The sequence below is a fragment of the Nocardia carnea NBRC 14403 genome, from assembly GCF_000308515.1.
Taxonomy (GTDB): Bacteria; Actinomycetota; Actinomycetes; order Mycobacteriales; family Mycobacteriaceae; genus Nocardia; species Nocardia carnea.
The window spans coordinates 1-55761 of sequence record NZ_BAFV01000125.1; the positions used below are offsets into that span (position 1 = coordinate 1).

The window sequence follows — 55761 nt, forward strand, 5'->3', positions numbered from 1 at the left end:
AGCCGCAAGCAGATCGGCGCCCCTTTGACAGGCCACACCGGTGCCGTGCGCACGGTGGTGTTCGGCGCCGAGAGCAGCAAGCTCGTCACCAGCGGCGACGACGGAACGGTGCGGCTGTGGGACGTAGCCGGCCACAAACAGGATGGCGCCCTCACCGGCCACCCCGGCGCTATACGGGCGATGGCGTTCCACCATGACCACCGCACCCTGGTCACCGGTGGCGAAGACGGAACGGTGCGGCTGTGGGACGTCAAAGACCGCACGCAGATCGGTGCCCCGCTGACAGGCCACACCGGTGCCGTGCGCGCGGTGGCGTTCGACCGCGACAGCCACACCCTCGCCACCGGAAGTACCGACGGAACGGTGCGGTTGTGGGATGCGGCCAGCCGGGGAATCCCGAACCCACTCATCGGCCTCACCGACGGCGGCAAGGGCGTCCGTGCGATGGCGTTCAGCTCTGATGGCAGTATCGGCACGGGCGAAGACATCCCCAGCGAAGACGCCCCCAGCGAAGGCGACAACGGCGAAGTGCAACGGTGGAATACGGAGAGCAGCACTCCGATCCCGCTCACACGCAACACCTCGGTCACCGTCGACTCTTACCGCGGCGTGCGTGCCGTTGCGTTCAACAATGACGGCAGCATGCTGGCAATCGGCGACCACCACACCGCGTGGTTGTGGAACATAACGGACCAGCAGCAGAGCGGCGACCCGCTCACCGACTACGAGGACGACTACGACTACTACGACTACTACGACGACCACCCTGTGAATTCGGTAGCGTTCAGCCCCGACGGCAGCAAGCTCGCCACCGGCGGCGACAATGATCAGCAGGTGCGGCTTTGGGACGTCGCCGACCACGAACTGATCACCACGTTCACCGGCCATAAGGGGCAAATACACTCCGCGGCGTTCAACCATGACGGCAGCATGCTCGCCACCGGCAGCGACGACGGCACGGTACGACTGTGGGACGTCGCCAGCCGGAACCCGGACTCGATCCGTGTACTACCCGTCCCGGGGGTAGGGTCGGCGCGGTTGCGTTCAGCACCGACGGAAGCATGCTCGCCACCGGCAGCAAAGACGGCGTGGCACGATTGTGGGACACAGCCGACCTCACACAAATCGGCGACCCGCTCACCGGCCACAACGGCCCCGTACGGGTAGTGGCATTCAGCGGCGACAGCAGCATTCTCGCGACCGGCAGTGAGGATCACACCGCGCGGCTGTGGGCTGTGGGTAGCCAACAGCAGATCGGCGACCCGCTCACCGGCCACAACGGCCCCGTGCTTGCGGTAGCGTTCATTCGGGACGGCAGCATGCTCACCGGTGGCGGCGACGGCACGGTACGGCGGTGGGATACCGGTTTTCTGGCCGACCCCCTCCACTTCCTGTGTACCTGGGCTGATGGGAACTTCACGCCGGATGCCTGGAACCACTACATCACCGGCGCGGAGTACCAGCAGCCATGTCGCTGATATAGCGCAGGCTGTCGCACTACTCGCACAGGGCACGCAGACCGGGACCTGATGAGAGTTATTCGCCGCAGTGACAGACTCGGCCCGGTAGCTGCCGGTGGGTGAGCACACCCGGAACCTCGGACTCCGAGTCCGAGCTTCGCAAGTAAGCGGATGTCTCATGTCGGAGGCAGTAGTCGCCGTATGAGCGGATCGGCTGTCGTGCATGATGTTCGGTCGTGACCTGAGATTTGGCCACGACTTCTTTTCGTAGTTCCAGAGTGTCTCATCTCGAATATCTGCGTGTCGGCCGGAAGTCTCGTGTATCTCTTTCCTCCGCTGGGATTCGATTGGGAAGAGGAGTGCGCGTGTTCTTGTCGTTTGTGGATCCTGTGTTGGCGCGCGGCCGTCTGCCGGATTGCGTGGTCGACGCGGACGAGGTCATCCGGCTGCTCGAGTTGCGCGCGATCCCGGCGGGGACGCCATGGCGTCTCCGACCGCACCACCAGCCTCCTCCGCGCCGCTATGGAACGACTGCTCAGCGGGAAACCCCAGCGCACGGACGGGCGGCTCATCAAAGACAACCTTTGGAAGGAGACTGGAGTCAGCCGCGCGACCATGAACCGGGCAACCCACATCATCGCCGAGTGGGATGCCCAAGTCGCAGCTTGCGACGGTTTCACGCCACGCGAAACGCGCAAAAACGACGAGATCTCCACCCTCCGCACCGAACTTGCCACCAAAACCCGCGAATGCACACGGCTTCAGCAGCAACTCGACGCCGCCATCACCGCCATCACCGCCATCGCCGCTCTTCACCACGACAACACGCTGCTCCGCCAAGAACTCCACCGCACCGGCGACCTCATCGCACTCGACAACCACCGCACGGCTTCACCGATCCCTTCGCCATGATGACTCAATGGAAAAACTCTTGGTGCTGGTCAACGGGCTTCCTGGCTCGGGCAAGTCGACGTTGGGTCGCTCGCTGGCCCGAACGCTGAACGCCCAATTCCTGTCGAAGGACGTCGTCAAGGAAGCCCTGGCGGCCTGCCTTGACGACGCGACAAACCTCCACGCACTCGGCGGAATCGCGATGGACACAGTCTGGGCCCTAGCAAACGCAACCCCGGGCACCGTCGTCATCGATTCGTGGTGGTTCAAGCCACGCGACCTACACTTCGCCCGAAGCGGTATCCAGAACACCGGAGCCTCGCACGCCGTCGAGATCTGGTGCGATGTCCCCACCGACATAGCCAAGGCCCGCTACGCAGCCAGAAACCGTCCAGCCATCTACCACGACGAGCAACGACTCGCCGACGACTGGGACACCTGGGCCGAGAATGCCGCACCACTCGGACTCACAGCCACCCTGGTCGTCGACACCACCAGCCCGGTCGAATGCCGCGATCTCGCCGACCAACTCCAGATCACAGCCAATCCGATCCGCCACGAACACCCGCTGGCCAACCCTCAGTAACGCGCCCTCCGCGCTGTCTCATGAGACATGCGGAATCTGGAGAACACGAGTTCTGAGACCCTACACTGTTGAAGTCCGGCGGTCACGCCGCCGTGAATTCGCCGCCTACGATGCCCGCGATGAATGCCGACCATTCGTCGTTGGTGAACCGCAATGATTTCTGCGCAGCGCTCACTGTGACTCCGAAGGCGCTGCTTATGACAACCGGCAACTCCGGATCGCTGGTCGTGCCCGGTGTCACCGCGCTCGCGAGAAACGCCTCCCACCGTGAGATGGGAACTTCGATTACCGGCTGCCGGGCCGGATCATTGCCGGGGTTTCGCCGGTATTTGCTGTCCCGGATGAACACCGTTTTCCCGGCGAATCGAACCTCGACGCACGTATGCTCCGAACCCGAAAACGAGGACTTGTACCACGACGAACGCATGCCGTGAGCCTAGTCCAGGGTCGTGCAAGCCGATCGTTGCAGATCGCGGGAGTGCGGGCCGTCACGCCATACTCTGTTCGATCTGCTGGATGAGCTCGATCGAGGCTTCCCGGTCGAGTGCGGAAGCGCTGGCTCTCGCATACTGGTACTTCAACTGCTCGATCAGGCGGATGTCGTCGATGAGTTCGGCGTAAACGGCGGATTCGAGCCAGGCGACCGTCGGCAGTCGCGTGCTGTCGAAATCCAGAAGGTGCACTGTCGCTGCATTGACCGCCGCGCTGCCTTGGGCGGTGAACGGGATGACCCGCAGGTCGATGGTGTCCGGGTAGCGCTCGACCATATCGGCGACGTGCCGTAACTGGGCACGCTGTATCTCGGGCCCGCCCACCTGTTGCATCAACGCGGCCTGACCTACGACGACGGTCAGGCGCAACGGGTCATTTCCGGTGAGGCGTTCCTGCCGCTGAAGCCGTGCCCGGACCCGTTGCTCCGACTCCGCCGGTTTCGTCGCGACGGGAGAAGTGGTCAGCGCACGGATGTAGTCCGCCGTTTGGAGTAAGCCGGGGATAACGCTGCCTTCATAGCTGTCGATTGAGGAAGCGCCGTGTTCGAGTCCGTAGTAGCGAAGCGTGTCCTCGCCGTACAGTGCCGAATATTGATTCCACCACCCTCGATCCTTCGCCGTTGCCCGCAAGGCAAGCAGTTCGGCTCGTTCGTCTGCTCCCACCTCGAGAAGATCCAGTCGTGCGGACAATTTGGCCTCGGTCATGACGCCTTTGAAATTGACGACCTGCGACCAGTAGGTAGCGCCGATGCCGAGGGTCTTCTGGATCACGCCGGAGGTCACGCCGAGTTCTTTCGCGCGCTGTCGGATTCGGAGCATGAGCTCCCACACGGCAACGGTCGGGGAGGGCGGTGCCATGAAACTCCCAAGGCTGTCGATACGGATGTCGGCAGGTACTCGGAGGAGCATACCGGACTGCACTGAGACCTTGAGTACTGAATTTCAGTACTGTAACTTCACTGACGGGCTTGGGTCGAGCTCAGATCAGTCGTCACGCACTCAAATTGGATCGAGGAAGCGATGTCGGTGCAGGTTGTCAACGGGGTTCGGGTGGTCAGCGATCGGTGTGCGCATCAGGCGCGCTCCGTAGGGCAGGGCGGTTGGGTGGTGTCGTTCCTACCCGGCAGGACCCTCGACTTCACGCAAGCCGTGGCCGCTCTGCGATTCGCTGAGTTCGTCTGTAGGGCCGGTGAGTTCGCCAGTGCGCTCGGGTTGACCACCCGGGAGGCCGTGCATTTGGCGCTGACCGAACCACCGTCTGCGTTCCGGGCTTGCGGTAACGAGGGGCGGGCCCGATGAATCGGATGTCTGAGCCTTTTTCGACCGCGCGGAAGGTGCCGGTGGCGCTGCGGCACACGGTCATCGACGACTGCGAGGTCGTCTGGTGCCGGTCGATGCAGACGATCCGGGTTCTGCAGTTGCGCACAGCTTCTGCCGTCCTCTTGGCGGCGACCGGCCCGGGCACTGCTCCTGACCTCGCGGATACGCGGGAACGATTTCCGCACCTCGAATCGCTGTGGGATGCGGTGCGCCACCAGTTCTGGACTCGCGCGATCGGTGAAGAGGCCGCCGGATGACGTGTATCCGCTACCCCGAGCCGGAATCCATCGACGAGATCACCGCCCGGTACCTGCTGTCCATGCCGACCACCTTGCTGCCGATGCTCTACGGGTTCCGCTACGACGGTGTCGGTATCGACGCCGAATGCGCCGCCGTCGACCTCGCCGGAGACCGCCGCGACCACGAACCCAACCCGGTGCATGTGCGTGCCGCGCAAATCCGTACCGCCCTCGGCTCCGGGATGTTCGGGTTCGGGCTGGTGTTCGCGGTCTTCGCTGATCAGCTCGCCGATCGTCCGGAGAACCGGCACATCCCTGAGCTGGTCCGCGCCGCGGCCGATCAGTTACCCGGGATCGACGACCTTGTTGTCGCCGTCGTCATCGATGCGCGCGGCCGGCAGTGGTGGGCTGTGGCCGGACGTCACCTTCCCGAACTCGACCCGGTTCGGATACGCGTCGCGGCATCTCCGCCCGAGCAGTGGCGGATCCCGAAATCGTTCGATGCCTCCCTGTGGACTGCCGCCCTTGCTCTCGACGCCACCAACCACCCCCGTCTGCTCCGCCTATCCCTTACGTAACACGCTGGTGGTGTCAGTCGCCGGTGCGCGTATATCGTGCCCGACTTTCGCGAAGCTCACTGTGGCGAGTGCGGCGAGGTGGTCTTCGGGCATGTTCCGCACCTCGACCTGTACGACGATCGAGCGTTTGCCGTCGTGCACGATGGTGGACACTGTGCGTGCGGTGCCGGTTGTGACGGCGCGGAAATAGCGCACACTCAGGTCCGAGGTCACCACGCCGCCGGCGGGCAGGCTTTCCAGTGCCAGAGTGCCCGCGGCGATATCGACCGGGGTGGCGATGAGGCCGCCCTGGAGGCCGCCCGAAGTGTTGACGACGTGCGGGGCTACCGGTAATTCCCAGGTCTCCGCGCCTTTTTCGTCCGGTTCCTTCCGGAAGCCGATGTGGTCGAGTAGCTCGCCGATCGGTTGAGTGGAGGTCATAGTTTTCCTGTCGAGTTGCGCGGGGACGCACGATCGGCTCCGGGTGCGTGGGTCGAGATGCCGGGATCGCAGCGCGATGTGGCGTCAGCTGGAGGTGTTCAGCGGGGTGGTCCGATGGTGGCGTCGATACCGCGGTCGGTGAGCAGCTTTCGCAGGGCGGCGATATCGACCTTGCCGGTGGTGCCGCGTGGGATATCGGCATCGGAATCGAGCAGCAGCCAGGTGGTCGGCACCTTGAACGAACTCAGGATCTTCTTGGTCGCGGCGCGCAGCCCATCGATACTGGGGCAGCCCGTGACGATCACGGCTGCGGCCACTCGGTCACCGTCGCCACGGTCGATATCGGTGACGAAGGCACTGCTGACGTTCGCCAGCGAGCGGAGTGCCTTCTCGACTTCGCCGGGATAGACGGTGGCGCCGTTGACCTTGAACATATCGTCGCGGCGCCCGTGATAGAAGAGGAAACCCGCCTCGTCGAGCCGTCCGAGATCGCCGGTGGGGTAGTAGCCGTCGGCGGTGAACAGATCCTCGCGGGCGCGTCCGCAGATACCGCGCAGAATATGCGGTCCGCGCAGCTGGATCTCGCCGATCGTCCCGGCGGGCACCGAGTCACCTGCGCTATCGGTGATGCGCACCTCCATCCCGTCGAACGGCCGGCCGCAGCTGCCGTGCGCGGACTCCGGCATATCGGTGTCGGCGGGATAGCCGCAGTAGGGGCCGAAGGATTCGGTCATCCCGAACAGGTTCGCGCGGGCGCCTGGCCGCGACCGCTGTGCCGGTGGTAGCAATGCCTCGAGGCTGCCGGGGTGCAGTGCGGACAGATCGGTGCCGAGGGTTTCTACCCGGCGGGCGAGAGCCTCGGCTTGGTCGGGCCAGCCACGGAACAATGTGACCCGTTCGTGTTCGAGCAGCTCCAGGGTCGTTTCCGGCCGCGGAATCTCCTCGGTGACCAGGGTGGCGCCTGCGGCGAGCGCGGAGAGGAAACCGCCACCGAAACCGCCGACCCAGAAGAACGGCATCGGCAGGTAGAGCCGGGTTTCGGCGTCGATACAGCGGGCATCGAGCCCTGAGCGCACGGCGGCCAGCGCGTTGCCGTGTGAATGGATCACGCCTTTGGGCAGGCCACGGCTGCCGGAGGTGAACATGATGAGCATGGGGTCGGCGGGGCGGACGGTGGCAGCCAGCGCTTCGGCGACCGCGGTCGCGGCGGGTGTTGCGATGAGCGGTGTGCCGGTCGGTGCCCGGGCGGGCTGTGTGTCGGGTGTGAGACCGGGATCGGTGCCGGTGGATGGGCCGGCGAGTCGGGCGGCTTCAGGTACTGCTACGAGTGCGGTGGCCGCCTCGACGCTGAATATCCGCCGCAGCGCGGGCAATCCGGGTTCGTGGATCGGTGCCGTGTCGATCGAGCCGCCGAGTTCGGAGCGCAAACCGTCGAGATAGCGGTGACCGCGGAACTCCTCGGTGGTGATCAGTACCGCTACGCCGGCAACCCGCAGCTGGGCGATCAGCTCCGGCGGTTTCAGCAACGTGCTCATCGGGACCAGGACCGCGCCGATCCGGGTGAGTGCGAGCGCGATCCGCACCCAGCCGACGCTGTTGGGTGCTATGAGACCTACCCGGGTTCCCTTGGTGATTCCGGCCTCCACGAATGCGGCGGCGAGGCGGCGAGTGGTGGTGTCGAGGTCGGCGTAGGTCGTGCGGGTATGCGGGTCGATCACCGCCGGATGGTCTCCGCGCTCGGCGGCCTGACGGCGTAACAGCGTGTCGATTGTGTCGGTCGCCTCGGTGGGTTCAGGCATGGAAGATCTCTCCGAGTCGCTGGATATCCACTTTGCCGCCCGCGAGCAGGGGGACGTCGGCGGGCCGGAGGGCCGCGAATCGCCGGGGGACCTTGTAGGCCGACAGCTCCTGCCGGAGTCGTTCGCGCAGCGCGGTTTCGTCGACAGTCGCGTCGTCGGGAGTCACGAGTACGGCCGCTACGATCTGTCCACGGTCGGGATCGGGCAGGCCGAGTACATGCGCTGTCGCGCCGGTGATTTTCGTGATGGCCATTTCGACCTCGGCGGGGGAGACGTTCGCGCCTGCAGTTTTGATCATGGCACCGCGCCGGCCGAGGAAGTAGAAGAAACCTTCGTCATCCACCCGCACCAGATCGCCGGTGTGGAACCAGCCGTCGGCGTCGAACGATTGTTCCCGGCTGCGCCCGTAATAGCCCTGCATCACATACGGTCCGCGGATGTACAGTTCACCGGCCTCGCCGATCGCGGCGTCGGCGCCGGTGTCCGGATCCACGATCCGGGTGTCGAAGCCGGGTGCGGATTTGCCGAACGAACCGCGGCGGTGCTCGGGCTGATCGGAGTCGTCGCCGCTGAGCAGTACCACGCTGCCCGCCTCGGTCATACCGAGCATATTGTGCCGCAGTTCCGGGTCGGCCGGACGCGCGTCGGCGGGCATGATCGCGTACAGGTTGCCGCGGCGCATCGAGCACAGATCCCGTCCGGCGAAACTCGGATGCCGGGCGAGATGGGCGACGCCCCCGGCGAAACCATTCGTCACAGTGGGCTTTTCGGCCTCCAAGAGGTCCAGCGTGGCGCTCGCGTCGGTGGCGTTGGAACAGATGAGCCTCGAACCGGCCAGCAAGCTCGCCAGCAACGCGTAACCGAAGCCGCCGATCCAGAAGAACGGGGAATTGCAGAACAGCCGATCGCCGGGGGTGAGGTGGCGGATCTCGTTGAGGTTGCGCTGATGTCCGAGCAGGCCGCCGTGGGTGTGCACGACACCCTTCGGTGCGCTGGTCGAACCGGAGGTGTGGATGATCGCCAACGGATCGGCGGCGTCGACATCGCGCTCCACTGCCGCGAGGAGCTTTTCGTCGACGGTATCGGCGAGAGGGTCGAGTTCGCCGATATCGCGGATACGCCGTCCGGAGAGACCGATCCGGCCGTCGTGCGGTCCGGGAACGTCCGGAAGCGCCGGGCGAGTTGCCGCCGGCCCCTGGGTGCGCGGGTTTGCGGGGGCATAGTCGATCGCGATATGCCGGAGTTGTGGGGCGGCCGGGCACAGCAGACGATCTCCGGCGCGAGCCGCATCCGAATCGAATGCGCCGGGCAGCAACTCGGACAATCGCGCAACGTAATCGTGCGTGCGGTAACCGGCCGTGGCCAGCAGGATCCGGATATCGCTGCCCACCAACTGCGCACCCAGCTCCCGCGAGGTCGAGAAGGTGGAAAATGGCACCACGACGGCACCGATCCGGGCCGCGGCGAAGGCTCCGACCACGAAATCCGCGCCATTGGGGTACAGCAACCCGATATGCGTGCCCTTGCCCGCACCGAGGGCTATGAGTGCGCGGGCGAGGCGGGCGGAACGCGACTCCGCGTCGGCGTAGCTGATCCGTTCCTGATCGCAGACCAGCAAAAGGTGCTCGCTACGCTCGCGTGCTTGCCGGCGGAGCACCCGGGCGAGGAGGTTGTCGTCAGCCGGCATGGGGCTCGTCTCCGGTGGGATTGCGGGGTTCGCCGAACTCGGGTCCGGCAGTTTCGTCGTTGCCAGGGTGTGTCTGTGCGTTCGGTGTGGCTGCGACTTCCGCGAAGTGGCGCTGTACCGCGCGGAGGTCGGGTTTGCCCGAGGGGGTGCGGGGAATCGTGTGGACCACGGCCAATTCCGTCGGAATCTCGTAGCGCGCCAGCCGTGTCCGCAGGTAGCCGGTCAACTCGCCGGCCGAGGTGGTCGCCTGCTCGCGTAGTTCCACAAGCGCCACCGGTGTCTCGCCGAGTCGCGGGTCCGACCGGCCGACCACCGCGGCGCCGCGCACCGCCGGATGACTTTCCAGGGCGCTGCGCACATCGTCGGGCATGATCTTGAAGCCGCCGCGGATGATGGCCTGGTCCGCCCGGCCCAGGATCCACAGGAACCCGTCTGCGTCTATCCGGGCCAGATCGGTGGTGCGGATCCAGTCGGCGCCAGGCCCCAGCTGGCCGGGGATCACCTCGAGAATTCCCGGTTCGCCGGGGCCGAGGACCGCGCCGTGCTCGTCGACCACCCGCAGCCGGGCGCCGCCGCTGGCCCGGCCCACACTGCCCCGTTTCGCCGTCCAGTACCGCTCGTGGTCGGTCAGGGTCCAGCCGGCCACGCCGCCGCCGAATTCGGTGGCGGCGTAGGAGGTCAGAACGGGGATACCGAATTTCTCGGCGAAGGCGTCGGCGTCATCGGCCGACAGTGGTGCCGTTCCGGAGGTGACGACGCGGATTCCGGCGAGATCTTCGCGCCGCAGCTCCGAATGCAGCACCATCCGCAGCGCCGCCGGGACCAGCGAGACCGCACCCGGCCGGTGCGCGCGTACGGCCCGCACCCAGGGTTTCAGCTCGAACCGGGGCAGCAGCACGAACGGCCGGGCCTCGGTAACGCATTGCAGCACCCGGAACACGCCGCCGATATGCACCAGCGGCGCATTGACGATGGCGACCCCCCGACGGGGCTGCGCCGGTGCCGCTGCCGGTTCGGTGCCCATCACGCTGCGGGACAGCATGTCGTAGGTGATGTCCACCCGCTTCGGTGGTCCGGTGGTGCCGCTGGTCAGCATGCGGACGGCCACGCCCGGCCGCGCCGCTTCGGTGTTCTTCGTGGTGGCCGTGGCGCGGATCTCGGGTAGCGCATCCGGATCCGGGATCGAGACAACCGTGGTCTCCGTGCCCGGTGCCACCAGTGAGTCGAGGTCGCCGGGTGCGCCGAGGAGGACCGGCAGCCGTAAGGCGGCGATATCGTCGCGGGTCCGGTCGTCTCCCCGCGATGGGTTGATCACCACCACGGTCCCGCCGGATTGCAGTACCGCCATCAGTGCGGCCACGTGTTCGGGACGGTTCCGCAGCAGGATTCCGACCGACAGCGGCCCCGCGTCCGGCTCGAGGAGCGACCCGATGCGCTGCGCGAGCCCGCCGATACGTCCCCACGAGTACCAGTGCTCGTCGAATTCCAGGGCGGGTGAATCCGGTTGCAAGGCCAGCACATGGGCTATCCGGCGGCTCAGCGGATGGATGTGGACTGCGGTCCCGGTCATCAGCGGGTCCTCGGTTCGGTCGCGGCAGGCGCCCCGGCGGCCAGTTCGGATTGGCCGATCGGATTGCCCAAGCGGGTGTAGATGAGCCCGTGGTCGAGCGCTGCCCGGTAGGGCTTGTCGAGTGACTCCCAGATCGCCTTGACGGTGCCCTGGGTGGCGGCGGGCGGTTTGGCGGCGATGGTCGCGGCGATCTCGTGGGCGCGGGCCCACAACTGCTCCCGGACGACGACCTCCGACACCAGGCCGATCCGCAGCGCGGTCCGGGCGCACACCCGTTCGTCATTGCCCATCAACGCCATCCGCAATGTCTCCCCGAGCCCGATCCGGCGCATGAGCCCGACCGGTTCCAGCGCCGAGACCAGGCCCGCGGAAACATGCGAGTCGAAGAAAGTCGCCTCGTCCGAACAGATCACGACATCGGATTCGTTGACGAAGTAGAACGCCCCCGCCGTGCACATCCCCTGCACCGCGCACACCACCGGCTTCCACATCTTCTGCCATTTGGGGCTGAGCAACTCACCGGGATCTTCGTGATGCCAGACACTGGCCGGCTGCCCGTAGGCGGTTTTGATATCGAGTCCGGCGCTGAAGGCCCGGTCGCCGGCCGCGCGGAGGACGACTGCGTTCACCGAGTCGTCGAGTTTGATCGTGTGCCAGGCACGTTCGACTTCCTCGCACATCGTCCGGTCGAAGGCGTTCAACCGTTCCGGCCGATTCAGAGTGAGCGTCGCGACCCGGTCCGCCGGATCGACCTCGAGCAGAATCGTCTCGAATCCGCCGCTCATCGGCATTGCCAATCCGGTGTGCGCTTCTCGATGAACGCTTTCGGCCCCTCGAGCGCGTCCTCGGTGCGGGTGACCCGCTCACGGAACGATTCGGCCAGCATCTCGGCCTCGTGCAGCGGGATGTTCAGCCCTTTGAGGATCGCCAGCCGTGTGCCGCGGACCGCCAGCGGCGCATTGGAGTTGACGATCCCCGCAATTTCGTGGGCGCGTTCGAGTAGCCGATCGTGTTCGACGACCTCGGTGATCATTCCGAGTTCGTAGGCGCGCTGGGCGCTGATCCGCTCGTGTTTGCCCATCAGCGCCATCCGCAGCGCGACCGTGCGTGGCAGCACGCGGGCGAGGCGAACCACCTCGCGACCGGCGACCAGGCCGATACTGACGTGCGGATCGAAGAAGCTCGCCCGGTCCGAGGCGATGACGATATCGCCCGTGGTCACCCAATCCAGCCCGGCACCGCAGCACACCCCGTTGACCGCGGTGAGTACCGGTTTGGTCATGGTCCGGAACGGGGGCGTGCCCTCCTGGGGGGCCTCCCACTGGTCATAGGTGGACAGATACGGCCGTTCGTTGATCACCTTGCCGTCACCGGGGATGGCCTTGACGTCGGCGCCGGTGCAGAACGCGCGGCCGGCGCCGGTCACGATGAGCAGCCACACCTTGTCGTCGTTTTCGGCCTCGGCGTAGGCGGCGCGCAGCTCGGTGATCATTTGCGGGCTGAGCGCATTGAGGGCGTCGGGCCGATTCAGCGTGATGGTGGCCGTATGTCCGTCGACTGTGTAGTCGATGGTGTCGAACGGCATGGTTCCCTCCTGGGCGGGCGGGGGAGAGCGTGAATACTGATATAGATACAGTAGACAATACCGTTGATCTTCTGCCAAGGTTTGTGCAGACGTCGGCAACGAAAGCAGGGTCCGATGGCCGCGAACGAGATATCCGACCCCGAGACCGTGGTAGGCCCCACGGCTGCCCTCCACTTCGGCGAACAACCCCTCGCGCAGACGGTGGCCGCGGCCGGGGTACTGCGCCGGATCGCCGGATTGCTGGTCTGCCTCGAACATCCCCACCCTTCGGTCGACACGATGATCGAACACCTCGAGCGGTGGGAACGGGACTTGGCCGCCGCGGCGCCCCCGGACTCCGCGCCCCGGGTGGGCTCGCAGGCGAGCGATACCCAGCGTGTCTACCTGGACCACGCCTTCGATATCGGCGCCTACAACCCCTGTTTCCCTGAATACCGTTTCGACCTGCTCGGCCCCGAGCGCGCATCCGGCCGAATCACGTTCCCGCTGGTGCACGAGGGCCCGCCCGGACTCGTGCACGGTGGCTTCCTCGGCGTGTTCTTCGACGCGGTGGTCCAGCACCAGAGCTGCGCGGCCGGCGTCACCGGGAAAACCCGGTCGATGACCATCGCCTACCGCCGGCCGACGCCGATCCTGGTGGAGTTGCGCTTCGAGATCGAACGTGTCGCGGACGAAACCGGGATCCGGTCGACGGCCCGGCTGCTACGCGAGGACACCCTGCTGTGCACGGCAGAGGTCGAAACCGGCGCGGCCTCCGCGGCGAAAATGGCCGGAACCCGGTTCGGCCACCGCCGCGTACGCGACTGATGCCCGGTACCACCTGCGAAGAGAAGAGGCCCATCGATGACCAGCTCCAGCGCCGCCGACGGCCGAGTCCACTACGACGCGGAGCCTGGTGGCCGGATCGCCACCATCACTCTCGACAACCCCGCGCGGCGCAATTCCTACAACGCGACCATGCGTGACGAGCTGGCCCGCCACCTCGACCGCGCGGCCGAAGACGACGACATCACCGTGGTGCTGTTGCGCGGCACCGAGGGCGTGTTCAGTACCGGCGCCGATATGAACAACGCCTACGGCTGGTACGGCGAGCGGACGGGCAGCGGCAACGGCAGACCGGCGAAAAGCCGCCCGAGCCAGCGTCGCCGACTGACCGTGGACCGCAAGTCTTTCGGCTTCTATCACCACCTCCTGGGCTATCCGAAGGTCACCGTGGGCGAAATCAGCGGTTACGCGCTCGGCGGCGGTTTCGAAATGGCGCTGATGACCGATATTTCGGTGATCGCCCGCGACACCGACATCGGGATGCCGGCCACCCGCTTCCTCGGACCGGCGCTCGGCAGCCTGCACATGTTCTTCCACCGGCTCGGCCCGGTACTCGCCCGGCGGATGCTGCTCACCGGCGACATAATCGAGGCGGGCGAGGTCGAACATCTCGGTGTATTCACCGAAACCTGCGATCCGGCCGCCGTCACCGCCCGCGCCCGCTACTGGGCCGAGAAAACGGCGAAAATGCCCGCCGACGGCGTGGTCATCGCCAAAGAGGCGTTCCGTCTGGTCGAACAGAGCCAGGCCTATCAGGGTGAGGAGGTCGCCGGCTATCTGCTCCACGCCTTCGGCACCAACCTCCAGTTCGCCGAGGGTGAGTTCAACTTCGTGAAAACTCGCGCCGAACACGGCACCCGAGAAGCATTCCGGCTGCGGGACGAGCACTTCCACGTCCCCGAACCCGATCTGCCCTGAGCTTCGCAGGCGCACGGCCACGGAACAGGAGCCGGGCTGTGCGCCGGGAGTTCGACGTTGCGTTGCGCGCCGCGTCGCCTACCGGTTCGCCGCGATGAGCCGGCCGACGTGGTCGAGGAGGCACTGTAGGCCGTATTCGAAGTTGTGTTCATCGGGTGCGCCCGATGTGCGGCCCTTCGACATGGCCTGGGAGAGCAGGGGTGTTTTCTCCGGGTCGACCTGGATCTCCTCGTAGTATGCGCGGGCCGAATCGCCTTGTTCCGAGTTCTTGTCGTAAAGCCGCTGGAGAACCACAGAACCCCGGATGTGCAGATTCACCGCTGAGTAGACGTCGAACGCCTGGTCGACGGATAATCCGGCCTCGACCAGGGCTGCCACTGCGCGTTCCATTCCACGGGCGCCGAGGCGGGCGGCGGGTGCGCTCAGCGACGAGCGGATGAGGACCAGATCGCACAGGATCGGGTTGCCGAGGAAGGCATAGCGCATGGTCCGGGCATGATGGGTGAGTGAATCACGCCAGTTGGCGGGATCGATGAACGGAGCGTCGAAGACGTGCCGGCTCAGCGCCCGGTCGGTCATGGCGTTGAGCAGGTCGTCCTTCTTGCGGAAATACCAGTAGATACTGGTGACCCCGACATCGAGATGCTTACCGAGCATCGGCATGCTCAACCCGTCGATCGATACCTGCTCGGCGAGTTCGAAGGCGCCGTCGATGATGTCCTCCGGATTCAGCGAGCCACGTTCACGCCGTCGGCGCTTCACACCGGTAGTTTTTCGGTTCACAGTGGGTCTCGTTTCTTCCGGAAGTGTCAGGCACCCACACCGCGCGCGGTGCCGTACACCGGATCACGCTTCTCGCTGAACGCGGCGAACGCTTCGATGACATCGGGGCAGGTCAGGTTGATTCGCTGCGCGTGACCTTCGTTGAGCAGGGCCTCGCGCATGGTGCGGTCGGCGCCGTCGTTGAGCAGTGATTTGGTTTGCGCGAGGGCGGTAGGCGGTCCGGCCGCCAAGCGGGCGGCCGCGTCGGCGACGAATTCGTCGATGGCGTCCTCGGGCTGTATCCAGGTGACCAGGCCGAGCGATCGGGCTTCTGCGGCGTCGATCGTATCGGCGAACATGGCGAGCCGTTTGGCCTGCTGGAGTCCGACCAGTTTGGGCAGCAGCCAGGAGCCGCCGCAATCCGGGGAAAGTGCGCGGCGGGTGAAGATCTGGCAGAACTTCGCATCCGGGGTGGCGACGACGAAATCGCAGCCGAGCGCCAGATTCCAGCCGGCGCCGACCGCGACCCCGCGCACCTTCGCGATTGTGGGCACCGGCAGCTCGTGCAACTGCAGCACCGCCTCGTTGATCGCGCGGATTTCCGTGGCCGGATCGGGGAATTCGTCCATCCCGGAGGCATCGGCGATATCGGCACCGGAGCAGAACGAACCGCCCGCGCCGGTGAGAACAACCGCACGGACCGCACCGCCGTAGGTGACATCACGGAGTTCGTCGCGCAGCGCCGACCACATTGCGCGGGTGATCGCGTTCTTACGATCCGGCCGGTTGAACGTCAGCGTTCGCACGGCCCCGTTCTGATGACTCAGCAGGGCGGGCTCATCGGTCACGATATCGTCCTTTCCATTACCGCCCCGTGGGGTACCGCGGGACCTGTCGCACCTCGATCGCGCAGTGCGGCGCGGGCGTCCGAGTTGTTGTGCTGCTCAGTGATTCAGGCGAGCACATCGAAGGTCACCGGGAGCGCATTCGGCGAACGGAAGGGCTGGCCGAAGATATGCGGATCACCGGAGTCGTGCAGTTCGAAGTCGGTGAGCCGGGTCAGCAGGCGATCCAGCGCGACCCGGGTTTCCATCCGGGCCAGGTGCAGGCCGAGGCAGGTATGGGCACCCGCGGCGAAACTGATATGCGGGATGCGGCGCCGGTGGATATCGAATTGCTCCGGGCGTTCCCACCGGTTCTCGTCCCGGTTGGCCGAACCCAGGCACAGATCCAGTACCGCGCCGCGGGGGATCGCGACGCCGTCCAGTTCGGTGTCCTCGGTGATATAACGCTGTACCAGGGTGAGCGGGGTTTCGTAGCGCAACCCCTCCTCGATCGCCGGCGCGAGCAAGCGGTGATCGGCCTGTACGGCGGCGAACTGTTCCGGATGTTTCAGCAGCAGATAGAGCAGATTGCCGGAGGATCGGTAGGTGGTTTCCAGGCCGGCCGGTAGTAGCAGTCGCAGGAACGAGTAGATCGCCTCGTCGGTGAGTTTCTCGCCGTCGATCTCCGCGGTCACCAGATCACTGATGATGTCGTCGGTGGGGGCGCTGCGGCGCTGTTCGATATGTCCGAGGAAATACTCCTGCAGCTCCTTCGACGCCTCGCGCGCGCGCCCCACATTCCCCGCGTAGCTGATGATCGATACCGCGGCCTTGCGGAAGAACGGCAGATCCTCCTCGGGCAGGCCGAGCAGGCGAGCGATGACCCGGGTGGGGAATTCGAAGGTGAAGTCGCGGATCAGGTCCGCGTGCCCACGCTCGGCGAATTCGTCGATGAGCGCATCGCAGATCGGCCGGACGATCTCGGGTTCCCAGGTGAGCAGCGATTGTGGTTTGAATGCCGCCGAGACGAGACCGCGGTGCGCTTTGTGCCCGGCACCGGTCATCGCGAGGATGGTCGGGCCCATGAACACGCCGATCGTGGAATCGTAGAGCGCCGTGCTGAAGACCTGGCCGTTGCGCAGGGCGGTGTTGACCGCATCGTAGGAGAACGCCGCATAGGTGTCGGTCGGCCGCAGCGACTCCGGGGTTCTGGAGTAGTCCATCACCGTGCCGTGCGAAACACCGGCCTCGGCGCGCCGGGCGGCGAAGTACGGGTAGGGGTCGCGCAGGTCGAGGGTATCCCCGGCCGGCGTCGATTCGTCCTGAACAGGGCTGTTCACAAGTCACCTCTAGCGGTCGTCGGGACCGTGCGAAATCCGCGATATCCGACTTACTGTAATACATACAGTAAACAGAATCATTCGCATCGGCAATGTTTGCAGATGTCGCGGTCTCCCGTATGGGCCCGGCCGGTCCCCGGAAACCGTCGTCGGCCGATGGGTTGCTGCACGCGGTATTCGGGGGAGTTGCTTACAGCTGAATCGGCGCTCCGGCCGATATCGACGCCACGAAGCCGCCGTCCACATGCACGTCCTGGCCGTTGATCCAGCGGGCCGCCGGCGAAGCCAGGAAGTCGATCACCGGGACGATATCGTCGACGGTCGCATGCCGCCCGAGTGTCGCTTTGACCGTATCGAGGACCTCTTTGCCCATGCTGGTCTCGAAATCGGTGAGGATCGGGGTCTCGGTCGGCCCCGGGCTCACCGTGTTGATCCGGACCCCGTACTTCTGCCACGCGGCCGGTGCCAGGCGTTTGGCGTAAATGATTGCGGCCTGCTTCGAGGTGCTGTACACCGGATAGGCCGGATCCTGGGCGTCCTGCCAGTTCCGTACTGTTTCGAGATCGGTCGCGTCGAGCAGGTCCGCGAGCTCATCGGTTCGTTGTTGCCAGCCCAGTGCGGCGACCGACGCCACAGTGACGATCGCGCCGCCCTCGCGCAGGCGTGGGAGCATCCCCTCGGTCATCAGGCGCATGCCGAAGTAGTTCACCGCGAGCACATCATGGACCGGGGCAGTGCCGGGTACGCCGGCGATGTAGGCCAGGGCGTCCCACCCCGAGCCGATGCGCTCCAGTAGTCCATCGATGGCCGCAGCATCACGCAGATCGCATTGCTCGTGCCGGGCGGCGGGGGTGTCGCTGCGGCGCAGGTCCACCGCGAGGACGAAATCGCCCTGTTCGTGGTAATGCGCGGCGGTTGCTGCGCCGATTCCCGACCCGGCGCCGATGACCACGATCCTGCGTTGTTCAGAGGACATGACTACCACTGCTCCATCGCCCGGTACGAGTTATTGAATGCTTGACAGTAAGCCTGACTATAAATCACTCTGGGGGGCGGCACAACGCGCCGGACCGGTCACTGGGCGGCGGGTTCGACCAGGAGTAGAACGAAGATACGGAACGGAAGAACCGCATATGAGCATGCCGATCGTCGATGATGCCGCGAAGGTACTTGCGGAGCCGGCCGCCTACACCGACGAGGCGCGGTTGCACACCGCACTCAGCTCGCTCCGGGCGAATGCCCCGGTCTCGCTGGTGGACGTACCGTCCTACAAACCGTTCTGGGCGATCACCAAGCACGCCGATGTCATGGCCGTCGAGCGGGCGAACCGGGTGTTCACGAACTGGCCGCGGCCGGTGCTGATGCCCGCCGCCTCCGACGAGATGCAGGCGGCGGTCGGTATCCGGACGCTGATCCATATGGACGACCCGCAACACCGGATCGTGCGGGCGATCGCCGCGGACTGGTTCGGCCCGAAGTCCATGCGCGCGATGGGAGAACGCATCGACCAGCTCGCGGTGCGCTATGTCGACAAGATGCGTGATACAGGTGGTGAATGCGATTTCGTTCAGGAGGTCGCGGTCAATTACCCGCTGTACGTGATCATGTCGCTGCTCGGCGTTCCCGAATCCGATTTCCCGCTGATGCTGAAACTCACCCAGGAACTGCTCGGCAGCGACGACGACGAGTACAAGCGCGGATCGGCCGACGATTCGATGAACGCACTCGCCGAAATGTTCGCGTACTTCAAGGCATTGACCGATTCTCGGCGCGCGAACCCTACCGACGATCTCGCGTCGGCCATCGCCAACGCGACCATCGACGGTGAGCCGCTGTCCGATATCGACACCATGTCCTACTACGCGATCATCGCCACCGCCGGGCACGACACCACCAGTGGGACCATTTCAGGGGGAATGCGTGCGCTGCTCGAGCATCCCGAACAGCGCGCAGCGCTGCGTGCCGACCTCGGGCTGATGCCGCAGGCCACGGAGGAGATGATCCGCTGGGTCACGCCGGTGAAGTCGTTCATGCGCACCGCCGCCGAGGACACCGAGGTCAACGGTGTGCCGATCGCGGCGGGGGACTCACTGCTGTTGTCCTACGTCTCGGCGAACCGCGACGAAGAAGTCTTCGACGATCCCTTCCGGTTCGATATCCGCCGCGAACCCAACAAGCATGTGGCATTCGGGTTCGGCATCCATTTCTGCCTCGGCGCCGCGCTGGCCCGGATGGAGATCGGCAAATTCTTCGCCGAACTGCTGCCACGGCTGGAATCGGCCGAACTGGCCGGTGAGCCCGAATTGATCGCGACGACATTCGTCGGCGGGCTCAAACACCTGCCGATCCGCTACACGCTCGCCTGAAAGCCGAATGGTCAGCGACCCCGGAATTCCGGGTCGCGGCGCTCCCGGAATGCGGCCAGGCCCTCCTTGAAATCCGCGGTACGGCAGGCGAGTTCGAGAGTCAGTAGTTCGTGGGTCAAGGCCTGGGACAGGCTCGCGTCCAGGTTGTCGTGGACGGCCTGTTTGCTCAGACCCAATGCCACCGTGGGTGCGGCGGCGAGCCGGTTCACCAGCTCCGCGCTGTGCCGGTCGAGGTCGCCGGGGTCTACGGCCTCGTGGATCAGCCCCCAGCCGGCGGCTTCGCTGCCGCCGACCTTCTCGCCGAGTAGCAGCATGCGTTTGGCGCGGGCGAGGCCCACGAGCCGGGGTAGCAGCCAGGTCGAACCGGTATCCGGGCTGAAGCCACGGCTCAGGAACGGTTCCCAGAACATCGCGTCGCGCGCGGCGACGGTGAAGTCGGCGGCCAAGGCGAGATTGCATCCCATGCCGGCCGCCCATCCGCGCACTGTGCACACCACGGGGAGGTGGATGGTGTGCACGAGTTCGATCAACCGGTTGGCGGTATGGGGGATGCGGCGTACCAGGTCGCCGGTGCGGGGGCGGCGGCCGTCGTTGTTGGTGGCCACCCAGTCCACTCCGGCGCAGAAGTCCGCACCGGCGCCCCGAATATGCACTACCCGCAGGCTTTCGTCGGTGGCCGCAGTGGTGAGTGCGTCGATCAGTTCCGTGGCCATTGCCGGCGTCAACGCATTACGCCGGGCCGGCCGGTCGATGGTCAGCCGCAGTACCGGACCGTCCTGGTCGCGGTGGACCGCTCCCTCGGAAGGGGGGTTCTGGCTTTTGTCGCTCACTGCTCTCCCGCATTTCGTGGGTGTGCGCTCGGTGCATCGGCGATACCGTTGAACATACCGTAAGTACCTCGAAAGGTGTCGGTGGATCGTGTCGACGGTGCGCCGGATCCCGGCTCGGGCGGCAGCTTGGTCTCGTCATCTCTTCGGTAAACCTTGCACCAAGACGTACTGATAGCTATACAGTAGACACAACCATTCGGTGTGCGACAGGTCGCGCGGCAGTGGAGGTGTCACGCCTACGGACCCGCCCGCCGTCGGTTCGATTGCTACCAAGGAGGCGTCCGTGGGCGCTATTGATCTCATCGGCGGTCCGGTGCTGTTGCCGGCTCTCGGATCCGGAGGTTCGGGGTGACGGAATGGAGTATCGGACCCGTATTCGACGCGGTCGCGGCCGCGGCGCCGGACCGCACGATGACCATCTGCGGCGGCCGTAGGACAACTTTCGGCGAAACCGCACTGCTGACCCGGCGGTTCGCCGACTTCCTCGCCTCCCGCGGGCTCGGTGCACATACTCCGCGTGAGCAGTTGGAGCGCTGGGAATGCGGCCAGGACCGGGTGGCGCTCATCATGCGCAACGACCGGTACCTCGACGTGATGATCGGCTGTATGAAGGCACGTACGGTGCCGGTGAATATCAACTACCACTACACCGAGCACGAAATAGCCGACCTGCTCGCCTATATCCGGCCGAGGGCGATTGTCTTCCACCGCTCGTTCGGGCCCGTGGTCGCCGCCGCCGCGCCCGAGGGGGTGGACCTCCTCGTTTCGGTGGACGACGGCAGCGAGATCGACGAGCAGCCCGGCGCGGTGCGGTTCGAGGAGGCGGTGGCCGCCGGCGCCGCGGACCGAGTGATCGAGACCTCCCCGGACGATCTGGTGATGCTGTGCACCGGCGGGACTACCGGACGCCCGAAGGGCGTGCTGTGGCGGCAGAGCGATATGTACGTTTCGTCGATGAACGGCGCCGATCACGAATCATTGGCACCACTGGCGCAACTCGTCGCGGCGACCGGGTACGTATGGTTCGCGGTCTCACCGCTGTCGCATGCCGCCGGTATCTGGACATCGTTCGCCGGTCTGCTCGCGGGGCAGACGATTCTGCTCTACGACGACCGGATGAAGTTCGACGCCCACACCGCGCTGACGGCCGCGCAGCAGGAACGGGCCGCGCTGATGACTATCGTCGGCGACGCCTACGCGGGGCCGCTGGTACGGGAACTGCGGGCGCGGCGCTATGTACTCGATTCGCTCATGGCAATCGGAACAGGCGGTGCCGCAACCAATCCGAAGCACCGGCACGAACTACTCGAACTGCTTCCGCACGCCACCGTGGTCGAAGGATACGGCTCCTCGGAGACCGGCGGGATGGGCTACGGCCGCAGTAGCAAGGGGGCGGAGGTCGACACCTTCGCACCGATGCCCGGCGGGACCGCGGTCTCGCCGGACCGCAGCCGCTTCCTCGAGCCCGGGGATACCGAGATCGGGTGGGCGGCGCGCACCGGCCGCGTCCCGCTCGGCTACTTCGACGCCCCGGAAGCGACCGAACGTACTTTCCCGGTGATCGATGGGCAGCGCCTGGCGATCCCCGGCGACCGGGCCGCGGTCGCCCGCGACGGGAGCCTGCGTCTGCTCGGCCGGGATTCGCTGGTGGTCAACACCGGCGGCGAGAAGGTATTCGTCGAAGAGATCGAGGAAGTCCTGCGTGCCCACGCCGGTGTGCACGACGCACTCGTCGTCGGGCGGCAGAGCCCGCGGTGGGGACAGGAAGTCGTAGCCCTGGTGTGTATCACCGACGGCCTGGAGATCACCGATCTGGTCCTGCGGGAAGCCTGCCGGCTGCGCCTGGCCGGCTTCAAAGTGCCCAAGGAGATCATCTTCGTCACCGAGATCAGACGGCTCGGCAACGGCAAACCGGATTACCGCTGGGCGAAGCAACGCGTAACTGTGGACGCCGCGGCAGAAAACGAGGTCCGATAGTATGCGCAAGGTTATCGATTGCCTGGTCAATGTGCATTTCGGTGAGCAGGAGCAGCCCGCCTGGATGCTGAAGGTCCGGGACGACTACTTCAAAGGCCCGAAATCGCTGTACGAGCAGGTGGAACTCGGTGCGCTGCTCGAGGAGATGGACGAACAGGGCGTCGAGAAAGCCGTCCTGATGTATTCGATGAAGAAGCCGTCGGCCACCGCACGGAAATTCGCTGAGGCCCATCCGGACCGTTTCGGTCTTGCGCTCAATGGTGTGGATCTATTGCATCCGGTTCCCGCGCTGCGGGAGCTCGAGGCGCTGGCGAAGGACCTTCCGGTCGCCTACACCACCATGGGGCCCAGCTTCTGGGGCGACGGCCGATATCCGCCCACCGATGCGGTCTATTACCCGCTGTACTACAAATGTGCGGAGATGGACCTGCCGCTGTGCATGAACACAGGGCTGCCCGGCCCGCCGATTCCCGGTGAGGTGCAGAACCCGATTTACCTCGATCGCGTGTGCTATCGCTTCCCCGAATTGCGTCTGTGCATGATCCACGGGGCCGACCCCTGGTGGGATATCGCGATCCGGCTGCTCATGAAATACCGGAATCTGCGGCTGATGACCTCGGCCTGGTCGCCGAAACGCCTGCCCGACAGCCTGCTTCATTTCATGCGGACCCGAGGTAAGGACAAAGTGATCTTCGGTTCCGACTGGCCGGTGCTCACCATGCGCCGGGTGGTCCCGGAAGCGACGGCTCTCGAACTCCCCGGCGACGTCCTCGACAACTACCTCTACAACAACGCGCAGGACTTCTTTTTCAGCGACGGATCCGCCGACGACTGAGCCGTTCAGAAAGAAGTGCACGCCGCGCCAGACCAAGGAGTACGCAGAATGGATCGCTACGAATTGCGCCGGCAGGACTACAGCCTTTCCGAGGACCAGTCCGAATTACAGGCCGCCTATGCGAAATTCTTCAAGACCCGCTGTCCGCTGGAAGTCGCGCGGGCTGCCGAGCCCACCGGTTTCGACAAGAACCTGTGGGAGCAGCTGTGCGGTACCGGCGCGACCACGATGGCGCTGCCCGAATCCGCGGGCGGTGACGGTGCGACGCTGGTCGATCTGACCCTCGTCGCGGAGGAACTCGGCCGCGTCGTCGCTCCGGTCCCGTGGATCGACCACGTGTGTGCGACCCGGTTGCTGGCGCGGTTGGGTGCGCTGGATACCGACGGTGACGCCGGAATCGTGGAGGGCCGGGAACTGGTCGCGCTGGAACCCAGGATCGGGGCGAGGGCCGGTGCCCGGCTCATCCCGGCCGGCGCCGTCGCCGACCATATCGTGATCCGCGAGGGCGACGAGATCGTGCGGCTGAGTTTCGATACCCGCCCGGCCGGCGTCGAGAATATCGGCCGGCTGCCGATGGCGTGGATCGATCCGGCCGCGGCCGACCGGCGGACGGTGCTGGCCGCCGGCGCCGAGGCGGTCGCCCACCACGACCGGGCACTCGACGAATGGCGGGTGCTGACCGCGGCGGTGCTGGTGGGCCTGGTCGAGGAAACGCTGCGTATTGCCGCGGAATTCGCCACCACGCGGTACACGATGGGCGTCCCGATCTCGACACTGCAGGGTATTTCGCATCCGCTGGCCAATATCGCCATCACCGTGCAGGCAGGGCGTAACCTCGCCCGGCGCGCATCCTGGTTCCTCGAATTCGAGCCCGATGTCCAACCCGGTCTGGCCTCGGCGGCATTCGTGTACATGGCCGAAGAGGCACCCCGGGCCGCCACCATGGCGGTTCATGTGCAGGGCGGGCTCGGTGTCGCGGCGGAGTCGGCCGCCAGCGCTTACCTGCTCCGCGCGAAGGGGTGGCCGCTGGCAGCGGGCGATGCCGCCGCGAGCGCGGTACGTACCGCCGAACTCCACGCCGCGGCCCAGAGCTAGAACGGAGTACTTCGATGGATTTCTCAGTCGTCGAACTGACCGACGAGGACGAGGCCTTCCGCGACCGTGCACAGGCCTTCCTCGACACCCATGTGACCGACGAGGTCCGGCGCCGGGACCGCGAGACCGGCGACAACTTCGACGAAGGTGTCCACCTGGCGCTGGGCGCGGGGGGCTGGCTGGCGGCAGAACTGAACAAATCGAGTGAGGGCGGGCTCGGCCGGTTGCGGCGCCGCATCTGGGATCTGGAGAAGCGGCGCGCCCGGGTGCCCTGGGTGACCTGGGGTACCACCGCGATCGTGCTCGGCTCGGTCCGCGACTACGGTTCGCCCGAGCTTCAGGAAGAGGTCCTGCCGCGGGTGGCCAGTGGCGAGGTGCGGTTGTGCTTGGGGTATACCGAACCCGAAGGCGGATCCGATGTCGCGACCTGTAAGACACGGGCGGTACGCGACGGGGATCAGTGGGTGATCAACGGTTCGAAGATGTTCACCACCGGTGCACACAACTGCCAGTACGTCTTCCTGATCACCAATACCGACCCGGAAGCCCGGAAGCACAAGAGCCTCACCATGTTCCTGGTTCCGCTCGACACTCCCGGTATCGAGATCCAGGGCATCCGTACCGTCGACGGCGACCGGACCAATATCGTCTACTACAGCGACGTACGCGTTGACGACAAGTACCGCCTCGGCGAGGTGAACGAGGGCTGGTCGGTGCTGATGGGCCCGCTCAATACCGAACACGGGGTGGTCGACGCGGCGGGCGACGGCCTGCAGGATGTGTCGATCATGACCCACCAGGGCGCCATGATGGCGGTATCGGTCGACCGTATTGCCGCGCTGGCTGCGCGACCGCGTCCGGATGGGAGTCGGCTGCTCGACGATTCCTCCGTGGCATACCGGCTGGGGCGCAGTATCGCCCGGATGGAGGCAGCGCTGTCCGCACCGCATATGTTCGGCCGGGTCGCCATCGCGCAGGCGATGCGCGATATCTCACCGGATCTGATGGACCTGCTGGGCCCGGCCGCGGCACTGCCGGTGGAGACCGAGGGCGCCGCCGACGACGGGGGAGCGGAATACATCTACCGCTGGGCCCCGCTGTGCGGTATCTACGGCGGCACCCTCGAAGTGTTCCGCAACATGATCGCCCAGCACGTACTCGGACTGGGCAAGCCGAACTACTCGTTGCCGGCCGAGCCGAAAGTTGCCTGACGTTCTATCGGACATCGGAGGTGCCACGTGAAGGTTCCCTTCACCTGGAAGGTCACCGGCTGGTTCATGGTCGGCTGGTCGGCCGAGTTCCCGCTCGGCGAGGTGCGGCCCCTGCGCTACTTCGGCGAAGACCTCGTGGCCTACCGGGACGAGGCCGGCGACCTGCATATCCTCACCGGTCACTGTCGGCACCTCGGCGCGCATATAGGCCACGGCGGCAAGGTGGTCGGCGACTGTGTCGAATGCCCGTTCCACGGCTGGCGGTGGGGTCCGGACGGGCGCAACCGCAAGATACCCGGGGAGGACCGCGTCAACCGCGGCCTACGGTTGCGGGTCTACCCGGTGAACGAGCAGAACGGTTGCGTCTTCATGTGGCACCATCCCGACGGGAAGGAACCGCACTGGGAGATGCCGGATATCCTCCGGATGTTCCCCGAATTCGGCAGCGCCCCGGACAGCTACTACCGGCCCTACCCCGAATTCTCCCGCAAAACCGAACAGGAACCGGTGCATCCGCAGGTCGTTCTGGAGAACGGGCCGGACAGCCTGCATTTCGAATACGTCCACGGCGCCACCGTGACCCCGCAGATGCTGGACTACAGCGCCGAGGGCCACACCTGGTCGTTCCTGACCGGCTGGCCCGACGCGCGCAGCGACGATCCGGACGAGATGGCGCTGAAGATTCACGCCCAGATGTTCGGCCTGGGCGGCTCGATCAGTGCATTCGAGGGGGCGTCCGACCACCGCCTCATCTTCGCGACCACACCGGTCGACGACGAATGCTCGGACCTGTTCTACTCGATCTGGTGGCCCAGGAAACCGGGCGACGAATCCGATGTGCCGCCACCCGAGGTCCGGGAGCGAGTGGAGCGGCAGTTCCTGGTGACGGTATGGGAGGACCTGAGTATTTGGCGGTACCAGAAGTACGTCGAACACCCGCCGCTTTCTCCCAAAGATGCGAAACCGTATCTGTCGCTGCGTAAGTGGGCGCAGCAGTTCTACGACGTTCCGGCCGTGGACGCCGGAGCCCCGGCATGAACCCGGGCCGTGACCGCGGAGCCGATCATGGGTGAGCGGACGCTGCGCGATCTGGTGGACCCGGCCCGCACCGCACTGATTACCCAGGAATGCCAGGGCGCGGTGGTCGGACCCGATGCGGGCCTGGCCGCGCTCGCCGACGAAGCGCGCCGGGCGGCCCTACCCAATATCGCCGCGCTGCTGCCGGCCGCCCGCGCCGCGGGGGTTCACGTGGTGCACTGCCTGGTCACGCGCCGGGCCGATGGCCTGGGCTCGAACCACAATGCGAAACTGTTCGCCCTCGGCCGCCGCGGGGTCGCGGTGACCCCGGGCAGTCCCGGCGCGCAGCTGCTCCCCGAATTCGGGCCCGCCCCCGCCGATCTGGTGCTCACCCGCAGCCACGGCCTCGGGCCCATGGGCGGCACCGACCTCGACGCGGTTTTGCGCAACCTCGGTGTCTCCACAATCGTCGCCGTGGGCGTCTCACTGAACGTGGCCATCCCGAACCTCGTCATGGATGCGGTGAACGCGGCCTACGAGGTGGTCCTGCCCCGGGACGCGGTGGCCGGGGTGCCGGCGGAATACGGCGCGGCGGTAATCGACAACACCCTGTCGCTACTGGCCGCGGTGACTACGACCAGGGAACTGCTGGATATCTGGAAGGCATGACCACCGAACGGACCCGGCGACGTCAGGTGCCGGGCGGGTCCTGCGTCGCGGTGCCGAGATCGCCGGCTGGTTGTGTCGCACCGGCGCGGCACGCGCGGAGCAGCTCGACGCTTCCTTCGGCTGCCCAGCCCAGTGCCATGCCCGCCGTTACCGACACCACGGTGACCCAGATGCCGCTGAATCCGAAGCCTAGGATGAGCAGTGCGGCAACAACCGTCGTACCGAGGACCGTGTAGGCCGTATCACGGAAGAACTTTCGTAACCCCGGCACAGCGGCTCCCTCTCGTCTGTACGAACCGCCATACTATCCGACGCGACTGTGCCGGGCGCTTTCTCGAGTTGCCGTCCACGGCTCGCCACCTCCGCCGAGCAAACGCTGGCCGGATATGGTCGAGCGGATCATCACGCCGGTCCGGCCGCGCCGTGTCCGGACGGCAGGTTCCGGTCACAGAATGGCCCCGGCGTCCTTGGCCGTGATGATCTCGTCCCAATTCAGACCCAGTTCCAGCAGGATGGTTTCGGTGTGCTCGCCGTAGGCGGGGGCCCGGGTCGGCGCGGCGGGGGTCTCGTCGAACTGGACCGGGGCAGACACGGTCCGGAAGTCGTGGCCGGCGTCGTCGCGCAGGGACATCAGGTAGCCGTTCGCCGCGGCCTGGGGGTCGTCGAGAACCTCTTGCGGGCTGGCGATCGGCGACCAGACGCCCGGCTCGTCCGCCAGGACCTGCTGCCACTCGGCAAGGTCGCGTTCGGCGAAGATCTTGCGTAGTTCGATGGTGGCGGCTTCCTGGTTGAGTACGAGGTTCGCCAGCGGAACGAATCGTTCGTCGGTTCCGAGGTCGGGCCGGCCGATCCGGTCGCAGAACCCCTTCCAGTAGCGGTCGGTCTGCAGGAACATCAGCTGGACCCAGCGGTTGTCGCGGGTGCGATACCGGTTCACCGCGGGATTCGGGGCCGACCCTGCCCGGCCTGCCGGGATGCGGTCGATCCCGTAGTAGTCGGCCGCCGAAATATCGGGGGCCACGGCCCACATGCCCTGGGCGAGCAGCGAACTGTCCACCAGCGGTGCGTGCCCGGTGCGTTCACGGTGGAACAGCGCCGCCGTAACACCGCCGGCCAGGGTGATACCGCCCTGGAGATCGCCGAACGCCGGGGTCTGGGTGACGGGATACTCGGCGTCCGCCGGGCTCAGCGCGTAGGCGACGCCGGCGCGGGCGAGGTAGCTGGCCGCGTCGAAGCCACCGCGGTCCTTGTCCGGACCACGGCTGCCGTGGCCGCTGCCCCGGGCGATGATCAGGCGAGGATTCACTTCACGCAGGCGGTCCACCGTGAGACCGGCACGTTCGAGCGGTCCCGGCAACCAGTTGGTGAGGAAGACATCGGCCTGCGCGAGCAGCTTTCCCAGGATCTCCCGGCCCAGTTCCGATTTGATATCCACGCCGATACTGCGCTTGCCGTGATTGCCGATTTCCATCATGAAACTGGTCTGCACCGGGGAAGCATCGACGGTCAGCCCGCCGACAACCAGATTCCGGCACGGGTCGCCGCCACGGGTGTCCTCGATCTTGATCACGTCGGCACCCCAATCCGCCAACGCCGCACCCGCACTGGGCACATAGGTCCACGAGGCCAGTTCGACCACCCTGACGCCGTTGAGCAGGCCGGTCATCGGTGCTCCCTTCCCGAACGATCACCTATCTTGAAGTACTATACGGTAATCATTACAGTTGAAAGCTCGGGATTGGATTTCCGGATACCGCTACACCGCGAGTGTGGCTCGAGCAGAGGGTGAAAGATATGGCCGAACCCGTCATTGTCGGCGCCGTCCGGACAGCCATCGGGCGATCGTTCAAGGGCGCGCTGGCAAACGTGCCGACCGAAACTATCGCGACCACCGTGCTACCGGAAGTGGTCCGCCGAGCTGGCCTGGACCCCGCAGCGGTCGACGATGTGATACTCGCCGAATTGAACTATGGCGGTGGCGACCTGGCCCGGCACGCCGCCGTGGCCTGCGGGATGGAAACCGTCCCGGGGCAGGCGGTCAACCGGCACTGCGCGGGCAGTCTCACCGCGATCGCCAACGCCTCCGCGCATATCCGCTCCGATATGGAGCGGGTGCTCGTCGCGGGCGGTGTGCAGTCGCTGTCCACCGCCCCCTTGATGAAGTGGCGGGTACCGGATTCGGGACCGGAGATGGAGTTCATCGAACCCTGGATGCCGCCATCGCATCCGGAAACACCCGACGCCCCGACCATGGATATGTCGGTCACGGTGGGCTGGAACACCGCGAAAGCGGTCGGCATCGGCCGGGCGGAGATGGACGCGTGGGCATTGCGGTCACATCAACGCGCCTGTGACGCCATCGAAGCCGGGAAATTCTTGGACGAGATCGTGCCGTTGAAGGTCACCCGGGCCGACGGTACGGTGATCGACTTCGTCGTGGACGAACACCCGCGCCGCGACACCACGCTGGAGCGCCTGGCCGCGCTGCCGGTGCTGCATCCCGAGATCGAAGGTTTCTCGATCACCGCCGGGAACAGCAGCGGGATCAACGATGCCGGTGCCGCGGTGGCGCTGGTCGGCGACGACTATGCCGCCGCCGAGGGGCTCGAGGTGATGGCGACCGTGCGGGCCTGGGCCAACGTCGGTGTAGCGCCGCGCGATACCGGTCTGGGCGCGGTGAAGGTGATCGGCAAAGTGCTGGAGCGGGCGGGCCTCGGCGTGGCGGATATCGCGCTGTGGGAGATCAACGAAGCCTTCGCGTCGACGCCGATCGCGGCCTGCCGGGAATACGGAATGGACGAGGAGCGGGTCAATTTCTCCGGCAGCGGATGCAGTCTCGGGCACCCGATCTCGGCCAGCGGTGCCCGCATGGTGACCACGCTGGTCCACGAGTTGCGCCGCCGTGGCGGCGGTATCGGTGTCGCCGCGATGTGCGCGGGTGGCGGTATGGGCGGCGCCCTGGTGCTCGAGGTCTGACCCGCTGCCGAAACAGCGGAAACCGCTGGTCTACTTGGCAGCTGCGCGCGTACGAGGCTTACTGGTCTTCGTGGCCGTCGAGCGTGTCGTGCGCCGCGCCGGTGCAGGCTTCGCCTCCTTGGGCTCGGCTTTCTGGTGCAGCCGGGAAGCGTGGTCGAGGATGGAATCGAGCCCGTACTCGAAGTTCCGGTCGTCCGGTGCGCCGGAGTGGTACCCCTTGGCGGCGGCCTGTGCCAGCAGCGGAGTGGTTTCCGGATCGATGATCACGTTCTCGTAGTAGGCGGTGGATTCGGGGCTGAGTGCGCGGTTCTTGTCCGAGAGGCGTTGCAGCACAACGAAACCGTGCACATGCAATTGGACACGGGAATACGTCTCCACCGCATGTTCCAGGGAGAAGCCCGCCTCGACGAGGCTGGCGATCACCCGCTCTGTCTGTTTGCCGCCGAGCCGCGCTGCCTTCTCGCTCAGGGCCGACCTGATCAGGATCAAATCGCACAGGATGGGGTTGCCGAGGAAGGTCTGCCGCATGGTCTGTGCGTGCTTACGCAGCGTTTCGCGCCAGTCCTCGGCTTCGACGAAGGGCGTTTCGAATGCGTACTGCCGTAGCGCCCGGTCCGTCATGGCATTGAGCAGCTCTTCCTTTTTGCGGAAGTACCAATAGATGCTCGTGACACCGACGCCCAGATGTTTGCCGAGCAGCGGCATACTGAGATTGTCGATCGAAATCTCTTCGGCGAGTTCGAATGCGCCCGCGACGATATCCTCCGGGTTGAGAGAGCCACGTTCGCGTCTCGGGCGCTTCGCCGCGGTGCCCTGCTTCGCCATCTCGAACCCACTTCCTCGCTGGTGTGATATCGGCAAGGCGTATTGCGGGGTGAGCCAAAGCTAGCCGGCCATGAAGCCTCCGCGGTGCACTACTTTGCCGAAACTGACACTGTTGACGTTACCACAGGGTATTCTGTCGTACCTTCCGCAGCCGCGGGGTGATCGGACTGTACGGCTGGGCACGGCGCCGTGGCGAAGAAGCCCGGGGGATATCGGCCGAATCGACGCAGCCCGCGGTCTCGCGTATCGGGAACCCCAGGCAGTACTTTCTTTGCCTAAGGAATATGGTGGCCTGATGGACGGCGCGATTTCTGTGGGCGATGGTATTTTCCGCATTCCGGTTCCGATCACAGGTAATCCACTCGGGAATACTCTGATCTACGTGCTGGAGTCACCGGGTGGGATCGTGCTCATCGACGCCGGTTGGTACGACGACAATGCGTGGGACGGCCTCACTGCGGGGTTGGCGGCGATCGGCCATTCGGTCAGCGATGTCGAAGGTGTCGTTCTCACGCACTTCCATCCGGATCACAGCGGTCTGTGCGGACGTGTCCGGGAGGCCTCGGGTGCGTGGATCGCGATGCACGAAGACGACCACGAACTGTTCGCCGGAATGACCGCCGACCGGGATGAGACCTGGATGGCGGCTCAGAAGCAGAACCTGGCCCAGGCGGGTGCTCCGCTCGCCGACGTGGCGGCATACGAGCTCGCCGTGAACGAAGAAACCCGGGTGAGCCGTGATTCGGCACCGGACCGGACCCTTGCCGACGACGAGCGGATCGCGCTCGCCGGTCGCGAGCTGCGGGCGATCCACACCCCCGGCCATACCCCCGGCCACGTGTGCTTCTACCTGGAGGACGCCGACGTGATGTTCACCGGCGACCATATTCTCCAGAAGACGACGCCGCATGTCGGTAGTTTCGTCTACCCACTCGAAGAGCGTGACGCGCTGGCCGAGTTCACCGACTCGTTGCGGCGAGTGCAATCGATGAATGTCACTCGCGGGCTCGGCGCCCACGGGCTCGCCCTCGACGACGTGGGTGGACGCGCTGCCTTCCTGATCAAGCATCACGAAGAGCGCCTGGATCACCTGTACAGCGCTTTCGGCGACGATCGGATCACCGTGTGGGAGGTCGCGGAGCGGATGAAATGGTACAAGCCGTGGGCAGAGATCTCACCGCTCGGAAAGAACATGGCCTTGTCCGAAGCGGCCGCGCACCTGCGGCACCTCGTGGCGCGCGACCTCGTCGTTCGGCTACCCGGGGGAGAACCGGCACGCTTCGCCCGTAAGTAAGGGGCTACCTCATCGGCCGGCGGTGTCAGGCCGGGATGGTCTCGACAACGAGTGATGTTCCGGTCGCTTGCCGTACCTGATCCACGCTCACCCCGGGCGCGGTTTCGCGCAGGATCACCTGTCCGCCGGCAATATCGAGGACGGCGAGGTCGGTGATCACCCGGTGCACGACGGCTTGTCCGGTGAGTGGCAGGGTGCAGGTGTCGACGATCTTCGGGGAGCCGTCGCGGGTGGTGTGTTCCATCAGCACGATGACGCGACGGGCGCCGTGGACGAGATCCATCGCGCCGCCCATACCCTTGACCATCGCGCCGGGCACCATCCAGTTGGCCAGGTCGCCGCTTCGCGAGACCTGCATACCGCCCAGGACTGCGGTGTCGATATGACCGCCGCGGATCATGCCGAAAGACAGCGCGGAGTCGAAGAACGCGGCACCGGGTTCGACGGTGACCGTTTCCTTTCCGGCGTTGATGAGGTCGGCATCGACCGCGTCGTCAGTGGGGTAGGGGCCGGTGCCGAGGATGCCGTTCTCGCTGTGCAAGACGACCTTCACGCCGTCGGGTAGGTGGTTGGGGATCAGGGTGGGCAGGCCGATCCCCAGGTTGACGTACTCGCCGGGGACGAGTTCGCGGGCCGCGCGGGCGGCCATTTCGGTGCGCGTCCAGCTCATCGGGTGGCCTCCTGCCGTACGGTGCGCTTCTCGATTCGTTTGTTCTGCGGCCCGGTGTCCACGATGCGCTGGACGAACACTCCGGGCAGATGCACGTGGGCGGGATCCAGTTCGCCGGGGGCGACGAGTTCCTCGACCTGGGCGATGGTCACCCGCCCGGCCATCGCGGCCAGCGGATTGAAGTTCAGGGCCGTTTTCTCGAACACCAGGTTGCCGTCGGTATCGCCGACGGCGGCGTGGACGAGGGCGTAATCGGCGACGATGCTCTCCTCGAGGACGAAGCGGCGGCCGCCGAACACCCGCACCTCTTTCGGCGGTGACGCGACGGCCACCGACCCGTCCGGCGCATACCGCCACGGGAGGCCGCCCTCGCTGATCGGTGTCCCGACCCCGGCCGGTGTGTAGAACGCGGGGATACCGGCGCCACCGGCGCGTAGTCGCTCGGCGAGCGTGCCCTGGGGAAGCAGTTCGACTTCGAGTTCGCCGCCGAGGTACTGCCGGGCGAACTCCTTGTTCTCACCCACATAGGAGGCGGTCACCCGGGCGATCCGTCCGGCGGACAGCAGAATCCCCAGCCCGTAATCGTCGACCCCGCAATTGTTGGAGAACACCTCGAAGCCGGTGGCCTCCCCCGCGGCGATGGCCGCGATCAAGGCGTCCGGGACACCACACAGCCCGAATCCGCCGACCGCCAGAGTCGCTCCCGAACCGATATCGGCCACGGCAGCGGCGGCGGTGTCCACCACTTTCGGTTCCATTTCAGCTCGCCTCTCGTCTTGTGTGTTCACTCAGCAAACATTGACACCCGGGTTCGCCAACGAGAACATTCATCCCTTTGAGCTGGCAAGTGTTCGCTCTGCTTAAAGCCGAAATTGCTCATAGAGTGAACAGTGCGATAAGCAGCGTCCATTCAGTGAACGTACGATGGAACGATGAGCGCAGAGTCGAACCCCTCGGTCCTCGGGCGCGCGGCAGCCCTGCTGCGCGCGGTTGCCGCTGAAGGTGAGCAGGGAGTGACCACCAGCGATCTGGCGCGCCGGACCGGCTTGGCGCGGCCCACAGTCCACCGGTTGCTCGCCGCCCTTGCCGAGGAGGGCTTCCTGGATCGCGACGCCGGATCGGGGCGATGGCTCCTCGGCCCGGAACTGTTCCTCATGGGCTCCCTCGCCGCCGAGCGCTACGACATCGGCGAGGCGGCGCGGCCCGTGCTGCGGGAACTCGCCCGGGAGACCGGCGAGAGTGCGTTCCTCTCCGCCCGCCGCGGTGACGAGACGGTATGCCTGGCCGGTGAGGAAGGCAGTTTCCCGCTCCGCTCCCATGTGCTGTACCCCGGTATCCGCTTCCCCCTCGGTGTCGCCTCGGCGGGGCTGGTGATCCTGGCGCACCTGCCCGATCGAGAGGTCGCCGACTATCTAGCCCGTACCGACCTGAGTACAGACTGGGGCGCCACACATGCGCGCCCGGAGGTCACCCGACGCATCACCGCCACCCGTGAGTCCGGTTGGTGTGTGAATCCGGGCCTGCTCGTCGAGGGCAGCTGGGGCATGGGGGCGGCGGTCTTCGACCAGCGCGACGAACCCCGATGGGCGCTCAGTCTCACCGGAGTCGAGAGCCGCTTCCGCGCAGACCGCCGCGGCGAGCTGGGGGGTCTGCTACTCCGCCATGCGCACAGCCTCTCCCGGGAGTTACGCCGGCGCCCGCCGCACCGCACACACTGAATCCGGGCCCGGCTCGACCGGTGCCGCCGAACTGCTGCGCGGTCATCTATGACAGCCGTCCTCGTCAATGAGCGGGCACCGATACGCAGACCATGGTGGTGTCCTCGAGAGCTTCCACGATGCCGGGTGTCTGCTCCGGAACGTGCACGAATTCACCTGCGCGAACCGTCATTGCGTCGCTCCCGTCACCCAGCCGTAGCGCTACGCGGAGCACCACCCAGACCTCCGCGTAGCCGGCCGGCAGGTCGGCACGCGCGCCCGCCTGGAAGAACGCCGAGTAGGCGCTCATCGGCCCGCCGGCCTCTTTGCCGAGACCAGGAGCGATGCGGATCCGGTCGCCGAAGGGGACGGCATCGTCACCGATCACCGAGCTGAACTTGCGGGCCCGAGAAGGAGTTCCGGCCATGGTGAAGCCTTTCTTGCTGCGAGCCCGCGCGGGGCCAGAGGTCGAACCATTGCGACGTCGGCCATTGTCCGTCGATATCGCGACGCCGAAGCGGAACGGGCAGGCCGAGTCGTGTGGTTTCACCTGTGCGCCCGAGTGTGCGTTACCATCGAAATTAGGGTGACCTAATTATCGGAAGGCGGCGCAGTGGAGTCGATCAAGGCGGGGATCTGGCAGCGATCACGGGGCCGCCGGCTGTTATCGCTCGAATTGTCCGTCGGGGGGATCGATGCACTTACGCCGGGGTTCACTCGCGTCGTCCTCGAAGGGGCGGCTCTGGACGAATATCGCGACCCGCACCCGGCCGACGCATTCAAACTCATGCTGCCACCTGCGCGGAGTTCCGCGGTGGCGACACCGACGCGCAGCGAATCCGGGCTTCCGGAATGGCCCGCCGATACCGTGCAACCGGTACTTCGTGCTTTCACCGTTCGCGGATTCGACCCGGCGGCACGCCGGTTGACCATGGACGTGGCCCGGCATGATCACGGCGTGGGAATCGACTGGCTCGCCGCCGCGCGCCCCGGCGACCCGGTATCGCTGTCCGGAATGCGACCCGAATGGGCGGTCGGCGCCGGAATCTGCGACCATGTGTTGATCGGCGACGGCACCGCCCTCCCTGCCCTCTCCGCCATCCTCGACAGTCTCGATCCGGATGATGCCGTATCGGCATACATCTCTACCCCGGATCCCGCCGATATCGAACTCGTTCCGGCGCATCCGAATCTGACGCTGCACCACCTCGCCGATATCACCCGAATTCTCGATCACACCCCCGCCTCGATAGCCGGCGGTCGCCGAACCCAGGTCTGGATTGCTGCCGAGGCCGCCCAGGTTCGCGATCTCCGCGCGCATGCCGTCGCTGTATGGGGCATCGATCGCTCCGATCTCCTTGCCCGGGCCTACTGGAAACGCGGCGTCACCAGTACCGAGAACGATTCCGTGAACCTGATCGCCTACCGGCATGCCGCCACCGCCGGTGCCGATATCCGCGATCCGGAGTTGGCCGAGTCCATCGACCTGGGCGCCGACCCGGGTGACCTACCGGTCTCACTCGTAACAGCAACCGCCACATGATCGGCAGTCGGGTGCGTCCGGTCGTCGGGACTGCGGCTCCCCTCGTGCCTCGGACGCAACGGGCGGACCGGGAGAACGAGCAGATCGGTGAGTTCGCCGATAATCCGGCGCCTGGATTCGACACCGGCGGGAAGCGGTTGGATCGACCACTTCGAGAGACGGTCGAGCGGATCTTCTACGACCGGCCGCCGACGGACAGTTCTTCCCGGTGAGCAGGCCGCCGGGTTCCCGCCGGCAGGTTGTTCGACGGACGTAGTTCTCGGTGCCGTGTTCGCTCCTGTCCCAGGAGTGCGCCGAACTCGCACAACGGGTTCGGCGACCGATCAACGACGGAGACTCGACTGTTTGCCCTTTCCGACTGCGGCGGGACCGTATGCAGCGGCACATCCGATCTGCCGGCCGATTCGGGTGAGCAGTTGCCGGGTCAGGCCGGGGTCGTTGCCGGTATCCCGGTCGGTGTGGTCGCCCAGGGTATGAATATCGGCGAATCCTGCAGCGCCCCAATGGTCCGGGGGTAAGGTGCTCCGACCGGCGACAGCGACAACTGGAACGGGATATGAGCGGCGGGCCACCACTGTGGGGAGTTTGCCGTTCGCTGTCTGCTCGTCGATACTTCCCTCTCCGGTGACCACCAAGTCGCAGCCGGGTAGATGCCGGTCGAACTCGAGCAGATCGAGAAAGTAGCCTGCGCCCGAGACGATCTCGGCGCCGAGTAGGAGCGCCGCGAAGCCCATTCCGCCTGCGCTGCCCGCTCCGGCCGCGCCCGCGGCAGCCATCGCGTCCGGGTAGCCACTGCGGGTAAATGCCTGCACCAGCTTGTTCAGACCCGCGTCGAGAAACCGCACTTCTCCCGCGGAGGCCCCCTTCTGCGGACCGTACACCGCCGCCGCACCGTCCGGCCCGAGCAGGGGATTGGTGACATCGCCGGCGACCACGATCTCGACCCCGGATAGTCTCGCGGCCCGCGATGAGTCGATCGTATGGACTCGCCCCAAAGACCGTCCGCACCCGCGCAGTCGTACCCCGTTCGAATCGGCGAACGTGTAGCCCAGCGCCGCGAGCAATCCCATCCCGCCGTCGGTACTGGCGCTGCCGCCGAGGGCGAGCACCAATCGGCGCGGCCGAGATCGCAGTGCTTGCGAGATGGCCTGCCCCATACCGAGGCTGCTTGCGTCCAACGGCAGCTTCCGGCCGTTCGGCAGCGTGGTCAGACCGCAGGTGCCGGCGACCTCGACCACCGCGGTGCCGTGGCCGACGGCGATCCGCCCGTATCTCGGGGTTCCCGCCGCCCCGGCCACGGTCACCGGCCGTGGAGTGAATCCGGCCGCGATCGCGGCGTCGACGCTTCCGTCACCGCCATCGGCCAGCGGCATCCGGTAACTGTCGACCCCCGCCGCCGCCAAGCCTTCCGCCAGACTCTCGGCCACCTCGGATGCCGAGAGACTTCCTTTGAACTTGTCGGGGGCAACCAGGACCTTCACGCGGTCGACTTCCTATCGGCAAGTGGGCGGGGGATCGAGTATCAGTCCGCGTGCGACGCCGCGCCGAGCAACTCCCGGACCCGGTTGGCGACGCTGATGAATTCCGGTTGCTCCATTGTCGTGGAGTAATCCCGGTGGGCCGGCAGGTCCACGTCGAGCAGTTCGACGATCCGGCCCGGCCGCGGGCTCATCACGACCACCCGGTTGGCCAGGTACACGGCTTCGGCCACCGAATGGGTGACCAGCAGGACCGTTGTGCCCGTTTCCCGCCAGATCCGATGCAGTTCGATATTCATCCGTTCCCGGGTGAGCGCGTCGAGCGCGCCGAACGGCTCGTCCATCAGCAGCACTTCCGGTTCGTGCAACAGGGCCCGGCACAGGGAGACCCGCTGCTGCATACCGCCGGAGAGTTCGTGCGGCAGGGCGTTCTCGAATCCGCCGAGCCCGGTCATCTCGATGAGCCGCGCGCATTCGGCCTCGGCCGCCCGTTTGTTCAAACCGCGCATCTCGGCCTGGAGCAGAATGTTCTTGCGGACGGTCCGCCATTCCAGCAGTGCCGCGCGCTGGAATACGTAGCCGATATTGCGTTGCGGCCCTCGGACAGGAGCACCGCCGAGTTCGACGCGGCCCCCGCTCGGATCGGTTAGGCCGGCGACAACCTTCAGCAGCGTCGATTTACCGCAACCGGACGGGCCCACGATCGAAACGAATTCGCCCCGCCGGACCTGCAGCCCGATATCGTGGAGCGCGGTGACCTCGCCGCGTTTGGACGAGAACCGTACGGTCAGGTCCTCCACCGCGACGGCGGTATCGGTGCGGGGGAGTGTGTCGGTGGGTGTGCTCATATCGTCACCTGCTCCGGTCACGGCTTGCTGGTGGGGGTGAACTTCGATTCCCAGTACTTGGCCGGGTCCTCGGCTTTGTCGAGGAGCTTCGCATTGCTGAGGACCTCGACGGTGGCACGCCAATCGGCTTCGGAGTTGGTGCCCGGCGCTTCACCTTCGGTTTCCGGCGTGCTGAGCAGCGGGACGGTCTGCTGCCACTGCTGGAGCAGGACCTCCTGCGGCGGCAGTTGCGGATCCTTGCCTTCCATCGCCGCGACCGCGGCTTCCGGTTGCGCGACGGCGGCCGCGAAGGCCTCGCTGGTCGCATCGACCATGGCCTGTACCAGCTCGGGCGAGGATTCGATGGTGGCTTGATTCGCGATGAGCCCGTTGCTGAAGAAGCTCAGGCCTTGGTCGGAATACCGGAGATAGCGGACCTCTCGGCCGCTCTTGTTCGCGATGGTGGGGCCCTGGTCGTGTGCGAATCCGATGAGTCCGTCGACGCGGCCGGAGAGCATCGCCGACATCTTGCCGGCCGAGTCGAGGCTCTGCTGGGTCACCTGATCCGCCGCAACGCCCGCTTTGTCGAGGTAGACCGGGAAGGTCGTGGTCGGTGCGTCGCCCGCGGAGACGGCAATGGTTTTACCGGCCAGGTCTGCGGGGGTGCGGATATTCGAATCGGCGAAGACCTGCACTGCCGACGGCGTGGTCTGGAGGAAGACGCCGACGCTTTTGACCTTGACGCCCTTGTCGATATTGCTCAGGACGGCCGGGGTATCGGCCCAGCCGAAGTCGGTCTGCTGTGAACCGGTGGCCTGTGTGGTTTTGGTAGAGCCCTGGCCGGCCGAAATGTTGAGGTCGATGCCGTGCTTGGCGAATATGCCCTCCTGCACCCCGTAATAGAACGGGGCGTGCTCACCGTAGGGATACCAGTTGAGCATCAGTGACACCGTGGTGGTCTCCCCGTCGGTGCCGGGGTCCTTCGCCTCGTTGCCGCCGGCCCCACAGCCGGTCAATACCAGGAGTGAAGCAGCCGCGGCGGCGGCCATCGTCGTGAGTCTGCGAGTTCCGAATTTCATGCGAGTTCTCCAGCTGTGGCGTGAATGCGTGGTGCGGCGGGCTTATGCCGCGCCGACGGCCGAGGCCGTGGATCGGCGAGAGGCGTGCCAGGGAATGAGGAACTGTTCGGCGATTTCGATGATCGCGAACAGGATGATGCCCAGCATGGACATGATGATCAGGGCGGCGAACAGCATTGCTGTGTCGATATTGCCGTTGGCTTGCAGAATCACATAGCCGAGGCCTTCGTTCGCACCGACGAATTCACCGACGACGGCGCCGGTGACCGCGAGAGTGGCGGCAATTTTGAGGCCGGACATCAACTGCGGCAGCGATGCCGGAAAACGCACCTTCACGAAGGTTTTCCAGTTGCTCGCACCCATGGTGGACGTGAGCTCGAGTATTTCGGGATCGACGGAGCGCAGCCCGGCCATACCGGCGATGACGATCGGAAAGAAAGCCATCAATACGGCGACGAGAATCTTGGGGCTGGTGCCGAACCCGAGCCAGACGATGAACAGTGGAGCGATCGCGATCTTGGGGATGACCTGCGCGAAGAGGATGAGCGGATACATCGTCCGCTCGACACCGCGCGAGTAGATCATCACGAGTGCGACGGCTTCGCCGATCACTGCGGCGATAATGAAGCCGACCACGGTTTCGTAGGTGGTGACCCACGTGTTCTGGAGCAGATACGCCGAGTTGTCGGCGGCGGTGCGCCAGGTATCCGCCGGCGACGGCAGAATATATGGCTCGACGAGCTCGAATTCGGTGACGGCCCACCATGCGGCGACGAGCACCGCCACCAGGGCGAGCGGCCGCCATACGGTCGACCACATTGTGGATGGGGATGGGAGTTTCCGGCGCCGATTGCGAACGGGTTGCGTCGCTTTCGGTGCGGAGGAACCGGCCTCGACGGACGTGACTACCGCCATCTGGAGTCCTAAGAGCTAGTAGTGGAGCGGGGTTCGCACTACACCCGCCGGGAATGCGCTTTCCGACGCTGGAACAGAGGCTAGTGTGACCGGCCACACAGTGTCAAGGGTTTCCTGTCGGTGCAGGTCAGGGTCGTCGCAAAACACTGCTGTTGCGCAGGATCACGCGACCGGGCACGAATTCGTGGGTATGGGCGGCCGTCGCGGAGTCGTCGAGAGCGAGCGCTACGGCACGTTCGCCGATGTCGACCAGCGACAGCGCCACCGTCGAAAGGCCCGGCACATGGTCGCGCAGCGTCGGGATATCGTCGAACCCGGCGACGCAGACATCATCGGGCACCGCGAGGCCGAGTTCACGCCACGCGGCGATCGCGCCGATCGCCATCACATCGCTGACCGCGAAGACGCAGGGCGCGATACCGCCGACCTGCCCTGGATGCAGATCCAGCGCTGCGGCCAGGCGGCGAGCAGCGCTGAAACCGCCGTCCCGGGAGAAATCGCCCGCGATCTCCACCAGCGGTGTCACGCCCTGTGTCGCGAGCGCTTCGACGAAACCGTTGCGCCGGTCGACAGCGGTCCTGATATTGCCCGGGCCGCCGATAACGGCGAAATCCCGGTGGCCCTGCTCCAGCAAGGCGTAGGCGAGTTGAGCAGAGGCCGCGTGATTCTCGGGTTCCACGGCGGCACCGAAGGGGAGTGGCTGTCCGACGACCACCACTTTGCCGTTGTTGTCCAGGTACCGCGCACAGTCCTTCTCGAGATCGCGGTCGAGATCGCCGCTCTGGCGCGAGCCCGCCAGGATGATCGCATCGGCGCGATGCGAGATGAAGGTGCTCACGGATTCGCGTTCGATGTCGAAATCGCGTTGCGTGCTGGACAGTAGGACGAGTCTGCCGGCCCGGCGCGCCGCCGCTTGCACGCCCTGCACGATGGAGGAGAAGTAGGGGTCGGCGATATCGTGCACGACGAGTCCGATGAGGCCGGTCGAGGCGCGCGCAAGGGCTTGAGCCTGGGCGTTTGCTACATACCCCAATTCTGCGGCGGCGGCGCGAACCCGGTCGGCGACGCCTTCGCCGGGCACCCGTGCCGAACCGTTGAGTACCCGGGACGCGGTCGCCTGGGAGACGCCCGCCCGGGTCGCGACATCTTGCAATCTCACAGCCGCCATGGCTTCGTGCCTCGTTTTCTCATGCGCGTGGGGTTGACCGGACTTCGCGACTAGCATAGCTTGGAAAGCGCATTCCGACGCTGACTTGTCCACTCGACAGCTGCGGCTCCCTCCGCACCGTCCACGACCTATTCCGCGGTCGTCAGCCACGCACATCAGAAGAGGCACCCAGCCATGCCCGATTCCACTCCGCAGCGCACGCTCCGCATCGCCATGAACGGCGTCACCGGCCGCATGGGCTACCGCCAGCACCTCGTGCGCTCCATCCTCCCGATCCGCGACAGCGGGGGGCTGCTGCTCCCGGACGGTACCCGTATCCGAGTGGAGCCGATCCTCGTCGGCCGCAATACGGCCAAACTGGCCGAACTCGCCGAACGACACGGGATCGCCGAATGGAGTACCGATGCCGCCGCCGTGATCGCCGATCCGTCGATCGATATCTACTTCGACGCGCAGGTCACCTCGCGTCGCGCCGAGGCTCTGGCTGCCGCTGTGAAGGCGGGTAAGCACGTCTTCACCGAGAAACCGACTGCCGAAACCTTGACCGAGGCCGTCGAACTCGCCCGGGTCGCCGCGAATGCCGGCGTCACCGCGGGAGTCGTCCACGACAAGCTCTACCTACCCGGTCTGGTGAAGTTGCGCCGGCTCGTCGACGAAGGCTTCTTCGGCCGGATCCTCTCGCTACGCGGCGAATTCGGATACTGGGTCTTCGAAGGCGACGGCCAGCCCGCCCAGCGGCCCAGCTGGAACTACCGCGCCGAAGACGGCGGCGGCATCGTCGTCGATATGTTCTGTCACTGGAACTACGTACTCGAGGGTTTGCTGGGCAAGGTCGAGGCAGTCACCGCCAGGGCGGCCACCCACATCCCCACCCGATGGGACGAACAGGGTAAGCCGTATCCGGCCACCGCCGACGATGCTGCCTATGGGATCTTCGAGATGGAGAACGGCGCGATCGCCCAGATCAACTCGTCGTGGGCGGTGCGCGTGTACCGCGACGAGCTCGTCGAATTCCAGATCGACGGAACACACGGTTCTGCAGTCGCCGGCCTGCGCAAATGTGTTGCCCAGCATCGCTCACACACGCCGAAACCGGTCTGGAATCCGGACCTCCCGGTGACCGAGCCGTTCCGTGACCAGTGGTTGGACGTGCCGGCGAACGCGGAGCTCGACAACGGGTTCAAGTTGCAGTGGGAGGAGTTCCTCACCGATGTGGTGACCGGACGGCCACACCGCTACGGAATGCTCTCCGCCGCCCGCGGGGTGCAACTCGCCGAACTGGGACTGCGCAGTTCCGCCGAAGGCCGCCGGATCGAGATCCCGGAGGTCACGCTGTGACTGCGGCATCCACAGGTGTGTCGGTCGCGTTGCCACTCGACGGCCGGCTCGAATCGTACGTTCTCGGTGCCCCGGGTGCGTGGACACGGCCGACGCAGCCGATCACCTCGCGCGTGGCTTTCGCTGCCGCGCACGTGATTCCGCGCGTTACGGCGGACAACACACCGGGTGCGCCCGCGGCCGTCGATTGGGACGCGACGCTGGCCTACCGGCACGAACTATGGTCCTACGGGCTCGGTGTCGCCGACGCCATGGACACCGCACAGCGCGGGATGGGGCTCGACTGGCAAGCGACTGCGGAACTGATCCGGCGCTCCGGCGCCGAGGCGGCATCGGCGGGTGGAAGGCTGGCCTGCGGAGCCGGGACCGATCAGCTCGACCTCGCCGACCTCCCCACCGGACCGGCCGGGCTCACCGCGATCGTCGACGCGTATCGCGAGCAGATCGACGTGGTCACCGACGCCGGAGCCCAGGTGATCCTGATGGCATCGCGGGCACTGGTCCAGGTTGCCCAGTCGGCCGCCGACTACGTATCCGTCTACGAGAAATTGCTGGCCGGCGTGGATCGGCCGGTGATCCTGCACTGGCTCGGCACCATGTTCGATCCCGCGCTGCACGGATACTGGGGTAGCGCCGATATCGACACCGCCACCGAGACCTTCCGCGCGCTGATCGAGAACAACCGATCGAAGATCGACGGCGTCAAGGTTTCACTGCTCGACGCGGCACACGAGATCGCCCTACGACGAGCACTCCCCGAGGGCGTGCGGTTGTACACCGGCGACGATTTCAACTATCCGGAGCTGATCATCGGTGACGCGCAAGGGCATTCGGATGCGCTGCTGGGGATCTTCGCCGCGATCTACCCGGCCGCGTCCACCGCGCTACAGGAACTCGACAACGGAAACGTGACGCGTGCGTCGGATATTCTCGGCGCCACCCAGGCGCTCGGGCGCCATATCTTCGCCGCACCGACCTATTACTACAAGACCGGAATCGCGTTCTTGTCCTGGCTCAACGGCAAGCAACCCGGCTTCTCGATGGTGGGCGGGCTGTCCACGGGGCGGTCCGTGACACATCTTGCCGAACTCTTCCGGCTCGCGGACAAGGCCGGCCTCTTGTCGGACCCGGACCTGGCCGCGCACCGCATGCGGGTCTACCTCGAACTGAACGGACTGACGTCATGACTTCTGTTGCGACACAGCGGAACACTTTCGATCCGGCCGATCCGTTCCGGTCGCTGTCGCTGAACACTGCGACGACGAAACGGTGGACCTTGGCCGAGGCCGTAGACGGTGCTGCCCGGGCCGGGCTCGGCGCGATCGGGCTGTGGCGTGACCGGGTCGACGAAATCGGCGCCCCCACCGCGGCGAAGATCGTCGCCGATGCAGGGTTACGTGTCTCGAGCCTGTGCCGCGGCGGCTTCCTGACCGAGCCGGGCGACGGGCAAGCAGCGCTCGACGACAACCGCCGCGCCATCGACGACGCGGCGACACTGGGCACGCGAGAACTGGTGATGGTGGTGGGCGGTATGCCCGACCGCGACCTCGCCGCCGCCCGCGCACGAGTGGACGAGCGGCTCGCACTCCTGGTCCCGTACGCGGCCGAACGCGGCATCCGCCTCGCCCTCGAACCGCTGCACCCCATGTTCTGCGCCGACCGGGCAGTGATCTCCACACTGGCCCAGGCACTGACAATGGCGCAGCCGCACCCGGCGGAGACTGTAGGTGTCGTGGTCGACACCTACCATATCTGGTGGGATCCAGCCCTCGAAGAAGCCATCGCACAGGCCGGCGCCGCCGGACGGATCAGCTCGTACCAGGTATGCGACTGGCTGAACCCGATGACCGCCGATCCGCTGCTGTCGCGCGGCATGATGGGCGACGGCGTCATCGATTTCGCGACTATCGGCGGGTGGGTTCGCACCGCCGGTTACCGAGGCGACGTCGAGGTCGAAATCTTCAATGCCGATATCTGGGCCGGCGACAGTAGGGAAGTGATCGAGACGATGAAGCAGCGCTACTGCGATTTGGTCTTGCCGGCCCTCCTGGACTGAACATCCAGGAGGGCGCGGGCCGACGATGTCCTGCGCGGCTGCCGCGGTCTCGGATCTGTCGCGCGGTGCAGTCATGTATTCGGGTACGGATTTATCCCGGCGAACATCTGAATTCCGAATTATCGCATATACCGGACATAGGACCCATTTCGGGATTTTCGAACATTGGCGGCGCCGCAATTCTCCTGAACCGGAGGTTTTCCGAAAGGTGGATATATCGTGAATGTGAAACAGTCTCGCTCTGTGACCTGATCGGGTGCGGCAAAGTTTTACCTCCACCGCTGGTGAGAAGCGAAATCCACTCCGTTGGGGTCCGAAATGTGTTCTCAGAAATGGAGATACGTGAATTCCTGTTGTTAGCATCTTCGCCGTGAATCAACAAAACATCCGCAAAGTCCTGATACGTGTCGTCCCTGCCATCGGCGTGTTCGGCATGGTTTTTCCGGCGACCGCCGGTGCCGACCCCAGCACGCTATAGCCGCCGATCGTGGAGTTCCACGCGGAAAACGGGGGAAGCGTGTACGGGATGATCGAAAACCCCAACGATCACGGTGTGTGCTGGGCGGAGAACGCCGACACCGGCGCGGTTTTCACTATCGGCCCGATGTTCCACAACTTCCCGGTGGAAGAGTCGGTTGCCGAACCGGGCGGAGTGGTAGTCCGGTCACTGGACAACGACAGAAGCGGGCCTGTACGCGTCATCGGCCGGTGCGCCGACCACCTGCCGCCCGCCGCAGACGACCCGGCGGCCTCGGCCAGCGAAGTGGTCACAGTGGAAACGGTAGTAACCGGCATCCCTTTGACAGGTAGCAGCGGGGGATAACCTCGGTTCGGGGGCGAGGCGGGCGTCGAACCAACGCGCGCCCGTCGATGCCTCCAACCCGACCCGCGCCCGGCCTCTGGTATCTACCGGAATTCCTGCACCACTTCGATGCGGCCCACGATATGGCGGTTGAACTCTTCGAGTTCCTCGGCGGGCACCCACAGTTCGAGGATCGTTTGCCCGCCCGCCTGGCGGACGGGATACCTGGCCGCGAAGGCGGCATCGATCTCGAACCGGGTCACGTAGCCGACGCCCGATGCGGCAACGTTCCAGTCTCGTGCGATGCGTATCTCGGTCAGCCAGACCTCATTTGCTGCTGAATCGTGCGCCGGCCCAGCGGTGATGTCCAGGGAGTTTGTGCCGAGTTCGTAGGAGGATGGCCTCGACGAGGACGCGCCCGGTCTATCAGCGGAGGCGTTCGCCGGCGATGAACCGCAGGTTCTCCACGAGGGCCATCGCCGACGGGCTCAACGTTCGCCCGGCGGCCAGGGTGAGCCCGACGCTGTGGCCGATGGGGCCCAGCGCGACCGGCAGTGCGGCGATCCGGGCGTCGCTGCGGCCGATGAGGCCCGGCAACACGGCGATCATATCGGTGTCCAGCAGCAGCTGCCGGACGGTGAGGAACGAGGTCGCCTCTACGCGATCGACCGGCAAGGCCATCCCGGCGCGGGCGAACGCTTCCTCGAGTTCTCGACGTAGGGCAGTCTCTGTGCCGGGCAGAATCCACGGGTATTGCTCGAGATCTCGCAGCGCTAGGTCGGTCCGGTCGGTGAGCGGGTGGTGCGCACCGGCGAATACCTCGATCTGCTCCTCGTAGAGCGGGGTGCGGAGCGTGCTCGCTGTCGTCGGCGAGGTCAGGCGGCCCACGATCACATCGATGCGGCCCGCCTCGAGTTCGACCAGCAGCGATTCCGGCGAGCCCTCGCGGACCGCGACGGTGAGCAATGGGTGCGCCTGCTTCAGCCGGGCGATTGCCTGGGGGAGCAGCACATTCGAGCCGGCGAGATGAGTGCCGACGACGACGGTTCCCCGATCGGCCTCGGCGAGTTCGACGACGTGGCGGCTCGCCTGGTTCAGTTGTGCGAGCACAGCGCGGGCGTGTTCGGTGAACGCCGTACCGAAGATCGTCGGGGTGATTCCGCGCGGCCCGCGTTCATAGAGCTCGACGCCGAGAATCGTCTCGATATCCCGCAGGCTGCGAGTGGCGACGGGCTGGGTGATGTGCAGCTCCGCGGCGGCACCGATAACACTGCCTTGCCGGGTGAGGGCTTCGATCAGGACCAGATGCCGGACCTTCAAGCGACCATCGAGTAATCGTGGTTGATCCACATCGGACTCCCGGGGTGCGGTCCTATGGCGATTCCGCGGAGCGGGCTATGAACGGATAACCATAGTAGGCGACGGTGAACGGGCCTCGAGGGTATAGCCGCGCGACGCGTTCGGGAGTGGTCGTTCCGGTCGCAGCGGCAGCGCGACGTCGAGGTATAGCCATCGAGGCATGGCTACGGCGAGTATTCACATTTGCCTTGCATGGAGAGCCAGATCACGCTCAGTGCGTACACGTGAAACGTTCAGCAGTGAATTCGATGCCCACGATCCGATAGGTACGGAAGCCGTGTCAGCGGCCGACTGATCCGCCGGATTCTCGCGACGACGAACGGTTCACGGGAATCCGACCGGAGACCCGAGACTTGATAGGCGGCTTCCATGACCGACCACACGACCCGATACCGGGGTGCCACCCCCGGGGCCGCTGCGCGCGGCCGCGTCGCCAGAGCGACTCTGGCCGGCACCACACTCGAGTGGTACGACTTCTTCCTGTACGGCACGGCGGCCGCACTCATCTTCAACAAGCAGTTCTTCCCCGATCTGAGTCCCACGGCCGGCACCCTCGCCGCGTTCAGCACGTTCGCGGTGGGGTTCATCGCCCGCCCGCTCGGCGGTCTGGTATTCGGGCACTTCGGCGACCGTATCGGGCGCAAGGCGACGCTGGTCGTCTCGCTCGTGATGATGGGCGTCGGATCGACGCTGATCGGTCTCGTCCCCAACTACGACGCGATCGGCGTCTGGGCGCCTGTTCTCCTGGTGGTCCTGCGTGTTGTCCAGGGCATCGGATTGGGCGGTGAGGGAGCCGGCGCGACGCTGATGTCGATGGAGCATGCCCCTGCGGGGAAGAAGAACCTGTATGCGGGGTTTCCCCAGATGGGAACCCCCGCGGGGCTCGTGCTCGCCAACGGCATCTTCCTTCTCGTCGGCAATGTCCTACCGGATAGTGCGTTCCAGGCCTGGGGTTGGCGAATCCCGTTCCTGCTCAGCTTCGTTCTGGTCGCCATCGGGCTGGCCATCCGTCTGCGCATCACCGAGTCTCCCTCTTTCACCGGGGTCGTCCAGAACCATGCGGTCGCGAAACTGCCGATCCGCGAGGCCCTCGACGTCGGTTTCGTTCGCCTGGCACTGACGCTTGCCGCGGTGGTCGCCAACTCCGCGGTGGCCTACGTGTTCATGGTCTTCGCGCTGTCCTACGGAACGCAAGAACTCGGCTACGACAAGCAGTTCCTGATCCTGGGGGTGATGGCCGCTGCTGCCCTGTGGTTCGCGTCGATTCCGGTGTGGACCATGGTGGCCGACAAATACGGGCGGCGCACGATGTTCATCGGCGGCTCGGCGGCAATCCTGATCTGGTGTGTGGCATTCTTCCCGATGCTCGACACGGCGAACACGGCCGTATCCGCGATCGCGTTCGTCGGCATGGGGCTGATCATTCCCATCACCCACTGTGTACAGGGCAGCATTATCGCCGACACCTTCCCCGCCAGGGTGCGGTATTCGGGGTCGTCGCTGATTCTGCAGAGCGGCGCCATCCTGGGCGGCGGTCTGGCGCCGATGATCGCCACCGCGCTGCTCGACGCCACCGACTCGTCTGCGGGGGTCACGTGGTACCTCGCCGTCATGTGCGCGATCAGTCTGTGCGGAGCCATCGCGCTGTTCCGGGTGGTGCCCGATTCGTCGCGTGGACTACAGCACGACGAGTCGCCGACGCCAGGCGATGCGGAGCCGGCCGCAGCCCTCGGCGAGGCGTCTGCCGCAGCGAGGCTCTGACGCGATGACGAAGCCCGGCCCCCGCTGTGGGGGCCGGGCTCAGTGGTGTTTACGGCCTATGAGCTCTGCTGGCTACCGGTCGCCGCGATGAGTTCGATCAGCGCGCCGGTCAGTTCCGAATCGGGGTCCGCCAGGTCGAGAAAGACGTCGTAGTGGTTGCGACCGGGGACAGTGAGCAGTCGGCTCGACGACCGTGCCGACCAGAGCTCGTGGAAACGCCGGCTCTGTTCGAGGAATCCGGCGCCGTCGTTCTCGGCGACAGCGATCACCGAAACCGGGTCCGCCGCGCCCTCCGTACGCAACGGGGTGAGCGCCGGGCTCAGCGCGGCGGCCCGCCCGAGATCCAGGTGCAGCCACTCGGAGGTGAAATCGACCAGCGGACGCAGATCGAACAGGCCGCTGATCGGCATCGCGGCGCGGACCACGTCGGCCGGTAGGCCGAACTCTGCCTGCCAACCGGGCATCATCGTCGTACCGGTCAGGTGCCCGCCCGCAGAGCTGCCCCCGACGACGATCCGGTTCGGGTCCAGTCCGTATCCCCTGCCGTGATGGAATACCCAGGCGACGGCCGCCCGCACCTGCCTGACGATCTCTTCCAGGGGTGTGGCGGGCGCCAGGCCGTAGTCGACGGTGACAGTGGCGATGCCCGCGTCGTCCAGCACCCGTGCCATGAATGCGGTGTCGTGGCGAGAGAGCATCCGCCAGTAGCCGCCGTGAACGGCGAGGAAAACGGGCCGGGGCTCGGTGCCTACCCCCCAAATATCCAACTGCTGGCCGCCGGCCTCGTCGTAGGTGATGCCCTCGTGCCCGGACAGGCCCCGCACGGCCTCGTCCGAGCGCACGCGGTAGTCGGCGATCACCCTGTCGAAGACCTCGGGGGCGACGGTGTTGCGAACGTTGTAATCGGCATCGATTCGTGGGTCGGACACGTGGTGTTCCTTCGGGGAGTTCGGTGGCAATAGGCCGGCGGATATCGCACAGCACGATGCGGGGGATGTATTCGGGTATACAGCACGCCGCTGTCCCGAGAAATACCCCCGACGTCATGACCATTCGGGCATAGGTCGCGTTCGAATTTGCATTTCCCCGACATGACGATCTCGATCACAGTGGAGGTATGACCGCACAGCCGCAAGAGTGGATCCGGAACTTCGTCGACGGTGCGTTCGTCGACCCCGATCCGAACCGGGCGTTCGCCGCTGTCGATCCCGCCACCGGTGCCACCTTCGCGCAGGTCCACGAGGCAGACCGCGGCCTCGTGGACCGCGCTGTCGCGGCGGCCCGCGCCGCCCTCGCCGCAGGCTGGGCCGAACGGCCGGTCCGCGAGCGGGCCGACCTGTTGCGGCGCGCGGCGGACCGCATCGAGGAGCGTTTCGACGAGTTCGTCGCCGCCGAGATCGCCGACACCGGCAAACCGATCACCCAGGCGCGCGAACTCGATATCGCCCGGGCGCCCGCCAATTTCCGTACCTTCGCCGATGTCGTCTCCGCCGCCGGGCAGGAGTCGTTTCTCACCGAAATGGGCGGGGGCCGCCGGGCCCTCAACTACGCGGTCCGCAAGCCGCTGGGAGTCGTCGCCGTCATCGTGCCGTGGAACCTCCCACTGCTGCTGCTCACCTGGAAGGTCGCACCGGCCCTGGCATGCGGCAACGCGGTTGTCGTCAAACCCAGTGAGGACACCCCGTCCACAGCGACCCTGCTCGCGGAGGTCCTGGCCGAGGTCGGATTCCCGCGCGGCGTCTACAACGTCGTACACGGGTTCGGTGCCGGCTCCGCCGGCGCGTTCCTCACCGAGGACCCGCACATCGACGGCGTGACGTTCACCGGGTCGTCGGCGACCGGCTCACACGTGATGAAGACGGTGGCTCCCCGGGTGCGGCCGGTGTCCTTCGAACTGGGCGGAAAGAACGCGGCCGTCGTTTTCGACGATGTCTGCCTGGACGAGGCGATCGACGGCCTGAGCCGGTCCATCTTCACCAACACCGGGCAGGTGTGCTTGTGCACCGAGCGGGTCTACGTCCAGCGCGCTGTCTTCGGCGATATCGTGGCGGGCCTCGTCGAACGAGCCGGGCGGCTCCGCCTGGGCCGGCCCACCGACACAGCAACCACCACCGGTCCGCTGATCTCCCAGAAGCATCGGCAGAAAGTGCAGGCCTATCTGGAGCTCGCCGAGGCGGAGGGCGCCGAGGTCCATACCGGCGGCGGCATCCCGGCGATGGGTGCCGATCTCGACGGCGGCTCGTGGATCGAGCCCACGCTGTGGACGGGTCTCACCAACCGTGACCGGGTGCTGCGCGAGGAGATCTTCGGCCCCGTCGCCGCGCTCATCCCGTTCGATACCGAGGCCGAGGCCATTGCGCTCGCCAACGACACCGACTATGGGCTGGCCGCAGCAGTGTGGACGAACGACCTGCGACGCGGGCATCGCGTCGCACAAGCCATGAACGTCGGCATGTCGTGGGTCAACACCTGGTTCCTCCGCGACTTGCGCTCCCCGTTCGGCGGCGTCGGGCTCTCCGGCATCGGACGCGAAGGTGGCGAGTCGTCGCTGCACTTCTACACCGAGCCGACCAACGTGTGCGTACAGCTGTGACGGCGCCGGAACACCCACGAAAATACCTGGAGCAAGAAATGACGAACTCCACGACAGCGAGCCCTGACGACATCGAGGCGCTGGCGCGCCGGCTCGACAACGCGCAGAGGTCGAGGACCGACACCCTCAGCCTCGAAGAAGACGCATCGCTGGGCATCGACCTCGATGTCGACATCGCATACCTGGTGCAGGAGGCGCTCGTCGGGTTGCGGACCATGCGCGGTGAGACCGTCGTCGGGGTGAAACTGGGCTTCACCAGCAAGGCGAAGATGGCGCAGATGGGAGTGTCCGACGTGATCGTCGGGCGGATCACCGATGCGATGCAGGTGTCCGACGGCGGCGACACCGATCTGCGGGGCTACATCCATCCGAAGGTGGAACCCGAGGTGGCCTACCGGATCGGTCGCGACATCACCTTTGCCGACCTCGACGACCCGGACACCGATATCGTGGCCTGTGTCGACGCGATCGCGCCCGCCCTCGAGATCATCGACTCGCGCTACCGCGACTTCCGATTCACCTACGCCGATGTCGTCGCCGACAACACCTCGGCCGCCGGCTTCGCCGTGGGCACGTGGCGCCCGATGCGCGAGGCCGCCGACCGTGCGGTGCGACTGCGTGTCGGCGACGAGCAGACCACCGGAACCACGGCGGCGATCCTCGGCGACCCGCAAGCAGCACTCCACGCGCTGCTCGATATGTGCCGCCGCCGGCGGATCCCGCTACACGCCGGATACGTGGTGCTCGCCGGCGCGGCAACCGCGGCGATGCCGCTGACCGAAGCGACCGCGGAGTGCGCGATCGCCGGGATCGGGACCGTGAGCCTGACCGGTGTTCGACGATGACGCAGAACGATGAGGGAGAACGTACCGTGACGAACAACGCCGATGTATCCGCCGGCGGTCGACCGGGACAGGGAGCCGATTCCGGTAGCGCAGTCCTCACCGGCCACGCCGTGCCCCGCGGACGATTCCCGCACGTCAAAGTCGTCGGGGATCTCATCTTCGTTTCCGGAACCAGCTCGCGCCGGCCCGACAACACGTTCGTCGGTGTCGAGGTCGACGAGATGGGTACCACCGACCTCGACATCCGCGCACAGACCCGCGCTGTCATCGAGAATATCCGTGGGATTCTCCGCGAGGTCGGCGCAGGACTCGAAGACGTCGCGCAGATCACGACCTACCTGGTATCGATGAACGATTTCGGTGGTTACAACGAGGCGTACAGCGAGTACTTCGACGAGTCCGGGCCTACCCGGACAACCGTGGCCGTGCACCAGCTGCCGCACCCGCACCTGTTGATCGAGATCCAGGCGATCGCGCATCGGCCCACGGCCACCTGAGCCGGTTTCGGAACGGACTCACCGCACCACCCCCACAAGCGATTTGGAGTAGACGCCATGACCCGTATTCCGGAGGTCATCAATTTCCATGGTTGGATCGCCGAGCACGAGCACCTGCTGCAACCACCGGTCAACAACAGGACCATGGCGCTGGGCGAGGACTTCATCGTCCAGATCGTCGGAGGGCCGAACCAGCGCACCGACTACCACCGAGAACCGTACGAGGAGTGGTTCTTCCAGATCAAGGGAGATATCCACGTCAACATCATGACGGACGAGGGACCGCGCAGGATCGACATCCGCGAGGGGGAATCCTGGTTGTTGCCCGGCAATGTGCCGCATTCGCCGCAGCGCCCCGACCCGGATTCGATCGGCCTCGTGATCGAACGGGTCCGTCAGGAGGGCACCCTCGAGAAGTTCCAGTGGTACTGCCCCGAGTGTGACGCACTGGTCTACGAGATCGAGCTGCAGGTGCGCAGCATCGTCGACGACCTTCCGCCCGTCTTCACGCAGTTCTACGCGGACGAGGCGGCGCACAAATGCCCGAGCTGCGGTGCCATCCACCCCGGGAAAGGCTGAAGTGAACAACATCATCGACGTCCACACCCACTATGTCCCCCGAGGGTGGCCGGATATCAGTGCAGAGGCCGGCGCCGACGCACCGTGGCTGCGGATCGAATCCGAGCACGACGCCATGATCATGATGGGCACCAGGGAGTTCCGGCGGATCCAGTCGGACTGCTGGGATGCGGCGGTGCGCCTACGCGATATGGACACGGACGGGGTGCGTACTCAGGTCGTCTCGCCGACGCCGGCGTTCTTCAATTACGGGCGCACCGGCGAACAGGCTGCGAAGATCGCCCGCATCCTCAACGATCTCGCCCTCGAAATCACCGCGCCCGCGGGCGACCGGATGATCCCGTTCTGCCAGGTTCCATTGCAGGACACCGACCTGGCGTGCGCGGAACTCGACCGCTGCCTGGAGAACGGGCATCGCGGCGTGGAGATCGGAAACCACGTGGGTGACCGGGACCTGGACGACGAGGGCATCGTTACGTTCCTGCAGCACTGCGCAGACCGCGATGTCCCCGTCTTCGTGCACCCGTGGGACATGCCCAGCTCCCCGCGCCTGGAACGGTGGATGTCGCGCTGGCTCACCTCGATGCCGGCGGAGACCCACCTGTCGATTCTGGCGTTGATCCTCGGCGGCGTGTTCGACCGCGTCGACGAACGCCTGAAGATCGCCTTCGCCCATGGCGGCGGCTCGTTCGCGTTCTGGCTCGGTCGCACGGAGAACGCCTGGCACGGCCGCAACGACATCATCGGAACCTCGGAGTTTCCGCCGTCTCACTACATCGGTCGCTTCTACGTGGACTCGGTGGTGTTCGACGAGCGCGCCCTGCGGGTGCTGGTCGACACCGTCGGCGCCGAACGGGTCATGGTCGGCAGCGACTACCCGTACCCACTGGGTGAGCGGCCCGTCGGTGAGGTGGTGCGCAAGAGCGAATTCCTGGGCGACACAACTCGCGACCTGATCACCCACCGCAACGCGGAAAGATTCCTGGGACTCTGATCCAGCACTCGCGACGCCGCTCGAGAGTGCCCTTTTACGCATGGCCCCTGCGGGATTTCCGCCACCGTCATCCTCGACTCCGATCTCTGTCGTGCGCGCACCCGAGTCGAGCGCCGCGTCGAACAACCTGATCCGTACCCACAGCAGGTATATGCGCTCGACGCATATGCCCCGGGCCAGCCGACGTTCTGGAGAATCCGTGCAAGAGCTGCCCCGCCGGCTCGAAGGGAGCCGGCACCACTACCCGCTGCCGCAAAAGGAGATTGAACGCATATCGGGAGAACCTGCATCGCGTGGCCAAGGCAATGCGCGAAGCTTGGCCGGCACTGGCGACAACGCCTGCTGATCCGCGCTCCACGCACGAATACCCACCGCAGTTACCTGCCACCAAGCCAGCAACCAGTAATTTTGCGTGAGCGAACTGGTCCGTGAGGCTTAGGGGAGCCCACATCGAGTGAACTCCCCTCGGACTCGGCCCGGCTGGTTGTGCCAGTGAATTTCGGTGTCGTTCATCGGCGAAATCGGACACCGTGTGTGGCAGTGCAGCCGTGATCGTGACGGTGAATAGTGACGTCACTGCGCGCTCGTGACAACGGTCCGATGCCCCTCCTGGTTGTCGACGCGGAACCACTCACCACATGGTGAGCGCGGCCCAGCGTCCCCGCCGCCGGGCGCCCCGATCAGCGTCACTCCGGTGGGGCCGCGGTTGGCGGGCGGGGGGTCAGTAGTCGGTGCAGGGCAGTGGGGGTGTGGCCCAGGTGTTCGCAGACGGTGCGGGTCAGGTGTGCCTGGTCGGCGAAGCCGAGGTGTGCGGCGAGGTCGGCGAGGCCGGTTTCTCCGTCGGTGATCCGGTCGAGCGCCTGCCCGACCCGTATCCGGTTGCGGTAGCGGGTCAGCGTCACTCCCATGTGCTGGGAGAACACCCGGCTCAGCCGATACGGCGAAACCTTCAGCGATACGGCCAGAGACCGCAGCCCGCCCGATTCCGGTGCCCCGTTGATGATCGCGTCGCGGGCCGCGGTGACCAGCATTCGGTCGGCGGGGCGCGGCGGCGAGGTCGGCTGTTCGGCGGCGAGTGCGACGAGCCGGACCAGTTCCTCGGTCACCGCGTAGTCGATATCGCCGCCGGCGGCGGCAGTGAGCATGCGGCGGTGCGCGAGCTCGATCCGC

The 55761-nt window shown here is 66.0% G+C and carries 58 protein-coding genes (1 of these 58 only partly in view); 30 read left to right on the forward strand and 28 right to left on the reverse strand.

Annotated elements, in window-relative coordinates; all coding sequences use genetic code 11:
- From ON22_RS32810 to ON22_RS32825, 4 genes are all read left to right on the forward strand, one after another.
- On the forward strand, positions 1-1167 hold a 1167-nt coding region (locus ON22_RS32810; protein ID WP_218000712.1), incomplete at its 5' end, for a WD40 repeat domain-containing protein.
- Entirely contained in the window at positions 1062-1478 is a 417-nt protein-coding gene (locus tag ON22_RS32815; RefSeq protein ID WP_081596014.1) for a WD40 repeat domain-containing protein, read from the forward strand. The genes ON22_RS32810 and ON22_RS32815, both read left to right, overlap by 106 nt.
- A gap of 504 nt (positions 1479-1982) precedes the next feature.
- Complete coding sequence (locus tag ON22_RS32820) at positions 1983-2372, forward strand: hypothetical protein (protein ID WP_063820698.1); 390 nt, start codon at positions 1983-1985, stop codon at positions 2370-2372.
- Positions 2373-2379: 7 nt separating this feature from the next.
- A complete protein-coding gene (locus ON22_RS32825) occupies positions 2380-2937 on the forward strand; it encodes a P-loop nucleotide/nucleoside kinase family protein (protein ID WP_051158388.1) in 558 nt (185 codons plus the stop codon).
- Positions 2938-3019: 82 nt separating this feature from the next.
- Here ON22_RS32825 and ON22_RS32830 read toward each other — a convergent pair whose 3' ends face one another.
- Complete coding sequence (locus tag ON22_RS32830; protein ID WP_033241914.1) at positions 3020-3364, reverse strand: DUF397 domain-containing protein; 345 nt, start codon at positions 3362-3364, stop codon at positions 3020-3022.
- Positions 3365-3425: 61 nt separating this feature from the next.
- Positions 3426-4286 carry a DUF5753 domain-containing protein gene (locus ON22_RS32835; protein WP_033241915.1) on the reverse strand — a complete coding sequence of 287 codons (861 nt, stop codon included), beginning with the start codon at positions 4284-4286 and terminating at the stop codon, positions 3426-3428.
- Positions 4287-4448: 162 nt separating this feature from the next.
- Between ON22_RS32835 and ON22_RS32840 the strand changes: the two genes are divergently transcribed.
- The 3 genes from ON22_RS32840 to ON22_RS32850 are packed head-to-tail and all read left to right on the forward strand — an operon-like array spanning position 4449 to position 5565.
- Entirely contained in the window at positions 4449-4727 is a 279-nt protein-coding gene (locus ON22_RS32840) for a hypothetical protein (protein ID WP_051158389.1), read from the forward strand.
- Between the two features lie 5 nt (positions 4728-4732).
- Complete coding sequence (locus tag ON22_RS32845) at positions 4733-5005, forward strand: hypothetical protein (protein ID WP_156052205.1); 273 nt, start codon at positions 4733-4735, stop codon at positions 5003-5005.
- Positions 5002-5565 carry a hypothetical protein gene (locus ON22_RS32850; protein ID WP_033241917.1) on the forward strand — a complete coding sequence of 188 codons (564 nt, stop codon included), beginning with the start codon at positions 5002-5004 and terminating at the stop codon, positions 5563-5565. Before ON22_RS32845 ends, ON22_RS32850 begins: the two co-directional genes overlap by 4 nt.
- Here the strand turns inward: ON22_RS32850 and ON22_RS32855 are convergent.
- The 6 genes from ON22_RS32855 to ON22_RS32880 all read right to left on the reverse strand — a co-directional run bounded on the left by ON22_RS32855 (position 5551) and on the right by ON22_RS32880 (position 12626).
- Complete coding sequence (locus tag ON22_RS32855) at positions 5551-5985, reverse strand: PaaI family thioesterase (RefSeq protein ID WP_051158390.1); 435 nt, start codon at positions 5983-5985, stop codon at positions 5551-5553. The two genes, ON22_RS32850 and ON22_RS32855, sit on opposite strands and share 15 nt — an antisense overlap.
- 98 nt (positions 5986-6083) lie before the next feature.
- Positions 6084-7784, reverse strand: coding sequence for a class I adenylate-forming enzyme family protein (locus tag ON22_RS32860; RefSeq protein ID WP_033241918.1), 1701 nt, complete (start codon positions 7782-7784; stop codon positions 6084-6086).
- Positions 7777-9471 (reverse strand): class I adenylate-forming enzyme family protein, encoded by a 1695-nt coding sequence (locus tag ON22_RS32865; RefSeq protein WP_033241919.1) that lies wholly within the window; start codon positions 9469-9471, stop codon positions 7777-7779. The genes ON22_RS32860 and ON22_RS32865 overlap by 8 nt, the downstream gene beginning before the upstream one ends.
- Entirely contained in the window at positions 9461-11041 is a 1581-nt protein-coding gene (locus ON22_RS32870; protein WP_081596015.1) for a class I adenylate-forming enzyme family protein, read from the reverse strand. Before ON22_RS32870 ends, ON22_RS32865 begins: the two co-directional genes overlap by 11 nt.
- Positions 11041-11832, reverse strand: a complete 792-nt coding sequence (locus ON22_RS32875; RefSeq protein ID WP_033241920.1) for an enoyl-CoA hydratase/isomerase family protein — start codon at positions 11830-11832, stop codon at positions 11041-11043. The genes ON22_RS32870 and ON22_RS32875 overlap by 1 nt, the downstream gene beginning before the upstream one ends.
- Entirely contained in the window at positions 11823-12626 is an 804-nt protein-coding gene (locus tag ON22_RS32880; protein ID WP_033241921.1) for an enoyl-CoA hydratase/isomerase family protein, read from the reverse strand. Before ON22_RS32880 ends, ON22_RS32875 begins: the two co-directional genes overlap by 10 nt.
- A gap of 114 nt (positions 12627-12740) precedes the next feature.
- On the opposite strand from ON22_RS32880, the gene ON22_RS32885 reads away from it, so the two are divergent.
- Together ON22_RS32885 and ON22_RS32890 are read left to right on the forward strand one after the other, a co-directional pair.
- On the forward strand, positions 12741-13433 hold the full coding sequence (locus tag ON22_RS32885; RefSeq protein WP_051158391.1) for a hotdog family protein: 693 nt from the start codon (positions 12741-12743) through the stop codon (positions 13431-13433).
- Positions 13434-13469: 36 nt separating this feature from the next.
- Positions 13470-14369, forward strand: coding sequence for an enoyl-CoA hydratase/isomerase family protein (locus ON22_RS32890; protein ID WP_033241922.1), 900 nt, complete (start codon positions 13470-13472; stop codon positions 14367-14369).
- 78 nt (positions 14370-14447) lie between these two features.
- On the opposite strand, the gene ON22_RS32895 is transcribed toward ON22_RS32890, so the two are convergent.
- From ON22_RS32895 to ON22_RS32910, 4 genes are all read right to left on the reverse strand, one after another.
- Positions 14448-15152, reverse strand: coding sequence for a TetR/AcrR family transcriptional regulator (locus tag ON22_RS32895; protein WP_081596016.1), 705 nt, complete (start codon positions 15150-15152; stop codon positions 14448-14450).
- A gap of 26 nt (positions 15153-15178) precedes the next feature.
- Positions 15179-15979, reverse strand: a complete 801-nt coding sequence (locus tag ON22_RS32900) for an enoyl-CoA hydratase/isomerase family protein (protein ID WP_051158392.1) — start codon at positions 15977-15979, stop codon at positions 15179-15181.
- A gap of 104 nt (positions 15980-16083) precedes the next feature.
- Positions 16084-17295, reverse strand: coding sequence for a cytochrome P450 (locus tag ON22_RS32905; protein ID WP_033241924.1), 1212 nt, complete (start codon positions 17293-17295; stop codon positions 16084-16086).
- A 190-nt stretch (positions 17296-17485) separates the two neighbouring features.
- Positions 17486-18271 (reverse strand): coniferyl-alcohol dehydrogenase, encoded by a 786-nt coding sequence (locus ON22_RS32910; RefSeq protein WP_033241925.1) that lies wholly within the window; start codon positions 18269-18271, stop codon positions 17486-17488.
- Positions 18272-18428: 157 nt separating this feature from the next.
- Between ON22_RS32910 and ON22_RS32915 the strand changes: the two genes are divergently transcribed.
- The gene (locus tag ON22_RS32915) at positions 18429-19661 is read left to right on the forward strand and encodes a cytochrome P450 (protein ID WP_033241926.1); all 1233 of its coding nucleotides are present in this window, start codon (positions 18429-18431) and stop codon (positions 19659-19661) included.
- An 11-nt stretch (positions 19662-19672) separates the two neighbouring features.
- Here the strand turns inward: ON22_RS32915 and ON22_RS32920 are convergent, their stop codons facing one another.
- On the reverse strand, positions 19673-20491 hold the full coding sequence (locus ON22_RS32920) for an enoyl-CoA hydratase/isomerase family protein (protein ID WP_033241927.1): 819 nt from the start codon (positions 20489-20491) through the stop codon (positions 19673-19675).
- Positions 20492-20839: 348 nt separating this feature from the next.
- On the opposite strand from ON22_RS32920, the gene ON22_RS32925 reads away from it, so the two are divergent.
- From ON22_RS32925 to ON22_RS32950, 6 genes are read left to right on the forward strand one after another with little or no spacing between them, the layout of a single operon-like run.
- Entirely contained in the window at positions 20840-22468 is a 1629-nt protein-coding gene (locus ON22_RS32925) for an acyl-CoA synthetase (RefSeq protein ID WP_033241928.1), read from the forward strand.
- Between the two features lies 1 nt (position 22469).
- Positions 22470-23303 (forward strand): amidohydrolase family protein, encoded by an 834-nt coding sequence (locus ON22_RS32930; RefSeq protein ID WP_033241929.1) that lies wholly within the window; start codon positions 22470-22472, stop codon positions 23301-23303.
- A 48-nt stretch (positions 23304-23351) separates the two neighbouring features.
- Positions 23352-24398, forward strand: a complete 1047-nt coding sequence (locus ON22_RS32935; RefSeq protein ID WP_033241930.1) for an acyl-CoA dehydrogenase family protein — start codon at positions 23352-23354, stop codon at positions 24396-24398.
- Between the two features lie 14 nt (positions 24399-24412).
- A complete protein-coding gene (locus ON22_RS32940) occupies positions 24413-25609 on the forward strand; it encodes an acyl-CoA dehydrogenase family protein (protein ID WP_033241931.1) in 1197 nt (398 codons plus the stop codon).
- 27 nt (positions 25610-25636) lie between these two features.
- Positions 25637-26647: an aromatic ring-hydroxylating oxygenase subunit alpha gene (locus tag ON22_RS32945; RefSeq protein ID WP_033241932.1), complete on the forward strand. Its 1011-nt coding sequence runs from the start codon at positions 25637-25639 to the stop codon at positions 26645-26647.
- Positions 26648-26674: 27 nt separating this feature from the next.
- On the forward strand, positions 26675-27295 hold the full coding sequence (locus ON22_RS32950) for a cysteine hydrolase family protein (protein ID WP_033242446.1): 621 nt from the start codon (positions 26675-26677) through the stop codon (positions 27293-27295).
- Positions 27296-27317: 22 nt separating this feature from the next.
- Here ON22_RS32950 and ON22_RS32955 read toward each other — a convergent pair whose 3' ends face one another.
- Both ON22_RS32955 and ON22_RS32960 read right to left on the reverse strand, forming a co-directional pair.
- Complete coding sequence (locus ON22_RS32955; protein ID WP_033241933.1) at positions 27318-27566, reverse strand: hypothetical protein; 249 nt, start codon at positions 27564-27566, stop codon at positions 27318-27320.
- Positions 27567-27740: 174 nt separating this feature from the next.
- Positions 27741-28961 (reverse strand): CaiB/BaiF CoA transferase family protein, encoded by a 1221-nt coding sequence (locus ON22_RS32960; protein ID WP_033241934.1) that lies wholly within the window; start codon positions 28959-28961, stop codon positions 27741-27743.
- A 128-nt stretch (positions 28962-29089) separates the two neighbouring features.
- Here ON22_RS32960 and ON22_RS32965 point away from each other — a divergent pair, with 128 nt between their 5' ends.
- A complete protein-coding gene (locus ON22_RS32965; RefSeq protein ID WP_033242447.1) occupies positions 29090-30271 on the forward strand; it encodes a thiolase family protein in 1182 nt (393 codons plus the stop codon).
- 30 nt (positions 30272-30301) lie between these two features.
- Here ON22_RS32965 and ON22_RS32970 read toward each other — a convergent pair whose 3' ends face one another.
- Positions 30302-31096 (reverse strand): TetR/AcrR family transcriptional regulator, encoded by a 795-nt coding sequence (locus tag ON22_RS32970; RefSeq protein ID WP_033241935.1) that lies wholly within the window; start codon positions 31094-31096, stop codon positions 30302-30304.
- A 295-nt stretch (positions 31097-31391) separates the two neighbouring features.
- Between ON22_RS32970 and ON22_RS32975 the strand changes: the two genes are divergently transcribed.
- Positions 31392-32390: an MBL fold metallo-hydrolase gene (locus ON22_RS32975; protein ID WP_033241936.1), complete on the forward strand. Its 999-nt coding sequence runs from the start codon at positions 31392-31394 to the stop codon at positions 32388-32390.
- A 25-nt stretch (positions 32391-32415) separates the two neighbouring features.
- On the opposite strand, the gene ON22_RS32980 is transcribed toward ON22_RS32975, so the two are convergent.
- Together ON22_RS32980 and ON22_RS32985 are read right to left on the reverse strand one after the other, a co-directional pair.
- Positions 32416-33060, reverse strand: a complete 645-nt coding sequence (locus ON22_RS32980) for a 3-oxoacid CoA-transferase subunit B (RefSeq protein WP_033241937.1) — start codon at positions 33058-33060, stop codon at positions 32416-32418.
- The gene (locus ON22_RS32985; protein ID WP_033241938.1) at positions 33057-33818 is read right to left on the reverse strand and encodes a CoA transferase subunit A; all 762 of its coding nucleotides are present in this window, start codon (positions 33816-33818) and stop codon (positions 33057-33059) included. The genes ON22_RS32980 and ON22_RS32985 overlap by 4 nt, the downstream gene beginning before the upstream one ends.
- A gap of 174 nt (positions 33819-33992) precedes the next feature.
- Between ON22_RS32985 and ON22_RS32990 the strand changes: the two genes are divergently transcribed.
- A complete protein-coding gene (locus ON22_RS32990) occupies positions 33993-34778 on the forward strand; it encodes an IclR family transcriptional regulator (RefSeq protein WP_033241939.1) in 786 nt (261 codons plus the stop codon).
- Positions 34779-34842: 64 nt separating this feature from the next.
- Here the strand turns inward: ON22_RS32990 and ON22_RS32995 are convergent, their stop codons facing one another.
- Positions 34843-35184, reverse strand: coding sequence for a cupin (locus ON22_RS32995; protein ID WP_033241940.1), 342 nt, complete (start codon positions 35182-35184; stop codon positions 34843-34845).
- Between the two features lie 186 nt (positions 35185-35370).
- Between ON22_RS32995 and ON22_RS33000 the strand changes: the two genes are divergently transcribed.
- Entirely contained in the window at positions 35371-36300 is a 930-nt protein-coding gene (locus tag ON22_RS33000; protein WP_033241941.1) for a siderophore-interacting protein, read from the forward strand.
- A 323-nt stretch (positions 36301-36623) separates the two neighbouring features.
- Here the strand turns inward: ON22_RS33000 and ON22_RS33010 are convergent, their stop codons facing one another.
- The 5 genes from ON22_RS33010 to ON22_RS33030 form a co-directional block, all read right to left on the reverse strand.
- A complete protein-coding gene (locus tag ON22_RS33010) occupies positions 36624-37781 on the reverse strand; it encodes a glycerate kinase (protein WP_051158393.1) in 1158 nt (385 codons plus the stop codon).
- A 41-nt stretch (positions 37782-37822) separates the two neighbouring features.
- Positions 37823-38626 carry an ABC transporter ATP-binding protein gene (locus tag ON22_RS33015; RefSeq protein WP_033242449.1) on the reverse strand — a complete coding sequence of 268 codons (804 nt, stop codon included), beginning with the start codon at positions 38624-38626 and terminating at the stop codon, positions 37823-37825.
- Positions 38627-38643: 17 nt separating this feature from the next.
- Positions 38644-39684 carry an ABC transporter substrate-binding protein gene (locus tag ON22_RS33020; protein WP_033241943.1) on the reverse strand — a complete coding sequence of 347 codons (1041 nt, stop codon included), beginning with the start codon at positions 39682-39684 and terminating at the stop codon, positions 38644-38646.
- A 42-nt stretch (positions 39685-39726) separates the two neighbouring features.
- Complete coding sequence (locus ON22_RS33025; protein WP_231508009.1) at positions 39727-40503, reverse strand: ABC transporter permease; 777 nt, start codon at positions 40501-40503, stop codon at positions 39727-39729.
- A gap of 223 nt (positions 40504-40726) precedes the next feature.
- Entirely contained in the window at positions 40727-41767 is a 1041-nt protein-coding gene (locus tag ON22_RS33030) for a LacI family DNA-binding transcriptional regulator (protein ID WP_033241945.1), read from the reverse strand.
- A 174-nt stretch (positions 41768-41941) separates the two neighbouring features.
- Here ON22_RS33030 and ON22_RS33035 point away from each other — a divergent pair, with 174 nt between their 5' ends.
- From ON22_RS33035 to ON22_RS33050, 4 genes are all read left to right on the forward strand, one after another.
- On the forward strand, positions 41942-43105 hold the full coding sequence (locus tag ON22_RS33035) for a Gfo/Idh/MocA family protein (RefSeq protein WP_033241946.1): 1164 nt from the start codon (positions 41942-41944) through the stop codon (positions 43103-43105).
- Positions 43102-44292, forward strand: coding sequence for a dihydrodipicolinate synthase family protein (locus ON22_RS33040; RefSeq protein ID WP_033241947.1), 1191 nt, complete (start codon positions 43102-43104; stop codon positions 44290-44292). Before ON22_RS33035 ends, ON22_RS33040 begins: the two co-directional genes overlap by 4 nt.
- The gene (locus tag ON22_RS33045) at positions 44289-45161 is read left to right on the forward strand and encodes a sugar phosphate isomerase/epimerase family protein (RefSeq protein ID WP_033241948.1); all 873 of its coding nucleotides are present in this window, start codon (positions 44289-44291) and stop codon (positions 45159-45161) included. The genes ON22_RS33040 and ON22_RS33045 overlap by 4 nt, the downstream gene beginning before the upstream one ends.
- A gap of 526 nt (positions 45162-45687) precedes the next feature.
- A complete protein-coding gene (locus tag ON22_RS33050; RefSeq protein WP_156052206.1) occupies positions 45688-45984 on the forward strand; it encodes a hypothetical protein in 297 nt (98 codons plus the stop codon).
- Between the two features lie 83 nt (positions 45985-46067).
- On the opposite strand, the gene ON22_RS33055 is transcribed toward ON22_RS33050, so the two are convergent.
- Together ON22_RS33055 and ON22_RS33060 are read right to left on the reverse strand one after the other, a co-directional pair.
- On the reverse strand, positions 46068-46226 hold the full coding sequence (locus ON22_RS33055; RefSeq protein WP_197039612.1) for a hypothetical protein: 159 nt from the start codon (positions 46224-46226) through the stop codon (positions 46068-46070).
- 163 nt (positions 46227-46389) lie between these two features.
- Positions 46390-47313 carry a LysR substrate-binding domain-containing protein gene (locus ON22_RS33060; protein WP_033241950.1) on the reverse strand — a complete coding sequence of 308 codons (924 nt, stop codon included), beginning with the start codon at positions 47311-47313 and terminating at the stop codon, positions 46390-46392.
- Between the two features lie 378 nt (positions 47314-47691).
- Here ON22_RS33060 and ON22_RS33065 point away from each other — a divergent pair, with 378 nt between their 5' ends.
- The gene (locus ON22_RS33065; RefSeq protein ID WP_051158395.1) at positions 47692-49083 is read left to right on the forward strand and encodes an MFS transporter; all 1392 of its coding nucleotides are present in this window, start codon (positions 47692-47694) and stop codon (positions 49081-49083) included.
- 56 nt (positions 49084-49139) lie between these two features.
- Here ON22_RS33065 and ON22_RS33070 read toward each other — a convergent pair whose 3' ends face one another.
- Positions 49140-50012: an alpha/beta hydrolase gene (locus tag ON22_RS33070; protein WP_033241951.1), complete on the reverse strand. Its 873-nt coding sequence runs from the start codon at positions 50010-50012 to the stop codon at positions 49140-49142.
- 188 nt (positions 50013-50200) lie between these two features.
- Here ON22_RS33070 and ON22_RS33075 point away from each other — a divergent pair, with 188 nt between their 5' ends.
- The 5 genes from ON22_RS33075 to ON22_RS33095 are packed head-to-tail and all read left to right on the forward strand — an operon-like array spanning position 50201 to position 54591.
- The gene (locus ON22_RS33075) at positions 50201-51676 is read left to right on the forward strand and encodes a 2-hydroxymuconic semialdehyde dehydrogenase (protein WP_033241952.1); all 1476 of its coding nucleotides are present in this window, start codon (positions 50201-50203) and stop codon (positions 51674-51676) included.
- A 38-nt stretch (positions 51677-51714) separates the two neighbouring features.
- Entirely contained in the window at positions 51715-52521 is an 807-nt protein-coding gene (locus ON22_RS33080) for a 2-keto-4-pentenoate hydratase (RefSeq protein WP_033241953.1), read from the forward strand.
- Entirely contained in the window at positions 52518-53018 is a 501-nt protein-coding gene (locus ON22_RS33085; RefSeq protein WP_081596017.1) for a RidA family protein, read from the forward strand. The genes ON22_RS33080 and ON22_RS33085 overlap by 4 nt, the downstream gene beginning before the upstream one ends.
- A gap of 57 nt (positions 53019-53075) precedes the next feature.
- Positions 53076-53597, forward strand: coding sequence for a 3-hydroxyanthranilate 3,4-dioxygenase (locus tag ON22_RS33090; RefSeq protein WP_033241954.1), 522 nt, complete (start codon positions 53076-53078; stop codon positions 53595-53597).
- Position 53598: 1 nt separating this feature from the next.
- Positions 53599-54591, forward strand: a complete 993-nt coding sequence (locus ON22_RS33095; protein ID WP_033241955.1) for an amidohydrolase family protein — start codon at positions 53599-53601, stop codon at positions 54589-54591.
- Between the two features lie 686 nt (positions 54592-55277).
- On the opposite strand, the gene ON22_RS38295 is transcribed toward ON22_RS33095, so the two are convergent.
- Positions 55278-55761, reverse strand: partial view of a helix-turn-helix domain-containing protein gene (locus tag ON22_RS38295; RefSeq protein WP_033241956.1) — the 3' portion only. 314 nt of this gene lie beyond the right edge of the window; only the last 484 of its 798 coding nucleotides appear in the window; its start codon lies beyond the right edge, outside the window; its stop codon occupies positions 55278-55280.

Coding starts and splice junctions, on each gene's coding strand:
- ON22_RS33015 (WP_033242449.1), bottom strand. CDS start 38,626: ATGAGCACACCCACCGACACACTCCCCCGCACCGATACCGCCGTCGCG.
- ON22_RS33030 (WP_033241945.1), bottom strand. CDS start 41,767: ATGGCGGCTGTGAGATTGCAAGATGTCGCGACCCGGGCGGGCGTCTCC.
- ON22_RS32855 (WP_051158390.1), bottom strand. CDS start 5,985: ATGACCTCCACTCAACCGATCGGCGAGCTACTCGACCACATCGGCTTC.
- ON22_RS33085 (WP_081596017.1), top strand. CDS start 52,518: ATGACGCAGAACGATGAGGGAGAACGTACCGTGACGAACAACGCCGAT.
- ON22_RS32975 (WP_033241936.1), top strand. CDS start 31,392: ATGGACGGCGCGATTTCTGTGGGCGATGGTATTTTCCGCATTCCGGTT.
- ON22_RS32960 (WP_033241934.1), bottom strand. CDS start 28,961: ATGACCGGCCTGCTCAACGGCGTCAGGGTGGTCGAACTGGCCTCGTGG.
- ON22_RS33020 (WP_033241943.1), bottom strand. CDS start 39,684: ATGAAATTCGGAACTCGCAGACTCACGACGATGGCCGCCGCCGCGGCT.
- ON22_RS32995 (WP_033241940.1), bottom strand. CDS start 35,184: ATGGCCGGAACTCCTTCTCGGGCCCGCAAGTTCAGCTCGGTGATCGGT.
- ON22_RS32990 (WP_033241939.1), top strand. CDS start 33,993: ATGAGCGCAGAGTCGAACCCCTCGGTCCTCGGGCGCGCGGCAGCCCTG.
- ON22_RS32940 (WP_033241931.1), top strand. CDS start 24,413: ATGGATTTCTCAGTCGTCGAACTGACCGACGAGGACGAGGCCTTCCGC.
- ON22_RS32980 (WP_033241937.1), bottom strand. CDS start 33,060: ATGAGCTGGACGCGCACCGAAATGGCCGCCCGCGCGGCCCGCGAACTC.
- ON22_RS32820 (WP_063820698.1), top strand. CDS start 1,983: ATGGAACGACTGCTCAGCGGGAAACCCCAGCGCACGGACGGGCGGCTC.
- ON22_RS32930 (WP_033241929.1), top strand. CDS start 22,470: ATGCGCAAGGTTATCGATTGCCTGGTCAATGTGCATTTCGGTGAGCAG.
- ON22_RS32825 (WP_051158388.1), top strand. CDS start 2,380: ATGGAAAAACTCTTGGTGCTGGTCAACGGGCTTCCTGGCTCGGGCAAG.
- ON22_RS32840 (WP_051158389.1), top strand. CDS start 4,449: ATGTCGGTGCAGGTTGTCAACGGGGTTCGGGTGGTCAGCGATCGGTGT.
- ON22_RS32890 (WP_033241922.1), top strand. CDS start 13,470: ATGACCAGCTCCAGCGCCGCCGACGGCCGAGTCCACTACGACGCGGAG.
- ON22_RS33025 (WP_231508009.1), bottom strand. CDS start 40,503: ATGTGGTCGACCGTATGGCGGCCGCTCGCCCTGGTGGCGGTGCTCGTC.
- ON22_RS32835 (WP_033241915.1), bottom strand. CDS start 4,286: ATGGCACCGCCCTCCCCGACCGTTGCCGTGTGGGAGCTCATGCTCCGA.
- ON22_RS32950 (WP_033242446.1), top strand. CDS start 26,675: ATGGGTGAGCGGACGCTGCGCGATCTGGTGGACCCGGCCCGCACCGCA.
- ON22_RS33050 (WP_156052206.1), top strand. CDS start 45,688: ATGATCGAAAACCCCAACGATCACGGTGTGTGCTGGGCGGAGAACGCC.
- ON22_RS32970 (WP_033241935.1), bottom strand. CDS start 31,096: ATGGCGAAGCAGGGCACCGCGGCGAAGCGCCCGAGACGCGAACGTGGC.
- ON22_RS33065 (WP_051158395.1), top strand. CDS start 47,692: ATGACCGACCACACGACCCGATACCGGGGTGCCACCCCCGGGGCCGCT.
- ON22_RS32910 (WP_033241925.1), bottom strand. CDS start 18,271: ATGTCCTCTGAACAACGCAGGATCGTGGTCATCGGCGCCGGGTCGGGA.
- ON22_RS32965 (WP_033242447.1), top strand. CDS start 29,090: ATGGCCGAACCCGTCATTGTCGGCGCCGTCCGGACAGCCATCGGGCGA.
- ON22_RS32935 (WP_033241930.1), top strand. CDS start 23,352: ATGGATCGCTACGAATTGCGCCGGCAGGACTACAGCCTTTCCGAGGAC.
- ON22_RS32860 (WP_033241918.1), bottom strand. CDS start 7,784: ATGCCTGAACCCACCGAGGCGACCGACACAATCGACACGCTGTTACGC.
- ON22_RS32815 (WP_081596014.1), top strand. CDS start 1,062: ATGCTCGCCACCGGCAGCAAAGACGGCGTGGCACGATTGTGGGACACA.
- ON22_RS32915 (WP_033241926.1), top strand. CDS start 18,429: ATGAGCATGCCGATCGTCGATGATGCCGCGAAGGTACTTGCGGAGCCG.
- ON22_RS32865 (WP_033241919.1), bottom strand. CDS start 9,471: ATGCCGGCTGACGACAACCTCCTCGCCCGGGTGCTCCGCCGGCAAGCA.
- ON22_RS32880 (WP_033241921.1), bottom strand. CDS start 12,626: ATGCCGTTCGACACCATCGACTACACAGTCGACGGACATACGGCCACC.
- ON22_RS33080 (WP_033241953.1), top strand. CDS start 51,715: ATGACGAACTCCACGACAGCGAGCCCTGACGACATCGAGGCGCTGGCG.
- ON22_RS33035 (WP_033241946.1), top strand. CDS start 41,942: ATGCCCGATTCCACTCCGCAGCGCACGCTCCGCATCGCCATGAACGGC.
- ON22_RS33045 (WP_033241948.1), top strand. CDS start 44,289: ATGACTTCTGTTGCGACACAGCGGAACACTTTCGATCCGGCCGATCCG.
- ON22_RS32885 (WP_051158391.1), top strand. CDS start 12,741: ATGGCCGCGAACGAGATATCCGACCCCGAGACCGTGGTAGGCCCCACG.
- ON22_RS32870 (WP_081596015.1), bottom strand. CDS start 11,041: ATGACCGGGACCGCAGTCCACATCCATCCGCTGAGCCGCCGGATAGCC.
- ON22_RS32850 (WP_033241917.1), top strand. CDS start 5,002: ATGACGTGTATCCGCTACCCCGAGCCGGAATCCATCGACGAGATCACC.
- ON22_RS32845 (WP_156052205.1), top strand. CDS start 4,733: ATGTCTGAGCCTTTTTCGACCGCGCGGAAGGTGCCGGTGGCGCTGCGG.
- ON22_RS32875 (WP_033241920.1), bottom strand. CDS start 11,832: ATGCCGATGAGCGGCGGATTCGAGACGATTCTGCTCGAGGTCGATCCG.
- ON22_RS32830 (WP_033241914.1), bottom strand. CDS start 3,364: ATGCGTTCGTCGTGGTACAAGTCCTCGTTTTCGGGTTCGGAGCATACG.
- ON22_RS33075 (WP_033241952.1), top strand. CDS start 50,201: ATGACCGCACAGCCGCAAGAGTGGATCCGGAACTTCGTCGACGGTGCG.
- ON22_RS32985 (WP_033241938.1), bottom strand. CDS start 33,818: ATGGAACCGAAAGTGGTGGACACCGCCGCCGCTGCCGTGGCCGATATC.
- ON22_RS33090 (WP_033241954.1), top strand. CDS start 53,076: ATGACCCGTATTCCGGAGGTCATCAATTTCCATGGTTGGATCGCCGAG.